At 72.7% G+C, this 56,886-nt stretch carries 49 protein-coding genes and 1 riboswitch (1 of these 50 cut by a window edge); of the genes, 13 read left to right on the top strand and 36 right to left on the bottom strand.

Annotated elements, in window-relative coordinates:
• From cobO to IEZ07_RS13845, 9 genes are all read right to left on the bottom strand, one after another.
• Positions 1–450: the 5' portion of a cob(I)yrinic acid a,c-diamide adenosyltransferase gene (cobO, locus tag IEZ07_RS13885; protein WP_191895118.1), read on the bottom strand. Its footprint begins 153 nt before the window's first position; the window shows 450 of its 603 coding nt (coding positions 1–450); it begins with the start codon at positions 448–450; the stop codon falls past the left edge of the window.
• 112 nt (positions 451–562) lie between these two features.
• Complete coding sequence (locus IEZ07_RS13880; protein WP_191895181.1) at positions 563–2,806, bottom strand: VWA domain-containing protein; 2,244 nt, start codon at positions 2,804–2,806, stop codon at positions 563–565.
• 41 nt (positions 2,807–2,847) lie between these two features.
• Complete coding sequence (locus tag IEZ07_RS35645; RefSeq protein ID WP_239319892.1) at positions 2,848–3,555, bottom strand: histidine phosphatase family protein; 708 nt, start codon at positions 3,553–3,555, stop codon at positions 2,848–2,850.
• A complete protein-coding gene (locus tag IEZ07_RS13870) occupies positions 3,552–4,319 on the bottom strand; it encodes a CbtA family protein (protein WP_191895117.1) in 768 nt (255 codons plus the stop codon). Before IEZ07_RS13870 ends, IEZ07_RS35645 begins: the two co-directional genes overlap by 4 nt.
• Before the next feature lie 7 nt (positions 4,320–4,326).
• Positions 4,327–4,533 carry a CbtB domain-containing protein gene (locus IEZ07_RS13865; RefSeq protein WP_204054356.1) on the bottom strand — a complete coding sequence of 69 codons (207 nt, stop codon included), beginning with the start codon at positions 4,531–4,533 and terminating at the stop codon, positions 4,327–4,329.
• Between the two features lie 30 nt (positions 4,534–4,563).
• A riboswitch (cobalamin riboswitch) is annotated at positions 4,564–4,714 on the bottom strand.
• Between the two features lie 131 nt (positions 4,715–4,845).
• Positions 4,846–6,363, bottom strand: a complete 1,518-nt coding sequence (gene dop, locus IEZ07_RS13860; protein ID WP_068899390.1) for a depupylase/deamidase Dop — start codon at positions 6,361–6,363, stop codon at positions 4,846–4,848.
• Between the two features lie 86 nt (positions 6,364–6,449).
• On the bottom strand, positions 6,450–7,610 hold the full coding sequence (locus IEZ07_RS13855) for an acyltransferase family protein (protein ID WP_191895116.1): 1,161 nt from the start codon (positions 7,608–7,610) through the stop codon (positions 6,450–6,452).
• Positions 7,611–7,785: 175 nt separating this feature from the next.
• Entirely contained in the window at positions 7,786–9,549 is a 1,764-nt protein-coding gene (gene arc / locus IEZ07_RS13850; protein ID WP_191895115.1) for a proteasome ATPase, read from the bottom strand.
• 286 nt (positions 9,550–9,835) lie between these two features.
• Positions 9,836–10,702, bottom strand: a complete 867-nt coding sequence (locus IEZ07_RS13845; RefSeq protein WP_191895114.1) for a tRNA (adenine-N1)-methyltransferase — start codon at positions 10,700–10,702, stop codon at positions 9,836–9,838.
• 111 nt (positions 10,703–10,813) lie between these two features.
• Between IEZ07_RS13845 and IEZ07_RS13840 the strand changes: the two genes are divergently transcribed.
• Entirely contained in the window at positions 10,814–11,914 is a 1,101-nt protein-coding gene (locus IEZ07_RS13840; protein WP_191895113.1) for a GNAT family N-acetyltransferase, read from the top strand.
• Positions 11,915–12,115: 201 nt separating this feature from the next.
• The gene (locus IEZ07_RS13835; protein ID WP_191895112.1) at positions 12,116–12,700 is read left to right on the top strand and encodes a hypothetical protein; all 585 of its coding nucleotides are present in this window, start codon (positions 12,116–12,118) and stop codon (positions 12,698–12,700) included.
• Positions 12,701–12,766: 66 nt separating this feature from the next.
• Here IEZ07_RS13835 and IEZ07_RS13830 read toward each other — a convergent pair whose 3' ends face one another.
• From IEZ07_RS13830 to IEZ07_RS13815, 4 genes are all read right to left on the bottom strand, one after another.
• Positions 12,767–14,002, bottom strand: coding sequence for an aminotransferase class III-fold pyridoxal phosphate-dependent enzyme (locus IEZ07_RS13830; RefSeq protein WP_191895111.1), 1,236 nt, complete (start codon positions 14,000–14,002; stop codon positions 12,767–12,769).
• A gap of 21 nt (positions 14,003–14,023) precedes the next feature.
• Positions 14,024–14,941 carry a carbohydrate kinase family protein gene (locus IEZ07_RS13825; protein ID WP_191895110.1) on the bottom strand — a complete coding sequence of 306 codons (918 nt, stop codon included), beginning with the start codon at positions 14,939–14,941 and terminating at the stop codon, positions 14,024–14,026.
• A gap of 171 nt (positions 14,942–15,112) precedes the next feature.
• On the bottom strand, positions 15,113–16,642 hold the full coding sequence (locus IEZ07_RS13820; RefSeq protein ID WP_191895109.1) for an FHA domain-containing protein: 1,530 nt from the start codon (positions 16,640–16,642) through the stop codon (positions 15,113–15,115).
• 257 nt (positions 16,643–16,899) lie between these two features.
• A complete protein-coding gene (locus IEZ07_RS13815; RefSeq protein ID WP_191895178.1) occupies positions 16,900–17,991 on the bottom strand; it encodes a site-2 protease family protein in 1,092 nt (363 codons plus the stop codon).
• 169 nt (positions 17,992–18,160) lie between these two features.
• On the opposite strand from IEZ07_RS13815, the gene IEZ07_RS13810 reads away from it, so the two are divergent.
• The 3 genes from IEZ07_RS13810 (at position 18,161) to IEZ07_RS13800 (ending at position 21,202) form a co-directional block, all read left to right on the top strand.
• Positions 18,161–19,030 (top strand): RecB family exonuclease, encoded by an 870-nt coding sequence (locus IEZ07_RS13810; protein ID WP_068899373.1) that lies wholly within the window; start codon positions 18,161–18,163, stop codon positions 19,028–19,030.
• A 205-nt stretch (positions 19,031–19,235) separates the two neighbouring features.
• Positions 19,236–20,522, top strand: coding sequence for a sensor histidine kinase (locus IEZ07_RS13805; RefSeq protein ID WP_191895108.1), 1,287 nt, complete (start codon positions 19,236–19,238; stop codon positions 20,520–20,522).
• Positions 20,519–21,202, top strand: coding sequence for a response regulator (locus IEZ07_RS13800; protein WP_068899371.1), 684 nt, complete (start codon positions 20,519–20,521; stop codon positions 21,200–21,202). The genes IEZ07_RS13805 and IEZ07_RS13800 overlap by 4 nt, the downstream gene beginning before the upstream one ends.
• 87 nt (positions 21,203–21,289) lie before the next feature.
• Here IEZ07_RS13800 and IEZ07_RS13795 read toward each other — a convergent pair whose 3' ends face one another.
• Complete coding sequence (locus IEZ07_RS13795) at positions 21,290–22,144, bottom strand: LysR family transcriptional regulator (protein WP_191895107.1); 855 nt, start codon at positions 22,142–22,144, stop codon at positions 21,290–21,292.
• Positions 22,145–22,223: 79 nt separating this feature from the next.
• On the opposite strand from IEZ07_RS13795, the gene IEZ07_RS13790 reads away from it, so the two are divergent.
• A complete protein-coding gene (locus IEZ07_RS13790) occupies positions 22,224–23,048 on the top strand; it encodes a GNAT family N-acetyltransferase (RefSeq protein WP_191895106.1) in 825 nt (274 codons plus the stop codon).
• A gap of 48 nt (positions 23,049–23,096) precedes the next feature.
• Here the strand turns inward: IEZ07_RS13790 and IEZ07_RS13785 are convergent, their stop codons facing one another.
• From IEZ07_RS13785 to metH, 9 genes are all read right to left on the bottom strand, one after another.
• Positions 23,097–24,773 carry an ABC transporter substrate-binding protein gene (locus IEZ07_RS13785; RefSeq protein ID WP_191895105.1) on the bottom strand — a complete coding sequence of 559 codons (1,677 nt, stop codon included), beginning with the start codon at positions 24,771–24,773 and terminating at the stop codon, positions 23,097–23,099.
• Positions 24,774–25,053: 280 nt separating this feature from the next.
• Positions 25,054–26,112 carry an ABC transporter ATP-binding protein gene (locus IEZ07_RS13780; protein ID WP_191895104.1) on the bottom strand — a complete coding sequence of 353 codons (1,059 nt, stop codon included), beginning with the start codon at positions 26,110–26,112 and terminating at the stop codon, positions 25,054–25,056.
• Entirely contained in the window at positions 26,109–27,146 is a 1,038-nt protein-coding gene (locus IEZ07_RS13775; protein ID WP_191895103.1) for an ABC transporter ATP-binding protein, read from the bottom strand. Before IEZ07_RS13775 ends, IEZ07_RS13780 begins: the two co-directional genes overlap by 4 nt.
• Positions 27,143–28,156, bottom strand: coding sequence for an ABC transporter permease (locus IEZ07_RS13770; RefSeq protein ID WP_191895102.1), 1,014 nt, complete (start codon positions 28,154–28,156; stop codon positions 27,143–27,145). The genes IEZ07_RS13775 and IEZ07_RS13770 overlap by 4 nt, the downstream gene beginning before the upstream one ends.
• An 82-nt stretch (positions 28,157–28,238) precedes the next feature.
• Positions 28,239–30,014: an ABC transporter substrate-binding protein gene (locus IEZ07_RS13765; protein ID WP_191895101.1), complete on the bottom strand. Its 1,776-nt coding sequence runs from the start codon at positions 30,012–30,014 to the stop codon at positions 28,239–28,241.
• A gap of 59 nt (positions 30,015–30,073) precedes the next feature.
• A complete protein-coding gene (locus IEZ07_RS13760) occupies positions 30,074–31,075 on the bottom strand; it encodes an ABC transporter permease (RefSeq protein ID WP_189236271.1) in 1,002 nt (333 codons plus the stop codon).
• A gap of 267 nt (positions 31,076–31,342) precedes the next feature.
• Complete coding sequence (locus IEZ07_RS13755; RefSeq protein ID WP_191895100.1) at positions 31,343–31,876, bottom strand: cellulose synthase; 534 nt, start codon at positions 31,874–31,876, stop codon at positions 31,343–31,345.
• Positions 31,877–31,968: 92 nt separating this feature from the next.
• Positions 31,969–32,652 carry an HAD family hydrolase gene (locus IEZ07_RS13750; RefSeq protein WP_191895099.1) on the bottom strand — a complete coding sequence of 228 codons (684 nt, stop codon included), beginning with the start codon at positions 32,650–32,652 and terminating at the stop codon, positions 31,969–31,971.
• Between the two features lie 40 nt (positions 32,653–32,692).
• Positions 32,693–36,157, bottom strand: coding sequence for a methionine synthase (metH, locus tag IEZ07_RS13745; protein WP_191895098.1), 3,465 nt, complete (start codon positions 36,155–36,157; stop codon positions 32,693–32,695).
• Between the two features lie 101 nt (positions 36,158–36,258).
• Between metH and IEZ07_RS13740 the strand changes: the two genes are divergently transcribed.
• From IEZ07_RS13740 to IEZ07_RS13730, 3 genes are all read left to right on the top strand, one after another.
• Complete coding sequence (locus IEZ07_RS13740; protein ID WP_191895097.1) at positions 36,259–36,714, top strand: universal stress protein; 456 nt, start codon at positions 36,259–36,261, stop codon at positions 36,712–36,714.
• 64 nt (positions 36,715–36,778) lie between these two features.
• Positions 36,779–37,630 (top strand): PAC2 family protein, encoded by an 852-nt coding sequence (locus IEZ07_RS13735; protein ID WP_068899351.1) that lies wholly within the window; start codon positions 36,779–36,781, stop codon positions 37,628–37,630.
• A 316-nt stretch (positions 37,631–37,946) separates the two neighbouring features.
• On the top strand, positions 37,947–38,546 hold the full coding sequence (locus IEZ07_RS13730) for a hypothetical protein (RefSeq protein ID WP_191895096.1): 600 nt from the start codon (positions 37,947–37,949) through the stop codon (positions 38,544–38,546).
• Here IEZ07_RS13730 and IEZ07_RS13725 read toward each other — a convergent pair.
• From IEZ07_RS13725 to IEZ07_RS13695, 7 genes are all read right to left on the bottom strand, one after another.
• Positions 38,450–39,202, bottom strand: a complete 753-nt coding sequence (locus tag IEZ07_RS13725; protein WP_191895095.1) for a sirohydrochlorin chelatase — start codon at positions 39,200–39,202, stop codon at positions 38,450–38,452. The two genes, IEZ07_RS13730 and IEZ07_RS13725, sit on opposite strands and share 97 nt — an antisense overlap.
• Entirely contained in the window at positions 39,199–40,383 is a 1,185-nt protein-coding gene (locus tag IEZ07_RS13720; protein ID WP_239319891.1) for a uroporphyrinogen-III synthase, read from the bottom strand. Before IEZ07_RS13720 ends, IEZ07_RS13725 begins: the two co-directional genes overlap by 4 nt.
• Complete coding sequence (gene nirD / locus IEZ07_RS13715; protein ID WP_068899346.1) at positions 40,380–40,745, bottom strand: nitrite reductase small subunit NirD; 366 nt, start codon at positions 40,743–40,745, stop codon at positions 40,380–40,382. The genes IEZ07_RS13720 and nirD overlap by 4 nt, the downstream gene beginning before the upstream one ends.
• A gap of 53 nt (positions 40,746–40,798) precedes the next feature.
• Positions 40,799–43,246: a nitrite reductase large subunit NirB gene (nirB, locus tag IEZ07_RS13710; RefSeq protein WP_191895094.1), complete on the bottom strand. Its 2,448-nt coding sequence runs from the start codon at positions 43,244–43,246 to the stop codon at positions 40,799–40,801.
• Positions 43,247–43,275: 29 nt separating this feature from the next.
• Positions 43,276–44,688, bottom strand: a complete 1,413-nt coding sequence (locus IEZ07_RS13705) for an FAD-dependent oxidoreductase (protein ID WP_191895093.1) — start codon at positions 44,686–44,688, stop codon at positions 43,276–43,278.
• Entirely contained in the window at positions 44,685–46,799 is a 2,115-nt protein-coding gene (locus IEZ07_RS13700) for a molybdopterin oxidoreductase family protein (RefSeq protein WP_191895092.1), read from the bottom strand. Before IEZ07_RS13700 ends, IEZ07_RS13705 begins: the two co-directional genes overlap by 4 nt.
• 148 nt (positions 46,800–46,947) lie before the next feature.
• Positions 46,948–48,270 carry an MFS transporter gene (locus IEZ07_RS13695; protein WP_191895091.1) on the bottom strand — a complete coding sequence of 441 codons (1,323 nt, stop codon included), beginning with the start codon at positions 48,268–48,270 and terminating at the stop codon, positions 46,948–46,950.
• A gap of 240 nt (positions 48,271–48,510) precedes the next feature.
• Here IEZ07_RS13695 and IEZ07_RS13690 point away from each other — a divergent pair, with 240 nt between their 5' ends.
• Entirely contained in the window at positions 48,511–48,990 is a 480-nt protein-coding gene (locus tag IEZ07_RS13690) for a peptide deformylase (protein ID WP_191895090.1), read from the top strand.
• 318 nt (positions 48,991–49,308) lie between these two features.
• Positions 49,309–49,512 (top strand): cold-shock protein, encoded by a 204-nt coding sequence (locus tag IEZ07_RS13685; protein WP_189236257.1) that lies wholly within the window; start codon positions 49,309–49,311, stop codon positions 49,510–49,512.
• A 157-nt stretch (positions 49,513–49,669) separates the two neighbouring features.
• On the opposite strand, the gene mshC is transcribed toward IEZ07_RS13685, so the two are convergent.
• From mshC to IEZ07_RS13660, 5 genes are all read right to left on the bottom strand, one after another.
• Positions 49,670–50,893 carry a cysteine--1-D-myo-inosityl 2-amino-2-deoxy-alpha-D-glucopyranoside ligase gene (gene mshC / locus IEZ07_RS13680; RefSeq protein ID WP_191895089.1) on the bottom strand — a complete coding sequence of 408 codons (1,224 nt, stop codon included), beginning with the start codon at positions 50,891–50,893 and terminating at the stop codon, positions 49,670–49,672.
• Positions 50,894–50,982: 89 nt separating this feature from the next.
• Positions 50,983–51,699 carry an NRDE family protein gene (locus tag IEZ07_RS13675; RefSeq protein ID WP_191895088.1) on the bottom strand — a complete coding sequence of 239 codons (717 nt, stop codon included), beginning with the start codon at positions 51,697–51,699 and terminating at the stop codon, positions 50,983–50,985.
• Positions 51,700–51,846: 147 nt separating this feature from the next.
• Positions 51,847–52,608: an SCO1664 family protein gene (locus IEZ07_RS13670; RefSeq protein WP_191895087.1), complete on the bottom strand. Its 762-nt coding sequence runs from the start codon at positions 52,606–52,608 to the stop codon at positions 51,847–51,849.
• The gene (locus IEZ07_RS13665) at positions 52,605–53,180 is read right to left on the bottom strand and encodes a DUF3090 domain-containing protein (RefSeq protein ID WP_068899333.1); all 576 of its coding nucleotides are present in this window, start codon (positions 53,178–53,180) and stop codon (positions 52,605–52,607) included. Before IEZ07_RS13665 ends, IEZ07_RS13670 begins: the two co-directional genes overlap by 4 nt.
• 9 nt (positions 53,181–53,189) lie before the next feature.
• Positions 53,190–53,888, bottom strand: a complete 699-nt coding sequence (locus IEZ07_RS13660) for a histidine phosphatase family protein (protein ID WP_191895086.1) — start codon at positions 53,886–53,888, stop codon at positions 53,190–53,192.
• A 65-nt stretch (positions 53,889–53,953) separates the two neighbouring features.
• On the opposite strand from IEZ07_RS13660, the gene IEZ07_RS13655 reads away from it, so the two are divergent.
• On the top strand, positions 53,954–54,898 hold the full coding sequence (locus tag IEZ07_RS13655; protein WP_191895085.1) for an aldo/keto reductase: 945 nt from the start codon (positions 53,954–53,956) through the stop codon (positions 54,896–54,898).
• A gap of 183 nt (positions 54,899–55,081) precedes the next feature.
• Positions 55,082–55,957, top strand: coding sequence for a hypothetical protein (locus tag IEZ07_RS13650; protein WP_191895084.1), 876 nt, complete (start codon positions 55,082–55,084; stop codon positions 55,955–55,957).
• An 88-nt stretch (positions 55,958–56,045) separates the two neighbouring features.
• Here IEZ07_RS13650 and fabI read toward each other — a convergent pair whose 3' ends face one another.
• Positions 56,046–56,810, bottom strand: coding sequence for an enoyl-ACP reductase FabI (gene fabI, locus IEZ07_RS13645; protein ID WP_068899326.1), 765 nt, complete (start codon positions 56,808–56,810; stop codon positions 56,046–56,048).
• Positions 56,811–56,886: the final 76 nt, after the last annotated feature.

The raw sequence follows: 56,886 nt of genomic DNA, 5'->3' as shown, positions 1-56,886 counted from the left end.
GGCGGCCAGCACGTCCTCGACGTCGATCCAGCCCCACTTGATCGGATAGGTGAACTCGTCCAGCACGTAGAGGCGGAAGGTCTCCGCGGCCAGGTCGCGTTTGATCTGCTCCCAGCCCTCGCGGGCGTCGGCGGCGTGGTCGGCCTCGCTGCCGGGACGCTGGATCCAGGACCAGCCCTCCCCCATCTTGTGCCAGGAGACCGGCCCGCCCTCGCCGGAGTCGCCGAGGACCCGCAGCGCCCGCTCCTCGCCGATGCGCCACTTGGCGGACTTGACGAACTGGAACACCCCGATCGGCCAGCCCTGGTTCCAGGCGCGCAGGGCCAGGCCGAAGGCCGCGGTGGACTTGCCCTTGCCGGGTCCGGTGTGCACGATCAGCAGCGGCCGGGTGCGGCGCTGCCGGGTGGTCAGGCCGTCGTCGGGCACGCTGGCAGGTCTGCCCTGTGGCATGTCACGCCTTTCTGCAGGTCGACTTCGATGCGGTCATGTCCGGAGGCCGTATCCGTGAACGCCTGTGGCCGTCCGCGGCCGCCTCTGGCCGTCTGCGGCTCGCGGCCGGGGCTCAGGCGGCGGTCCGCCGCCGGCGGACCAGGTCGGTGAGATCGGCCAGATCGTCCAGGCGCACGGTCTCGGCGCCCATCCTGGCGGCCAGCGACCGGGCCAGACCGAGCCGGACGTACCCGTCCTCGCAGTCCACCACCACCGCGGCCGTCCCCGCCAGCAGCGCCGCCGCGCGGTGGGCCTGCTCCAGGGTGCCGGAGGTGGCCCGGCCGTCGGTCACCAGGATCAGCAGCGGCCGCCTGGCCGGGTCGCGGAGCCGTTCGACGCGGAGCACCTCGGCCGCCCGGACGAGCCCGGCGGCCAGCGGGGTGCGCCCGCCTGTGGGGAGTTCGCGCAGCCGGGCCGCGCCCGCCTCGACGGAGGAGGTGGGCGGCAGGACGAGGTCCGCGCGGGCGCCCCGGAAGGTGATCAGGCCGACCTTGTCGCGGCGCTGGTAGGCGTCGAGCAGCAGGCCGAGCACGACCGCCTTGACCGCCTGCATCCGGCGGCGGGCGGCCATGGAGCCGCTGGCGTCGACGGCGAACAGCACCAGGTTGCCCTCGCGGCCCTCCCGTACGGCCTCGCGCAGGTCGCCCCGGCGCACCAGCAGGCCCGGACCGGTCCTGCCGCGCTCCCGCTGGTACGGCGCGGCGGCCAGGACGGTCGCCGGTAGGTGGAGGGAGGCGGGGCGCCCCTCGGGGGCGCGGGCGCCGATGGTCCGCCCGAGGGGCGTCCTGGCCCGCGACCGCCGTCCCGGTGCTCCGGCTCCGACGCCGGGCACGGTGAACAGCCGGGCCCTGCGGGCCGGGCCGGCCTCGGCCACCTGCTCCGGTGCCGCGTCGCCGCTCCCCGCTCCGGAGGAGGACCCGGCCGCCGGGCCGGGGTCCGCCGTACCGGACCGCGGCGCGCCGGGTCCACCGGGCGGCGGGGTGCCGCAGTCGGGCCCGCCGGGCGGGTCCGCGGACGCGCCGCCGGACGGTGCTCCGTCCGCGCCGGGACCGCAGGCCCGGCTCCCGTCCGGCCCGCCGGAGGGTCCGGAGCCGTCCGGACCGCCGGAGCCCCGGCCGCCCCCTCCTGCGCCGCCGTCCGGTCCGTCGGCAGGTCCATCGCCCGGCCCCCCGCCCGGTCCGCCATCGGGCCCGTCGCCGGGTCCGCCGTCCGGTTCGTCATCGGGGATCGCGTCGAGGAGGTCGTCGAGCCTGGACTCGTCCAGGCCGGGCGCGTCGAAGGGGTCGCGGCGGCGGCGGTGCGGGAGGGCGAGCCGGGCCGCCTCGCGGACGTCGGCCGCGGTGACCTCGGTACGGCCCTGCCAGGCGGCGTGCGCGATGGCGGCGCTCGCCGTGACGAGGTCGGCGCGCAGGCCGTCCACCTCGAAGCCCGCGCAGACCGCGGCGATCCGCCGCAGCGCGGAGTCCGGCAGCGCCACCCGGGCGACCCGGGCCCGCGCCTCGGCGATCCGCGCGGCCAGAGCCGCCTCCTGCCCGGCCCAGGCCGCGGCGAAGGCCTCCGGGTCCGCGTCGTAGGCCAGGCGGCGGCGCACCACCTCGGCCCGCTCGTCCACCTCCCGCGACGCCCTGACCTCGACGGTGAGGCCGAACCGGTCGAGGAGCTGCGGGCGCAGCTCGCCCTCCTCCGGGTTCATGGTCCCCACCAGCAGGAAGCGGGCGGCGTGCCGTACCGACACGCCCTCGCGCTCGACGTAGCAGGTGCCGAGCGCGGCCGCGTCGAGGAGCAGGTCGACCAGGTGGTCGTGGAGCAGGTTGACCTCGTCGACGTAGAGCACGCCGCGGTGGGCGGCGGCCAGCAGGCCGGGCTCGAAGGCCTTCACTCCCTCGGTGAGGGCGCGTTCGAGGTCGAGGGAGCCGGCGAGGCGGTCCTCGGCGGCGCCGACGGGCAGCTCCACCAGCCGGGCGGGGCGGACCGCCGCATCGCCGGGCTCCGGCCCGGACGACCGGTGAGGACCGGGGCGGACGGCCGCCGCATCGGGCTCCGGCCCGGACGGCCCATGGGAATCGTGGGGCCCGTCGGGGCAGCGGGGGTCGGGGGCGGCGGGGTCGCAGGAGAAGCGGCAGCCGCGCACGATCTCGACGGGCGGCAGCAGCGCGGCCAGCGCCCGCACGATCGTGGACTTGGCGGTGCCCTTCTCCCCCCGGACCAGCACGCCGCCGACGCGCGGGGAGACGGCGTTGAGGACCAGGGCGAGTTTGAGGTCCTCCAGGCCCACGATCGCGGTGAAGGGGTAGTGCGAGTCGCGCACCGTCGGCATCTCCTCGGGGTGAGTCACGCGGGTGGGTCGTGCGGGGTGGGTCATGCGGGGTGGACCAGTCGCCAGTGACCGCCGCGCCCGGTGAGAGCGACGCGGGCCAGCGGCGCGGCGTCGACGCGCCAGAACGACCGGGCGGGGGCGTCCAGCACCTGGACGACCGCGGCACGGACAACGGCGGGGTGGGTGACGGCGACGGTTCTGCCCGGTGCCGCCGCGGAGAGCCAGCCCGCCACCCGGCCGAGAAGGTCGAGCACGGATTCGCCCCCGTGGGGCGCGGCCTCAGGGTCGCTGAGCCAGGCGGCCAGCTCCATGGGTTCGGCGGCCTCGACCTCGGCGAGCGTCATGCCCCGCCAGCGGCCGTGGTCCCAGTCGGCGAGGAGCGGGTCGGGTCCGGCCCGCAGGCCGAGTGCCTGGGCCGTCTGCAGGCACCGCCGTTCGGGCGCCCGCAGGACCGCCGGACCCCGGCCACCGGCCGGGCGCCCCGGGCCGCCCAGAGCGCCAGGACCACCAGGACCACCAGGACCACCGCCCGGACCTGCCGCACCGCTCTCCCCGCCGCCCGCACCGTCCGGGGCCTGCGATGCGTCCGGGCCGTTCCAGCCGGGTCCGAGGCGCCCGGCCAGCGCGGTGGCGCGGCGCAGACCCTGCTCGTCGAGCGACTCGTCCCGGGGGAACGCGGCCCGCGCCGTCGCCGGTGTCGAGGCATGGCAGACCAGCAGCAGCCGGGCGGCCTTCGGGTCGCCCGTCACACCGGGGTGCGCGGAGGCACGGCGGCGTCGCCGGTGCGGCTGAAGCTGCAGGCCAGGGCGAACAGGGCGCCCATACCGAGCCAGAAGACCGCCTGGGTGCCGAGGGAGGCGATCCGGAAGTCCCACAGGAGGTCGGCGGGGAACCCTTGAGGCACCTCCTCGATCCCGGGCAGGAGGATCCAGGCGGCGATCACGGGGAGCATCGCCGCCGCACCCGCCGCGAGCCAGCGCCGCCAGGGTTCGCTGCGGGCGGCGTACCGGTGGGTGGCGGCGCCCGCGGCGACGGCGAGGATCCCGATGACCACGGCGACCAGGTAGAGCGTGGTGCGCTGGCCGATCGTCCCGGGATCGCCGACGGCGGGCGGGTTGGCCGGATACTTCAGGAACGGGACGAGGACGACCGCGGCGAACGCCCCGGCCGCCAGCACGACCGCGAGCGCCGGTTCCGAACGGGGTCCCGCCCGGCCGCGCACGGCCGCGTACGCGAGGGCGAACAGGCCGCCGACCGCCAGGCCGTACAGGGCCAGGGCGAGGAACAGCCCGAACCGCTGCCCGCCCCTGCTGACGAGGGCGTCCTCGCCGTGGGAGTGCCCGCCGGAGTCCTCGTGGGAGTGCGCCGCGGGGGAAGCGCTGGAGGCGGCGGCCTCCTCCAGCGCGATGGCCTGTTCGATGCGCGGCTCGCCCACGGTGTAGGCGAAGACGGCCGCGAGCAGTCCGGCGAGCAGCCCCGCGAGCATGCCCCGGACGACGAGTCGGGTGATCACTTCCGGCTCAGTGGCACGGGACGCCGAGCAGGTGGCGCCCGTCGTGCATGAGCTCGTGCAGGTAGTTCCCGGCCTGCGAGATCGCGCCCTGGTCGAAGGCGACCAGGTAGGCCAGGAGCAGCAGCACCGGTACGGCGAGCAGCCAGCGGGTGAGGGAGGCCCAGGAGATGGGCGCGGGGATGGAGCGGGTGTGCGGAGCCGAGATCTGGCTCACGGGCACCTCCTTCAGGGATTGCGCGTCCCTTTTCGTAGGTCGGTGGCGGCCGGGTGACCTGGCTTCCGTCCCCGCAGGGCCGGTTACAGTGGCGCGACCGCACCGGAATCTCACCGGATTTCCCCCGCGCCGCCACAAAACACCCGGAACGTATCCCGGGACCGCCGCTCCCGTCAATCTCGGACGATCACGCCCCTCGCCGGGCGGAGCGGGTCTGCGCGGCGGCCGAACCCGCGTCCGGGCACGCGGAACCGCCCCGGGACCTCGAGGTCCCGGGGCGGTCGCGTGCGGTCGTCCTCCTGCTCCGGGTCCTCACTTCTCGCCGGTGAGGGCGGTGACCAGCTCGGCGGCGGTGCGGCAGCGGTCGAACAGCTCGCCCACGTGGGCCTTGGTGCCGCGCAGCGGCTCCAGGGTCGGGACGCGCTGCAGGGATTCGCGGCCGGGGATGTCGAAGATGACCGAGTCCCAGGAGGCGGCGGCGACCGCCTCGCTGTACTGGCTCAGGCAGCGGCCGCGGAAGTAGGCGCGGGTGTCGCTGGGCGGCACCTCGACGGCGCGCTGCACCTCCTCCTCGGTCACCAGCCGCTGCATCCGGCCCCGGGCGACCAGGCGGTTGTACAGGCCCCGGTCGGGGCGGATGTCGGAGTACTGCAGGTCGACGAGCTGCAGGCGCGGGTGCGACCAGGGCAGCCCGTCGCGGGTCCGGTAGCCCTCCAGGAGCTCCAGCTTGGCGACCCAGTCGAGCTCCCCGGACAGCTGCATCGGGTCCTCGGCCAGGCGGGTCAGCACGGACTCCCAGCGGTCCAGGACGTCCTTGGTGGGCTCGTCCATGCCGTTGCCGCTGCGGGTCTCGGCGTACTTCCTGGCCAGCTCGAGGTATTCCATCTGGAGCTGGACGGCCGTCAGCCTCCGGCCGTCGCGCATCTTGATCTCGTACTTCAGCGTGGGGTCGTGGGAGACCGCGCGCAGCGCCTGGACGGGGTTCTCCACGGCGAGGTCGCGGGTGAAGTAGCCGTCCTCGATCATGGCGAGGACCAGCGCGGTGGAGCCCAGCTTCAGGTAGGTGGAGATCTCCGACATGTTGGCGTCGCCGATGATGACGTGCAGGCGCCGGTACTTCTCCGGGTCGGCGTGCGGCTCGTCGCGGGTGTTGATGATCGGCCGCTTGAGCGTGGTCTCCAGGCCGACCTCGACCTCGAAGAAGTCGGCCCGCTGGCTGATCTGGAAGCCCTCGCCGCGCGAGTCCTGGCCGATGCCGACGCGGCCGGCGCCGGTGACCACCTGCCGGGAGACGAAGAACGGGGTCAGGTGCCTGACGATGTCGGCGAACGGCGTGGCCCGCCGCATCAGGTAGTTCTCGTGGCAGCCGTAGGAGGCGCCCTTGTTGTCGGTGTTGTTCTTGTAGAGCTGGATCGGCGCGTTGGTCGGAATGGCCGAGGCGCGCAGGGCGGCGTCGTGCATGACCCGCTCACCCGCCTTGTCCCAGAGCACCGCGGCCCGGGGGTTGGTGCACTCCGGCGTGGAGTATTCGGGATGGGCGTGGTCGACGTACAGCCGCGCTCCGTTGGTGAGGATCACGTTGGCCAGCCCGAGGTCCTCGTCGGTGAGCTGGCTCGCGTCGGCCACCTCCCTGGCGAGGTCGAAGCCCCGCGCGTCGCGCAGGGGGTTCTCCTCCTCGAAGTCCCACCGCGCCCGCCGTGCCCGGGCCGCCGAGGCGGCCAGATAGGCGTTGACGACCTGGGAGGAGGTCACCATCGCGTTGGCCCCCGGCTGTCCGGGCACGGAGATGCCGTACTCGGTCTCGATGCCCATCACCCGCCGTACCGTCATGCGCACCCTCTGTTCATCCGGGGCTGTCTTGTCCGCCGTATATATCCCCGAGCCTAGACCCTTCACTATGCCCAGTGCTTGGACAGTTATGGCACCGAGGCCTTCCGGTCCAGCGGCGGCACCTCCGGCGAAGGTTCGGCGGGGACCGGGAGGGGGCCGGCGGTACGGCGCCGCCGGCGTGCCTTCACGAACTCCTGGACGGGCCGCTCGGCCACCCGGTAGACGGCGTAGGAGAAGGCCATCGTGGCCAGGACCGTGACCAGGGCGGTCAGCCAGGGCGGCAGCGTGTCGTGCAGCGCGGGGACGATCAGGACGGCCCCCGCGGTGTGGAACAGGTAGACCGGGTAGGTGATCGCACCCAGGACGACCAGGCCGCGCCAGCGCAGCCACCCCAGCCAGCCCAGCGCCACCATGGCCATGAGCGCGTAGAAGGCCACCACCGTGGCGACGATCGCCCAGTCGGGCACGGGCATCGCGGCGTAGCCGACCAGGTCGATCCGGCCGTGCACCCGGTTCAGTGCGGCGTCGACGGCCAGGCCGCCGCTGATGCCGGCCGTGCACCACAGGACGAGGCGGGGGCCGTACCGGGTCATGAGGTAGAAGGACATGCCGCCGACGAAGTAGGCCGCGTACTTGGGCATCACGATCAGGTCGACCCAGTGATTCTCGATGCCCGTGAAAGCGGAGAGGCCCGTGGCGGCCAGCCAGACGCCCATGAAGGCCAGGCAGCGGCCCAGCGTCGCCCCGAAGACCACCAGCACGGAGATGAGCAGGTAGAAGCGGAGCTCGACCCAGAGCGACCAGTAGACGCCGGTGGCGTCCTGGACCTCGAACAGGCGCTGGAGCATGGTCAGGTTCGCCAGATACTCCCCCGCCTCCAGTTTGGGGTCCAGCGCCTTGGCGGCGGTCAGGCCGTACAGTGCGGCGGTGACGCCGACGCTGATCCAGTAGGCCGGGTAGAGCCGCACGAACCGGGAGAGCGCGAACGCGCCGAGTCCGCGGCCCCAGATGCTCATCAGGATGACGAATCCGCTGATCATGAAGAACAGCTCGACGCCCAGGATGCCGAGCCCGGAGACCGTGGAGATCGCCGGGAAGAGCTCGGCCGGCGTCTCCCCCCACACCGAGCGGAACGCGATGAAGTAGTGGAAGGCCAGCACCGCCAGGGCGGCGACGAAACGCAGGAGGTCCAGCTCGGCGAGGCGGCCGCTTCCCCGTGCCGCTTCGCGGGACCCCGCTCCGGTCAACGGACGACCGGTCCGGAATGTTCACGCACGTCCCTTGGACGGTAGATCACTCCTTTGGGTTCCCTGGGGCGGGCTTTACTTCTGTGACGATTGCGAGAAGAGGGACCCCGGCAGGCGGCCGGACGCGGAACGGCGCGGCCCCCGGGTGGGGAGCCGCGCCGTCCGCGGGTGCCGGTTAGAGGTACTGGCCGGTGTTGGCCACCGTGTCGATGGACCGGCCGGCCTCGGTGCCCTGCTTTCCGGAGACCAGGGTGCGGATGTAGACGATCCGCTCGCCCTTCTTTCCGGAGATGCGGGCCCAGTCGTCGGGGTTGGTGGTGTTGGGCAGGTCCTCGTTCTCGGAGAACTCGTCCACACAGGCGGCCAGCAGGTGGCTGATCCGCAGGCCCTTCTGGCCGGAGTCGAGGAACTGCTTGATCGCCATCTTCTTGGCCCGGTCGACGATGTTCTGGATCATCGCACCGGAGTTGAAGTCCTTGAAGTACAGGACCTCCTTGTCACCGTTGGCGTAGGTGACCTCCAGGAAGCGGTTCTCCTCGCTCTCGGTGTACATCCGCTCGACCACCCGCTGGATCATGCCCGCGATGGTGCCCTCCCGGCTGTCGCCGTGCTCGGCGAGGTCCTCGGGATGGAGCGGGAGCTCCGCCGTGAGGTACTTCGAGAAGATGTCCTTGGCCGCCTCGGCGTCCGGCCGCTCGATCTTGATCTTGACGTCCAGGCGGCCGGGCCGCAGGATCGCCGGGTCGATCATGTCCTCGCGGTTGGAGGCGCCGATGACGATGACGTTCTCCAGGCCCTCGACTCCGTCGATCTCGGAGAGGAGCTGGGGGACGATCGTGTTCTCGACGTCGGAGGAGACGCCCGAGCCGCGGGTCCGGAAGATCGAGTCCATCTCGTCGAAGAACACGATCACCGGGGTGCCCTCGGAGGCCTTCTCGCGGGCCCGCTGGAAGACCAGGCGGATGTGCCGCTCGGTCTCGCCGACGTACTTGTTGAGAAGCTCGGGACCCTTGATGTTGAGGAAGAAGCTCTTGCCGGACTGGCCGGTCTTCTCCGCCACCTGCTTGGCGAGGGAGTTGGCGACGGCCTTGGCGATGAGCGTCTTGCCGCAGCCGGGCGGGCCGTACAGCAGCACGCCCTTGGGCGGGCGGAGTTTGTGCTCGCGGAAGAGGTCGGCGTGCAGGTAGGGCAGCTCGATCGCGTCCCTGATCTGCTCGATCTGCCGCATGAGCCCGCCGATCTCCTCGTAGGAGATGTCGGGCACCTCCTCCAGGACGAGCTCCTCGACCTCGGACTTGGGGATGCGCTCGTAGACGTAGCCCGAGCGCGGCTCCAGCAGCAGGGAGTCGCCGGCCCGGATCGGCTGGTCGAGCAGCGACTCGGCCAGCTTCACCACCCGCTCCTCGTCGGCGTGCGAGATGACCAGCGCGCGCTGGCCGTCCTCCAGGAGCTCCTTGAGCATCACGATCTCGCCGATGTCCTCGAAGCCCAGGGCCTCGACGACGTTGAGCGCCTCGTTGAGCATGACCTCCTGGCCGCGCTTCAGCTGCTCGGCGTCCACCGCCGGGCTGACGTTCACGCGGAGCTTGCGCCCGCCGGTGAAGACCTCCACCGTGCCGTCGTCCCTGGCCTCCAGGAAGACGCCGAACCCGGACGGCGGCTGCGCCAGCCGGTCGACCTCCTCCTTGAGCGCGACGATCTGGTCCCTGGCTTCCTTGATGGTCGCGACCAGACGCTCGTTGTGGCCGGTGACGGCCGCTAGTTTCGCCTGTGCCTCGTGGAGATGCTCTTCGAGGACCCTGGCCTGCCGGGGAGACTCCGTCAGCTTCCGACGCAGCGCGGTGATCTCCTCCTGCAGGAAGGCGACCTGTGTTGTGAGGTCGGCGACCTCCCGTTCGCGCTGCGCGGCTCGAGCCTCAGCGTCGTCGCGAGCTGCCACGCCGTCACCTCCTTCCCAGTCGAGACCGACTACTCAAGACCCTACCCATCTGGGGGCTGTCCGTTACCTGGCCGGGCGGTATTCGTATGACTACATTAAGTGCGCAGTGATTAATCCCTTATATCGCGTTTAGCGCTGTCAGCATAAGAACACGACACTCTGTTCCCGTGTCATGCCCGACGTCCGTCGTGGCCTAATCGTCATGTGGTGGAGATCACGCCGAGAGCCGCGGAGGGCGTCTCGGAGGGGCTCGCAACGAGGGTCACAGTGAGGGCCGCGGTGAGGGTCACGGTGTGGTCGTGGACTCCTCGCCATATGCCCCCTTCGCCGGACGCCTGCGCCGGGGTGGTGGTGTCACCCCGTCCGCCATGCGACGGGCCGTGACGAGGAAGCCGGTGTGGCCGACCATCCGGTGGTCGGGCCGTACGGCGAGCCCTTCGACGTGCCAGTCGCGAACCAGGGTCTCCCACGCATGGGGCTCGGTGAAACTTCCATGTTCCCGCAAAGTTTCGACCGTGCGGGAGAGCTGGGTGGTCGTCGCCACGTAGCAGCAGATCACACCGCCCGGCGTGAGGGCCTTGGCGGCCGCGTCCACGCACTCCCACGGGGCGAGCATGTCCAGGATGACCCGGTCGACGTCGCTCTCGTCGAGTGAGCCCACGAAGTCGCCCACGACCAGGCGCCACTGGTCCATCGGCCCGCCGTAGAACTTCTCCACGTTCTTCGTGGCGACCTCGGCGAAGTCCTCGCGGCGCTCGTAGGAGGTGATCTTCCCCTCCGGGCCGACGGCGCGCAGCAGGAAGCAGGTCAGGGCGCCGGAGCCGACGCCCGCCTCGACCACGCGGGCGCCCGGGAACACGTCGGCCATCGCGACGATCTGCGCGGAGTCCTTGGGGTAGATGACCGCCGCGCCGCGCGGCATGGAGAGCGTGTAGTCCGGCAGCAGGTGGCGGAAGGCGAGGTACTGCGTGCCGCCGGAGGAGCGGACCACCGAGCCCTCGGGCTGCCCGATCAGGTCGCTGTGCGGGATGAACCCCTTGTGCGTGTGGAAGACCCCGTCCTCCTTCAGCGTCACCGTGTGGCGCTTGTTCTTGGGGTCGGTGAGCTGAACCTGATCCCCGGCCTGAAACGGCCCATGCCTGCGAAAACCCATGCCCGCAAGGGTATCGGCGCGCGGGCCGTGGCCGGTTCCGGTCCTTGGCCCGCCGGGCCCGCCGGCGGAGCGGATTGGCCCCCCTCCGCCGCCACCTGATAGCACTGGAGGGTGTTCACCCGAGACGTGATCCCCGCCGGGCCCGTCGTCCTGCGCGGGCTCGCCGGCTCCGACGTCGAGCCGATGGTCCGCGCCTGCGTCGACCCCGAGATCATACGGTTCATCCCCACCGTGCCCGTCCCGTACGGCAGGGACGACGCCGTCCAGTACCTCAAGCTGGCCGAGCGGCTCTGGGAGGCGGGCGGCGCCTCCTTCGCCGTCGCCGACCCCGCCACGGGCGAGTGGCTGGGCAACATCGGCCTCAAGGCGCTCGACCCGCGCGGCAACGGCGAGATCGGCTACCTGATCGCACCCTGGGCCCGGGGCCGCGGCGTGGCCACGGCCGCCACCAGGGCGCTGACCGAGTGGGCCTTCGCCCGCGGGGTGGGCCGCATGGAGCTTCTGGCCGACGTGGAGAACCTGGCCAGCCAGCGGGTGGCGCTCGCCTCCGGGTTCCGGCGCGAGGGCGTCCAGCGCGCGGCCGAGCCCCGGCGCGACGGCACCCGCGGCGACCTGGTGTCGTTCGCCCGGCTGAGCACCGACTCCGGCGAGCGGACCTCCCCGTACCTGCCGCCCTTCCCCGGCGGGTCGCTGACCGACGGCACGGTACGGCTGACGCCGCTGACCGCCGAGGACGCCGACGACTACCACGCGCTGCGGAATCTGCCCGACACCGTGGCGCGCAGCGTCCCGCCGGTGCCCCTCGACCCGGAGGAGAGCGAGGCGTTCTGCCGCGACGCGGGCATGCACTGGCTCGCGGGCACCCGGGTGGAGGCCGCGATCCGCGACGCCGCCGACGGCGCGTTCGCCGGGCACGTCCAGCTCGGCAACATCGTCCCGCCGCTGGGCCAGGCCATGGTCGGCTACAGCATGCTGCCGGAGTTCCGCGGCCGGGGGTTCGCCACGCGCGCGGTGGAGCTGCTGGTCGGCTGGGCCTTCGCGCACACCCCGGTGGCCCGCGTCGTGGCGGGCACCGCGCTGGACAACACCGCCTCGCAGCGGGTGCTGGAGAAGGCGGGCTTCGCGCGGGAGGCCCTGCTGCGCGGGCTGCTGCCCGCCCCGGACGGCAGCCGCCACGACGACCTCCAGTGGTACCGGCTGCGTCCCCGGTAGTCCTCCGGCGGTCCCGGTGGCCCCTCGCGACCACCGGGTTTCACCCGCTCCCCTGGCGGCACCGGGGATTCGCCCGTCCCATTCACCCCATATGAGACATCGAGGACTGGTCAAGCAGGGTTCTGGAGGTAATACTCCGAATCGCTACCCCGCCCGCCACCTCGGCGCGGGCACCCGGCTCCACGAAGAGAGGGGAAAGGGATGAGCACCATCCAGCAGATCGGGCCGGCCTCCGGCTCCGTCCTCCCGGACGGCGGGTCCGGAGACCGCCTGCGCGGCCTGATCGAGACCTTCGCCGGACCCGGCGCCGACCACCTCGTCGAACAGGTGGTGGCGGCCGCCGCGGCGGTGTGCTCGGCCGGTTACGCCGGCCTGGTCGAGGTCGGCCCGGTGGCGGAGAACGCCCGGCCGGTCCACATGCACGCTCCGCCCGGCGATCCGCTGGCGGTCCTGCGGTGGTTGCGCGACGGCACGGTGCTCACGACCCTGGCGGCCCGCTCCGACCCGCTGCGGCTGCCCCGGGAGGAGCGGACGGGACAGCCCGGGTTCCTGGCCGTCCCGGTACCCCTGGCCTCCCGCGGCCAGGCGTACCTGTGGGTGGCCGGGCGGCGCTTCGACCACCGGGACGAGGACCTGCTGGTCCGCTTCGCGACCGCCGCCGGGCGTGCGCTGGAGGCGGCCCAGGGATTCGAGGCCGCCACCCGGATGCTCCGTTCGGTGCACGCGTTCGCCCGGTTCCCCTCCGGCCGGGAGGCGGCGGCGCAGGCTCGCGTGCTGGAGGGCTGACCTCCGGCCGGGAGGCGCCGCGGGGGGCGCCGCCCGGCCCGGCGGGGCTCCTTCCGGGACCGGCGGTCAGTCCGCGCCGAACCTGGCCCTGAGCCTGGCGAACGCCGCGTCGGTGCCCTGCAGGGCCCGGTCGATGTCGGCGTCGGTGTGGGCGGCCGAGACGAACCAGTTGTGCCAGGGGTGGAGGTAGACGCCCTCCTCCAGGCAGGCCGAGGACCAGAACATGCCCTTCTCCAGGGTCGCGTCGCCTTCGAAGGAGAGCCACGGGATCTGGACCGGACCGGTCTGGCTGACCGTGAAGCCGTGGGCGGCGGCCTGCGCGGCCAGCCCTTCCCGCAGCCGGGTGCCGGCCCGCTCCATGAGCGCGACGCCGTCCACGGCGTGCAGGGTCTCGATGGTCGCCTTCGCGGCGGCCATCGGGGCGGCGTTGAACCAGAACGAGCCGGTGGAGTAGATCGTCTGGGCGGCGTCGCGCAGGGCGTCCACCCCGGTGACGGCCGCGATCGGGTGGCCGTTGGCCATGGCCTTGCTGAAGGCGTACAGGTCCGGCCGGACGCCCAGGGGCTCCCAGGAGCCTCCGAGGTCCAGCCGCCAGCCGCCGCGCACGTCGTCGATGACCAGGGCGGCGCCGAGCCGGTCGGCCAGCGCCCGCAGCCCGCGGGCGAACTCCGGCGCGGCGAGTTCCTGGTCCTCGAAGGAGTCGTGCTTGAACGGCGTGACGATGATCGCGGCGACGTCGGAGCCGGCCGGCCCCTCGGCCCGGGCCGCGGCGGCCTCGGCGCTGGCCAGGTCGTTGTAGGTGTACTCGACCAGGTCGGCCCGGTCGGCGGGGGTGGTGCCCGCCGTACTCGGCGTGCACCAGGGGTCGGCCCCGTGGTAGGAGCCGTGGGCGACGAGGACCTTGGCCCGGCCGGTGGCCGCGCGGGCGACCATCAGGGCCTGGGTGGTGGCGTCGGTGCCGTTCTTGGAGAACATCACCCAGTCGGCCTGCGGGATGGTCTCCACCATCAGCTCGGCGAGCTCCACGTAGACCGGGCCGGGGCCGTTGAGGCAGTCGCCCTCGGCGAGCCTGGCCGCCACGGCGGCCTCCACGGCCGGGTGGCGGTGGCCGAGGATGATGGGCCCCCAGGAGCACATCAGGTCGACGTACTCGCGGCCGTCGGCGTCGAACTGGCGGCAGCCCTCGCCGCGCACGAAGAACTGCGGGTATCCGGACCCGTGCAGGGCGGCGTTGAGGTGGCCGTACATGCCGCCGGGCACGACCCGGGCGGCCCGTTCACGAAGTTTCGCGTCGATCGACATCTCAGGGAACATCCTTCCGCGTCAGAACCGGGGCAGGTCGAGGCCGGCGAGGTCGTCGAGGCCCGCGTCGGAGCCCAGGCCGCCGGCGACCCGGGCGGCGACCTCGGTGCCGAGCCGGGCGGCGTCGAGGACTCCGCGCCCGCCGGCCAGCCCCGCGATGAACCCGGCGCAGTAGGCGTCACCGCAGCCGGTGGTGTCGACCACCGCGACGTCGAGCGCGGGCAGCCGTACGGTCTCCGAGGCGGTGGCGACCAGGCTGCCCTCTCCGCCCAGCGTGACCACCACCCCGCGCGGCCCCTCGGCCAGCAGCGCGGCGGCGGCCTCGTCCGCACCGGCCCGGCCGCTCATCATCAGCGCCTGCTCCTCGTTGGGCAGGACGTAGTCGACGTGCGGCAGGAAGGCCTTCGCGCCGAGCACCAGGTCGGGCATGTTGGACAGCAGGTCCATGGTGACGACCGTCCCCGCCGCCCGCACCTCGTCCAACAGCGCGAAGAAGGCGGAGTCGTGCAGGCCCCAGGTGACGTCCATGCCGCCCAGGTGCAGGACCCGGACCGCCCGCAGCCGCTCCGGGTCCACATCGGCCGCCGACAGGCCCAGGTTGGCGCCGGGCACGTGGAAGGACGGGCGCCCGCCGTCCGGGCGGATCGGCAGGATCGAGGCGGCGGTCTGCTCACCGGGCCTGCGGACGATCCCGGTCACGTCCACCCCGTGTCGCCCCATCACCATCAGCAGGAAGTCGCCCAGCTCGTCGTCGCCGACCGCTCCGGCGGAGGCGACCGGGACGCCCAGCTTCGCCAGATCGACGGCGGTGCCGGCCGCCGCGCCGGCCGCGGTGATGCGGATCTGCTCCAGCAGGTGGGTGTCCTGCCCCGCGGGGATGGACTCCACCGGCCGGGCCAGCACGTCCACGATGTGCACTCCGAGAGTGACGACGGCCATGGCGAGCCCTCCTCATGTTTTGCGCGCCTGAGCGGATGATAGACGGCCCCCCGGACGCGCTGTCAACGCCCGCGCCGTCCCGGATCCGGGACGGCGCGGGCGCTGGAGGGCAGGGCGTGGAGGCGGCCGGTCACCTCTCCGGCGGCGCAGGGCTGAGAGCGGGCGCCGCGTCTACCGGTTGCGGTGCGACTCGTAGCGCATGGTGCGCGAGACGCCGATCCGCACGGTCGTGCCGGGCATGATCGTGACCGGCTCGTTCGGCGGGATGTCGTAGAAGTTCGGGTCGCCGGGCGGCTGGATCTGGGTGCCGTTGACCGAGCCCAGGTCGATCAGGTTGACGTCCCAGCCGTCCAGTGCCACCCGCAGGTGGCGGCGGGAGACCGAGCCGTCCGGGCTGGTGACCTTGGCCGGGCGGACCGAGCCGTCGGCGACCTCCGGGGCCCGCTCCGGATCACGGCCGAGCAGGTAGTCGGCGTCGAGGCGGAGCGTCACGCCGTCGTCCAGCAGGAGCACGCCCAGCGGCGGGCGCGGCCCCTTGTAGGGGACGAGCGTGCGCTGCACCAGGGCGATGCCGCAGACCGCGCAGTAGGGCACCCGCGGGTCGTTGAAGTGGTCGTTCTTGCAGTCCACGCCGTGGACCAGCGGCCGCGACTCCGGCTCGGCCGCCGCGGGCGGCATGAGGTCCGGCGAGCTCGGCGGGCCGCCGGGGACCGGCAGTTCGTACTCGAACGACTCGTTGCGCAGGTCGCCGGGGCCGAGGGGGTCGCCGCCCATCCCGTTCGCCCGGGCGGTCTCCGCGTCCTCCTGCGAGGTGAAGGCCGGGCCGGAGAGCGGGCCCTGCCCCTGCGCGGGGACCGCCGGCATCGGCCCGGAGTCCCACGGGTGCGGGACGGGGGCCTGCGGCTCCATCGGCGGCGCGGGAGGCTGCGCGTAGTGGTCCGGCGGGCCCGCCGGGCTCATGGGAGGGCCCATCGGGTACGGCGGCGCGGGCTGTACGGGCTCGGCCGGCGGGGCGGACCAGTCGGAGGGCGCGGGGGCCATGTGCGCCGCGGCGGGCCCGGAGGGCGCTGAGGGTTCGGAGGAGAACGGCGACCAGTCGGACTGCGCGGCGGGGAGTGCGACGGGCGCCTCCACCGGAGGCTGCGCCATCGGGGCCGGCGCGGGTGTGCGGATCTCCGGCTCCGGCTGGGCGGAGCGGGCCTGCGGCGCGGGCAGCGGCGGCGCCCCGCCCTCCGCCGACGGGTCGCACTCGACGCCGCCGCCGACGACCACACCGCCGTCCAGCCGGGTGAGGCGCTGCGCCGCGCCCGCCTCGGGCAGGCGCAGTTCCACCCGGGTGACCGGGCCCGGCACCAGCCGGTCGGACCAGGTGAGCGCGTCGCGCCCGGCGAGCCGCACCTCACCGGCCGAACCGGTGACCGACGCCGCCGCCGGGCCGCTGACCAGCACGGCCACGCCCTCGGGCACGGGCCCGGCCACGGCGCACGCCACGGGCTCGCCCATCATGGCGGCCAGCACCTGGGCGACCCGGCGGGCCAGCGCCCGCCCGTCACCGCCCGAGGCGGCGGTCTCCCGCAGCGCCCCCAGCAGGTCCTCCATGACGGCCTCGGCCGCGTCGCACACCAGCAGCAGCCCGCCCACATGGGCGACCAGCCCGTTGCCCGGCAGCGGACGCACCGCCCCGAAGCCCTGGTCGGTCACAGAACTCTCCCTCCCCGGAAACCCCACCGGATGAACGGCACGCGCATCGGCCCGTTCGCCACCAGCCACATGCATACCCAGACCACGGTGAAGTGCGTCCAGAAGGTGCCCGCTGGAATCGGCCCGATGACATCGATCGCACCAGACCGTAGTAAAAAGTACAGCACCCAGCCCTCGGGAACGAGGGTGAGCAGTCCGAACAGGGTAGGCCAGTCCTTCGCCCACCGGAACTGGCGGAGTCCGCCCGCGGCCCGCGCTCAGACCCCGGTGAACATCCGGTTCACGTCCGCGGTGGCGAGCACGCCGAAGATCTCCCCGCCGCGCTCGACCAGGAGGTACTCCCCGGCGGGGGCGCCGCGCATCGCCTCGATCAGCGGCTCCCCCTCCAGGTCGGCGGCCAGCACCAGGGACGGCTCCAGGCTGCGCGCCAGCGAGCCGGCCGTCACCCAGGGGCGGCGGGCCTCCGGGGTCGCCTCCACCGCCACCTCGCTGACGATCCCGGTCGGACCGCCCTCGTGGTCCACCACGACCAGGGCGCCGGCCTGCGCCTCCGCCGCCCGGCGCAGCGCCTCGGCCAGCGGCACGTCGGCGGTGACCGGGACGGCCCGCCTGGCCAGGGCCCGGGCGCTGACCTGCGGGATGCGGGCCCGCATCCGGGCTCCGCGCAGCGCCTGGGTGGCGCCGAACCAGATGAAGGAGGCCAGCAGGACCGACCAGATGAGCATGCTCCAGCTCGGCTCCTGCCCGCTCATCAGCGACAGGCCCGCGGGCCAGACCACCAGCAGCACGGCCAGCACGCGGCCGGCCCAGGCCGCCGCGACCGTCCCGGAACCCGGGTTGCGGGTGAGCTTCCACACCCCGGCGCGGAGCATCCGGCCGCCGTCCAGCGGCAGGCCGGGCAGCAGGTTGAAGACGCCGACGATCAGGTTCGCGAACCAGAGCTGGAAGGTCAGGACGCTCAGCACGGTGCCGGGGTCCAGGAACCGCTCGAGGGCGTAGCCCGCACCGCCGAGGCCCAGCGAGAGCAGCGGGCCGGCGAAGGAGACCATGAACTCCCGGCCGGGGGTCTCCGGCTCGCGCTCGATCTCCGAGACGCCGCCCAGCAGGTAGAGCGTGATGCGGCGGACCGGCAGGCCGTACGCCTTGGCGACCACGCAGTGCGCCAGCTCGTGCAGCAGGACCGAGACGTACAGCAGCACCGCGAAGGCGAGCGCCACCAGATAGGAGAGCCCGGTGCTCAGCTCCGGCAGGCGCGACACCACGACGGGCTGGAAGGTGAAGGTGATGAACGCCGCCACCAGGAACCAGGTCGGCGAGACGTAGACCGGGACGCCGAACGGGCGCCCCATCCGCAGACCCGGACTGTCCTGGCGCGGGCTGTCGCTGCTCACCGCTGGCTCACCACTCCTCGTCGCACACCGCTTCCCGGCCTCGATGCTACGCGCCGGCGGCGGGTCCGTCGGCTCCGAGCGGCCGTCTCGAGCGCGAACTGTCACCGGGGTGGCCTACAGTGCGGACATGTCACTGACCGAGCCCACGATCGTCGGAGCGCTGTCGCCGTCCCGTGCCGGTGACTTCATGACGTGCCCGCTGCTCTACCGGTTCCGGGTGATCGACCAGCTGCCCGAGCCGCCGTCGCCCGCCGCCGTGCGCGGCACGGTGGTCCACGCGGTGCTGGAGCGGCTCTACGACCTGCCGGCGCCCGCGCGCACCGTCGCCGCGGCCCTGGACCTGCTGGAGCCCCAGTGGCGGCGGCTGCTGGAGCGGGAGCCTGCCTACGCCGGCATGTTCGACGGCGAGGAGGAGCAGGCGCGCTGGCTGGCCCAGGCCCGCGCCCTGCTGGAGCGCTACTTCACCCTGGAGGACCCCAGCCGGCTGGAGCCCGCCGAGCGGGAGCTGTACGTCGAGGCGGTGCTCGACAGCGGCCTGATGCTGCGGGGCTACATCGACCGGCTGGACGTCGCGCCCACCGGCGAGGTCCGGGTCGTCGACTACAAGACCGGGAGCGCGCCGGGCCCCGCCTTCGAGGGCAGGGCGCTGTTCCAGATGAAGTTCTACGCGCTGGTGCTGTGGCGGCTGCACGGTTCGGTGCCCCGCCTGCTCCAGCTGATGTACCTCGGGGGCGGCGGTGAGATCCTGCGCTACTCCCCCGACGAGGCGGACCTGCGGGCCACCGAGCGCAAGGTCCAGGCCCTGTGGACGGCCATCGAGCGGGCGCTGGACAGCGGCGAGTGGGTCGCCCGGCCCAGCCGCCTGTGCGACTGGTGCAGTTACAAGGAGCTGTGCCCCGAGTTCGGCGGCACTCCCCCGCCCCTGCCGGCCCGCCAGCCCGGCGACACCGTGCGCAGCACCCGCCGCGCGGTCAAGGAGGCCACCGACGAGGTCTGAGCGCCGTACGGCCCGGCACGGGCGCACGCCGTACGGGCGCGCCCCGCGGACCCGTCCCCGTCCGTACGGCGCGGCCGCCCGCCGCGCGGGCGTGCGGCCGCCTGGTCCGCCCTCGGGCGGCGCGCCGCGGACTCGTCCGCAGGGATGAGGCCGATCTCCCCCTCCAGCAGGGTGGAGCTCCGGGCAGGACGCCTAGATTGATTGTGTGCGCAACACCCTGGGCGGCCTGCGGCCCTGGCTCCGCGACCGGCCGCTGCTCGCGGACGCGGTCGTCGCGGTGCTGCTGGCGGTCGCCGCGGTCTCCTCCCTCCGCCTCCCCCTCGCCCAGGACGGCTCCACCGGGCCGGGGAGTCCCGGCTGGCCGGCCCTGACCCTGCTCGTGCTGGGATGCCTGGCCACGGTGCTGCGCGGCTCCCGCCCGCTGGCGGCGCTCGGCCTGGTCCTCACCGCCGACCTGACGCTGGCCCTGCTCGGCGCGGACGGCTCGGTGCTCGGGTTCGCCGCCCTCTGGCTGGTCTACACCGTCGCCGCCCGGCGCGGCCTGGCGCTCAGCCTGGGCGCGCTGACGGCGGCCTTCGCGGGCCGGCTGGCCGCCGCGGCGGCGCGAGGCGACCTCGCCGACTGGACCTCCCAGCTGTTCGAGGTCGTCCTCACCGTGACGTGCTGGCTGGTGGGACGGAGCCTCCGGCTGCGCCACGCCTACCTGGCGGAGCTGCGCGACCGCGCGGACCGGCTGGAGCGCGCCAGGGAGGCCGACACCCGGGCCGCCAGGGCCGAGGAGCGCTCCCGGATCGCCCGGGAGCTGCACGACGTGGTCGCCCACCACGTGAGCGTGATGACCGTGCAGGCCGCCGCGGCCCGGCGGGTGCTGGCGAACAACCCCGACGGGGCCCGCGAGGCGCTGTCGGCCATCGAGCACACGGGCCGGGCCGCGATGGCCGAGATGCGCGGCATCGTGGGCGTGCTGAGGACCGAGTCGACCCCCGCCGAGCGGGAGCCGCGGCCGGGGGTCCGCTCGATCCCCTCCCTGGCCGCCCAGATGTCCGAGGCGGGCCTGCGCACGCGGCTGCGGTTCGAGGAGGTCGACGGGGCGGGGCGGATCCGCTCCTGCGCGGACGCGGACGGGGACGGGGACGGGGACGCAGACCGCGACGGGATCGAGGGCGGGCGGGAGCATGCGCCCCCGCTGCCGCCGGGGGTGGACCTGGCCGCCTACCGGCTGGTCCAGGAGGCGCTCACCAACTCCCTGCGGCACGCGGGACCGGGCGCCCGCGCCTGGGTGACCGTACGGCGCGGCCCCGGTGAGCTGACCGTCCGGGTCGAGGACGACGGCCGGGGCCCCGTGCCCGTCCCCGAAGGGGAGCGGAGCGGCCACGGGCTGGTCGGCATTCGCGAACGCGTCGCACTCTATGGTGGAATCCTGAGGATCGGCCCGCGTTCGGAGGGCGGATTCGAGGTCGACGCCCGTTTCCCCCTCAAGGATGCACGATGACGATCAGGGTGCTGCTCGTGGACGACCAGCCGCTGCTGCGCACCGGTTTCCGCCTCATCCTGGAGGCCGAGCCGGACATCACGGTGGTCGGCGAGGCCGGTGACGGCAAGGTCGCCCAGGACCAGGCGCGGGCGCTGCTGCCCGACGTGGTGCTGATGGACATCCGCATGCCGGGCGTGGACGGCATCGAGGCGACCCGCCGGATCGTGCGCGAGGCCACCGGCGGCGCGCACGTGCCGAGGGTTCTGGTGCTGACCACCTTCGACCTGGACGAGTACATCGTGGAGGCGCTCCGCGCCGGGGCCAGCGGCTTCCTTCTGAAGGACGTCCCGCCGGACGAGCTCGTGCAGGCCATCCGGGTGATCGCGGCGGGGGACGCCATCGTCGCGCCGAGCGTCACCCGGAGGCTGCTGGACAGGTTCGGCGCCCGCCTGCCCTCGGTCCACCAGCAGTCCACCCCCGCCCGCCTGGACCGGCTCACCGACCGCGAGCTGGAGGTGCTGAAGCTGATCGCGCGCGGCATGTCCAACGCGGAGATCGCCGCCGAGCTGGTGGTGAGCGAGACGACCGTCAAGACCCACGTCGGCAACGTGCTCACCAAGCTCGGCCTGCGCGACCGCGTCCAGGCCGTGGTCCTGGCCTACGAGACCGGCCTGATCACGCCGGGCGCCCTCTCCTAGGCGGGTCCCGGACACCGCCTGCGCCTCGGGCATCAGAACCCCCGCGACGACGCTCCTCGGCGGGTCGCGCCGCCTGCGCCGCGGACGTCAGAGCCCCGCGACGACGCCGGTCAGCACCGGGCGGGTGTCGCCGCGCCGCCAGGCGACGGCGGTGGCGCACCGGTGGTCGGTCGGGAGCGGGACGAAGACCACCCCGGTGCGGGCGTAGTGCTCGTCGGTGCTCTCCGAGAGCAGGGCGACGCCCCGGCCCGCCGCGACCAGCTCCAGCGTCTCCTCGATCGCGCCGGAGCCGACCTCCCCCGCCACGTCGGGCACCCCGATGGAGCCGGGGTGGCGGAAGGCCCGCCAGACGGGGTCGGGACTGCTCGGCACCACCCAGACGCGCCCGCCGAGCTCGGCGGGGTCCACCTCCGCCCGCCGGGCCAGCGGGTCGCCGGCCGGCACCGCGACCGCCCGCCGGTCGGTGCCCAGCGGCCGGACCTCCAGGGCGTCCCCGGTGGTCAGCGGCGGCCACACCACGGCCAGGTCGCTGACCCCGGTCAGCAGGCCGCAGGACGGGTCGTCGAAGTCGAAGCGGCGCAGCCGTACCTCGCGGCCGGAGACGCGGCGCACCTCGTCGAGCAGCCCGGCGGTGAGCGCGCCCGCCGCCTCCCCCATGAAGCCCACGGTCAGCCCCGGCGAGCGCCCGGCCAGCTCCGCCTCCAGCCCGTCGGCGGCGCTGACCACACTCGCCGCGTGCGCCAGTACCCTGACGCCGTGCTCGGTCAGCCGCACCCCGTCGCGGTCCCGCACCAGCAGCCGCTCCCCCGCCGCCGCCTCCAGGCGTCCGACGGCGGCGCTCACGGTGGGCTGGCTGACACCGAGGCAGGCCGCCGCCTCCCGGAAGGAACCGGCCCTGGCGACCTCGACGAACGCCCGTACGGCGGGCAGTGTCACGCTCATGCAGCCACAATAGCCATCGGCTATCGGCATGCCCGGAAACTATCGGACCGCCGCGGCCCGCGGCGTGCATGATCGGTTCATGCTGATCCGTGAACTGACCACCGACGACCTGGACGCCTGCCTGGACCTGGCCGAGAGCCGGCGGTGGGGGCGCGAGGAGCGCAAGTGGCGCTTCCTGCTGGAGGGCGGCGAGGGTTACGGGATCACCGATCCGGACGGCACGCTCGTCGCCACGACGGTCCTGACCCGCTACGGCTCCCGCACCGCGGCGGTCAGCATGGTGCTGGTGGCCGAGCGGCGCGAGCGCCGGGGGCTGGCCGGCCGCCTGGTCCGGCACGCGGTGGAGCGGGCGGGCGGCGCGACGGTGTTCCTCAACGCGACCGCGATGGGCCTCCCCCTGTACGAGCGCCTCGGTTTCCGGGTGACGGGTGCGGCGGCCATGCACGTCGGCGTCTTCGGCGGGGAGGCGGCGGGGTCCTCCCGCGCGGCCGCGCCGGAGGACCTGAAGGCGATCGCCGACCTGGACGCGGAGGTCGCCGGCGCCGACAGGTCGGCGATGCTGGAGAGATACGCGGACTTCGCCGAGGAGCTGCGGGTGGTCGAGGACGGGCGCGGGGGGATCGCCGGCTACGCCGGGCGGTGGCGCAACGTGGCCAACACCGTCGTCGGGCCGGTGATCGCGGCGGACCCCGGCACCGCCCGGGCGCTGATCGCCGACCTCGCCGCCCGGACGCGGGGGCCGGTCCGCGTCGAGGTCGCCGACGACCGCCCGGAGCTGGCCGCGTGGCTGGAGGCCCGGGGCGTGGCGGCGGGGATGCGGACCTCGGACATGGTCCTCGGCGCCGGGCCGCTCCCCGGGGACCGGAGCCGGTTCTTCGCTCCCGTCATGTCCGCCCTGGGCTGACGGTGAGGATCCCGGCTCCGGCGGAGAGGGCGCCGGGAGCACGGCCGGTCACCTCAGCGCGACCCTGGCGAAGGAGTCGCTGGGCAGCACCGGGCTCGGCGTCCAGCCGGTCACGTTCCTGGCCGCGGCCGAGAACGAGGGGCTCTGCGCGTACGGCACGCCCGGCACGAAGTCGGCCAGCAGCGCGTTCGCCCGCCTGTACAGCTTCTCCCGCACGGCCTGCTCGGGCTCCTTCTCGGCCCGGTCCAGCACCTCGAAGATCTTCTCGTTCCGGAACGACCACTGGTTGGAGAACGACTGGAAGAACGTGCCGAGGAAGTTGTCCGGGTCGCCGAAGTCGCTGTTCCAGCCCAGGAGGTACAGCGGGCAGTCACCGGCCCGGGCGGCGTCGAGGTAGCCGGGGCTCCACGGCAGGGTCCTCGGCCTCACCGTGAAGCCCGCGGCCTCCAGGTCGGCCTTCATCAGCCGGAAATTGCCCTCCGGGTCCACCATGTAGGCGCGGCTGACACCGCTGGGGTAGCAGAACTCCAGGGTCGGCTCCGAGACCCCGGACTCGGCGACGAGCCGCCGGGCCTCGGCCACGTCGTGGCCGTATCCGGCGAAGTCCTCGCTGTGGCCCCACATGCTGTCCGGCATGAACGCCTGGGCGACCTTCGCGCCCGGGCCGTACCGCGTGCCGACGATCCTGTCGCGGTCGATCGCGTGGGCGATGGCCTGGCGGATCCTCCGGTTGCGCATGATCTCGGTCTTCTGGCTGAAGCCGAGGTACCCCATGTTGAACGACGCCCGCTCCAGCACCTGCGCGCCGGCCCGCTTGAGCGCCTCCAGGTCGGCCGGGTCGGCGTAGTCGAAGGCGTGCACCGAGCCGGCCAGCAGCGCCCGGGCCCGGTCGGCGGCCTTCTCGATCGGTCGGAACACGATCTTGCCGAGTTTGGCCTTCTCGCCCCAGTAGTCGTCGTTGCGCACCAGTTCCAGCCGGTCGCCGCGGATCCAGCCGGCGAACCTGAACGGGCCGGTGCCGATCGGGTGCCGGGTGCCGAAGGTCCCGGTGAACCGCGGCGAGTCCGCGGTCCCGGCGACCTCGTCGGCCCGGTACGCCTTGAGCGCCCTGGGGCTGGCGATGCCGAACGACGACAGCGTCAGCGCCGACAGCACGGCGGCGGACGGCTCGGTGAGCCGCAGCTCGACGGTCCTGTCGTCCGGTGCCGCGCAGCCGCCGTACAGGCTCTTGCGGAGGGTGCCGGACTCGTTCTTCGCGAAGCCCCGGAAGACCGTCACCCAGTAGTAGGAGACCGAGTCCGACTGGGCCAGGCCGGTGAAGTTGTACCAGCGCTCGAAGTTGGCGCAGACCGCCGCGGCGGTCAGCGGCTCGCCGTCGTGGAACCGTACGCCCGGGCGGAGCGTGAACGTGTAGGTGTCGGCGTCCTCGCTGACCTTCCAGCTCTCCGCGAGGCCGGGCGCCACCCCGGTGCCGCCCGGCTCGGTGATCACGAGCGTCTCGAAGATCTGGCTGGTCACCCGGGAGGACTCGCCGTCGCTGTGGAAGGCCGGGTCGAGGATGGCGGGGTCGGCCGAGGAGGCGAAGACCAGGACCGGCTCCTCCGCGGTCGCCGCCCGGGGGGTCCCCGGGGCCGGATCGTCCCCGCACGCCGCGGCGGCCAGGACCAGGGCCGAACCCGCGATCACCGCCGCCGTCCTGCGCAGGGGCACACCGTCTCGTCGCATGCTGCACCTCATAGCCGTCTCACCGCCGGATCGCGACCGCCCGCGCGGACCGGCTCTCCGGTGATCGAAGGATCCACCGGGGGCGGCGCGGCTGACCACCCTCGGTGAGAGGATGTGGCAGAAATGTGACAGTGGGTCGCCGGATGGCGCCGCCGGGCCCTCCCGGTGTTCCCGGCGTTCCCGGCGGGGCTCGTCCGGCCCGCGGTACGGGAACGCCCGGCGGGGCACGGCTCGTGCGAGCCGTGCCCCGCCGGGCGTCCCTCGGGCGGACGGGCCGCGCTCAGGCGATCGTGCCCTTCGGGTGCTGCGCGTCCTGCACGTTCCGTGCCACCTTCGCGGCCGCCGGAGCCGAGATCTTGTCGGCGTTCTCCGGGAAGTGGCAGGCCACCTGGTGGCCGGGGGCCAGCTCCACCAGCGGTGGCTCCTCCGTCTTGCAGACCACCTGGGCCTTCCAGCACCGGGTGTGGAAGCGGCAGGCGGGCGGCGGGTTGAGCGGGCTGGGCACGTCGCCCTGCAGCCGGATCCGCTCGCGGTCGCCCCGGTGCTTGACGTCGGGGATGGGGACCGCCGACAGCAGCGCGTTGGTGTACGGGTGCATCGGCGCGTCGTACAGGCTCTTGCGGTCCGCGAGCTCGACGATCTTACCGAGGTACATCACCGCGACCCGGTCGCTGATGTGCCGGACCACCGACAGGTCGTGCGCGATGACCACGTAGGTCAGGTCCAGCTCGTTCTGCAGGTCCTCCAGCAGGTTGACGACCTGGGCCTGGATCGACACGTCCAGCGCGGAGACCGGCTCGTCGGCGATGATCAGCTTGGGCTTGAGCGCGAGGGTCCGCGCGATGCCGATGCGCTGGCGCTGGCCGCCGGAGAACTCGTGCGGGTAGCGGTTGTAGTGCTCGGGGTTCAGGCCGACCAGGGCGAGGATGTCCTGGACCTCCTTCTTGATCCCCTGCTCGGTCTTGACCCCCTGGATGCGGAAGGGCGCGCCGACGATGGCGCCGACCGTGTGCCGCGGGTTCAGCGAGGAGTACGGGTCCTGGAAGATCAGCTGCATGTCGCGGCGGAGCGGCCGGATCCTCGACTGCGACATGTGGGTGATGTCGTTGCCCTCGAAGACGACCTTCCCGCCCGTCGGCTCGATGAGCCTGGTGATCAGCCGGCCCGTCGTGGTCTTGCCGCAGCCGGACTCGCCCACCAGGCCGATCGTCTCGCCTTTGAAGACGTCGAAGCTGACGCCGTCCACCGCCCTGACCGCGCCGACCTGGCGCTTGAACAGGCCCTTGGTGACCGGGAAGTGCTTCTCCAGCCCCTGCACCGACAGCAGCGGCTCGCTCATGAGGACTCCAGACTCGGCTTGATCTCGTTCTCCCAGATGTCCCGCCTGAGCTCCGGCGGCATGTGGCACCGGACCAGGTGGCCGCCCGAGGACTCCAGCAGCGCCGGCACCTCGGTGTCCGCCTTGCCGCCGGTGCGGCCCTCGAAGGCGCAGCGCGGGTGGAAGGCGCAGCCCGAGGGCACGTTGATCAGCGACGGGGGGTTGCCCTTGATCGGCAGCAGCCGCTCGGTCGGCTCGCGGTCCAGGCGGGGCATCGATCCCAGTAGACCCCAGGTGTAGGGGTGCTCGGGACGCTCGAAGATGTCCTCGGCGGTGCCGTACTCGATGCACTTGCCGCCGTACATCACCAGGATGTCGTCGGAGAGCTCGGCCACGACGCCCAGGTCGTGGGTGATGATGATGAGCGCCGCGTTGAAGTCGCGCTGCAGGTCCCGCATGAGGTCGAGGATCTGCGCCTGCACGGTCACGTCGAGCGCGGTGGTCGGCTCGTCGGCGATCAGCAGCTCGGGGTCGCACGACAGGGCCATCGCGATCATGGCGCGCTGGCGCATGCCGCCGGAGAACTCGTGCGGGTAGCTGTCGACGCGCCGCTCCGGCTGCGGGATCCCCACCCGGCCGAGCATGTCGATCGCGTGCTTGCGCGCGACCTTCTTGCTGACCTTGTGGTGGATCCGGTACGCCTCGATGATCTGCTGGCCGACGGTGTAGAAGGGGTGCATCGCCGACAGCGGATCCTGGAAGATCATCGCCATCTTCTTGCCGCGCAGCCGCCGCACGTGCTCGGCGGAGGCGCTGACCAGCTCCTCGCCGTCCAGCCAGATCTCGCCGGAGATCTTCGCCCGGGTGCCCTTGTGCAGGCCCAGGATGCCCAGCGAGGTCACGCTCTTGCCGGAGCCGGACTCGCCCACGATGCCGAGGGTCTTGCCGCGCTCGAGCTTGTAGGAGAGCCCGTCCACGGACTTCACCAGACCGTCGTCGGTCGGGAAGTGGATGCGCAGGTCCCTCAGTTCGAGGAAGCTCGTCGGAGTGCTCATCCCAGCCTCACCCTCGGGTCGACCACCGCGTACAGCAGGTCGACGATCAGACTCGCCACCACGACGAAGAGCGCCGCGACCATGGTGACGCCCATGATCTTCGGAAGGTCGTTCGTCATGATCGCCTGGACGGCGTAGTCGCCGATGCCCTTCAGCGAGAAGGTGCTCTCGGTGAGCACCGCGCCGCCGAGCAGCAGCCCCAGGTCCAGACCGAAGATCGTCACGATCGGGGTGAGCGCGGCGCGCAGGCCGTGCCTGGAGATCACGGTGGACTCGGGCAGGCCCTTGGCCCGGGCGGTGCGGATGTAGTCCTCGCCCATGGTCTCCAGCATGCCCGCGCGGGTGAGCCGGGCGTAGGAGGCCGCGTAGAGGAAGGCCAGGGTGATCCAGGGCAGCAGGAGGTTGTAGGCCCACTCCGCCGGGTTCTCCTCGAACGGCGTGTAGGCGCCGCCGGGCGCGGTGATGCCCATCCCGTAGCTGAAGACCACCAGGGAGACGATGCCGGTGAAGAAGATCGGCAGGGAGACGCCCGCGAGTGCGACGCTCATCGCGGCGCGGTCGAAGAACGAGCCGCGCTTGAGGGCGGAGAGCACGCCGACCGCGACGCCGCCGATCAGCCAGATGACCGACGCGCCGACGGCGAGCGAGAGCGTCACCGGGATCCGGTCGACCAGTTCCGGCCAGACCGGCTGCCGCTTGACGAAGGAGTAGCCGAAGCAGGGAGCGGGGCACTGCTCGATCGAGGCGCCGGTGTCGTACTCGGCGCCGGCGAAGACACCCTTGATCCAGCGCCCGTACTGCACCGGGACCGGGTCGTTGAACCCGAGCTTCTCCGCCGCCACCGCGGCCATCTCCGCCGTCGCGGCCTTGCCCAGGTAGCGGTTGGCGAAGTCCTCCGACGTGGCGCCCGCCATCCGGGGGACCACGAAGAAGATCGAGAATGTGACCATGCTCACGATGGCGAGCATGAGCAGGGCGCCGATCAGGCGCCTGATGATGTATGTGACCACAGTCCCCCCGGCTCCGGGGGCCGGCCTTGTGGGCCGGCCCCCTTACGCCTTGGCTTTCGTCTGAACGGGTTTCCGGCAGGACTTACTGCTGGACGCCCATGCCCAGGTAGTCGTACATGTCGAACGCGCCGGTGACGAACACGTTGGTCGCGCCCTGCGGGCGGACCAGCACGCTCTTGGACCACACGGAGGGCAGCACGTAGGCGCGCTCCATGACCAGCTGGTCGATCTGACCCCAGATCGCGTCGCGGCTGGCGGTGTCGGTCTCCAGCATGGCCTTGTCGATCAGCCCGTCGATCTCCTTGTCCTTGACGCTCAGGTTGTAGTTGCCCGAGGCGCGGATCGTGCGGCTGTCGACGATCTGGGACATGAAGCCGAAGCCGTCGTTCCAGTCGGCGCCCCAGCCGTTGGTGGCCAGGCCGATGCCGTTCTTCTTCACGAACTCCGGCTTGCCGGCGTACAGGGTGAAGTAGTCACTGGTCGGGTAGCCCTTGAGGGTCAGCTTGATGCCGACCTTGGCCAGCGCCTGCTGGAGCGACTCGGCGGTCGCCTTCTCCTTCGGGCGGTCGGCGCGGTAGGCCATGGTGGTCTCGAAGCCCTCGGGCTTGCCGCACGCGGCCAGGGCCTCCTTGGCCTTCGCCGCGTCGCCGGTGCCGGTCGGGTAGAGGTCGAGCTTCTTCCAGCCGCCGATCGACGGGGGCATGACGCCGGTCGCGATCTCGCCGCCCGCGAACTCGCCGCCGTAGGCGTTCTGCAGGCCGACCCGGTCGGCCGCGTAGATGACGGCCTTGCGACAGTCGACGTTGTCCAGCGGGGGCACGTCGCCGATGATCGAGGTGTACCACGTGCGGGCGCCGGTGGGGTTGTCCACGCGGGCCTTCATCGCCGGGTCGCTCAGCACGCGGCCGAGCGCGGCCGGCTGCACGCCGGAGCCGGCCAGGTCGACGTGCAGGTCGCCGGAGATGATCCGGTTGTCGAGGTCGTCGGCGTTGACGCCGAGGGTGATCTCGTAGCGGTCCGGCAGGGCCTTGCGGACCGGGTCGGTCGCCTGGTCCCAGTGCTCGTTGCGGACCAGCGTGTACTGCTTGCCGGCCTCGACCTTCTCGAACTTGTAGGGGCCGGTGGCGATGACGTGCTCGCGGTACTTGACGCCGGTGTCCTTGGCCTGGGGCACCGGGATGGTGCCGGGCAGGGCGGCGAAGTTGTCGAAGCCGGCGTAGGCCTTCTTCAGGTGGAAGACGATCGTCTGGTCGTCCGGAGTCTCGATCGCGGAGTCGGTGTTGACGTCCGGGGTCTTGTAGACGCTCTTGAAGTCCTTCGGCAGGTCCAGCCAGTCGTTGAAGTACGTCGGGCCGTTGGGGAAGGTCTCCTTGTCCATGGAGCGCAGCACCGCGTACTTCACGTCCTTGGACGTGACCGGCGTGCCGTCCTCGAACTTCACACCGGTGCGGAGCTTGTAGGTCCAGGTCTTGCCGCCGTCGCTCGACTCGCCCAGGCTCTCGGCCAGGTCCGGGGAGAGCTTGCGGCCCTCGGCGCCGGGCGCCGGGGTGTAGGTCACCAGCGAGCGTCCGTAGATGCGGACGAGGTTCCACGACAGGGCGTAGTAGGTGTCGCCCGGGTCGACGGAGTCCCAGTCCTCGGAGATGGCGAACTTCAGCGTGCCGCCCTTGGCGTCGGACGGGTTGAACACCTTGTCCACGCCGGCGTTGAACGCCTCCTGCGCGGCCGGGGCGCTCGCCTTGTCGCCGCCGGTCTGGCCGGCCTTGTTGCCCTCGCTGCTGCCGCCGCCGCAGGCGGCGAGGCCCACGGTGAGGACGACGCCCGCGGCCGTGAGGCCCAGTGCGGATCCCTTTTTCATTGCTTGCACCCCTTGATGGATAGGGAGATGGAACAGGAGCGGTCGGTGTGTGAGCCGGGTCAGCGCGAGGACTTCGGGTCGAGCGCGTCGCGCAGCCCGTCGCCGAAGAGGTTGAACGCCAGCACCGTGATGAAGATCGCCATGCCCGGGAAGAACATGAAGTGCGGGACGGTGTAGAACTTCACCGCCTGCGCGAGCATGCCGCCCCAGGTCGCCGTGGGCGCCTGGATGCCGACGCCGAGGAACGACAGCGCCGCCTCGAACAGCACGTTCGTCGGGATCAGCAGCGTGGCGTAGACCAGGATCGGCGCGATCAGGTTCGGCAGGATCTCCCTGAACAGGATGTACGGCCCGCGCGCGCCGAGGCTGCGGGCGGCGTCGACGAACTCGCGCTCACGCAGCGAGAGCGTCTGCCCCCGGATGATCCGGCCGATGTAGGGCCAGTTGAAGAAGCCGATCACGAAGATCAGGAGCAGGATGCGGAGCGTGTCGCCCTGCACCCCGAGCTGCTGCTCGAACTGGCCGAGCACGCCGACCAGGGCGATCGCGAAGACGAGCAGCGGGAAGGCCAGGAAGATGTCCATCAGCCGGCTGATCACGGTGTCGACCCAGCCGCCGAAGTAGCCGGCCATGACTCCCATGACGGTGCCGATGACCACCGAGAGCACGGTGGCGAGGAAGGCGATGAGCAGGGAGATCCGCGCGCCGTAGACGACGCGGCTGAACAGGTCGCGGCCGTTGAGCGGCTCCACGCCGAACAGGAACTCCCCGCTGATGCCGGAGCCGCCCTTGGGCGTCATCGTGGAGGGGTCGATCATCTCCTGGTGGAACTCGTTCGGCGGATGGCCGAACCAGCCCACGATCAGCGGCGCGAAGGTCGCGACGAGGATCAGGAAGACGACGACACCGGCGCCGGCGAGCGCGACCTTGTCGCGTTTGAGCCGCAGCCACGCGATCTGGCCGAGCGAGCGGCCCTGGATGGCCTTCCCGCTCACGCCCGCGACTACGGCCTCCGGCTCGGCCTCGGCAGCCTTGCCGGGCGCGTCGAGCGGTGCGGTCATACAGTGGCCCCCTGGGTCCCAGACGACGTTGTCCGACGGGCGCGTGCCCCGGTCCGGGGTGTCGCGCCCTGAAGTCTACGGGCCCGTTTTCCGCGGCCCCGCCTCGCAGAATCTATGGGCTGATCTGCGGTGACTAGTCCGTTGGGGGGCTATGTGGCTTAACTGTGATTTACGTGAAATTCATTCGTTCTGATCTTGACGTGGATGTCTGAGTGGTGTTCCGGTTATGTCTTGGTTTTGTGACACAACCAGGACCGATCCACGGCCTCACCCGATCCCTCGGCGCTTGAGGATGTCCTCGATGTCGGAGAAGTCGTCGTCGGCCGCGGGCTGGGCGGCGGGCTTCGCGGCGGGCTTCTGAGCCGGCCTGGCCGTCGCGGGCGTGCGCTTCGGCAGCGGCTGGGTGACCGCGGCGGCGCCCTGTCCCCCGGCGCTCTGGACCGCGGGAGCCCCGGGGGCCGCCGTCGCGGCCGGGGCCGCCCCGCGCGCGGCCGCCAGGCGCCGTCCCCGCATGAAGCCCGAGACGAGGAAGAGCAGCACCGAGACCCCGGCCACCGCCACCCCGGCCCACACGGTGGGGTTGAGCACCAGGCCGGTCACGAACCCGGTGACCGCCGTGCCGATCTGCCACAGGGTCGGCAGCGCGCCGGTCAGGTAGGCGGCGAGCGGCAGCAGCGCCCAGGCCGCGGCGCGCAGCCCCGCCGCGGCCCCTCTGCGGCGCAGCAGCAGGAAGCTCAGCACCAGTCCCGCACCGGTCAGCCCGGCGCAGACCGGCAACCATGCGATCTGGTCGAATGTCATGGCGGATCGTCCCCCTCGTCGTCGTGTACCCGGATTTCCATCCTGGCACGCGAATCCGCGGGCGATCCTCCTTCTCAGGGAGGGATCATCCCTTAGGGGTCGAAGCTCCGCGCCTCGGGGAGGGCCTCCGCGTCGCCCTCGGACAGCGCCCGCAGGAGCTCGACGCCGACCTCGCGCAGGGACCCCACGACCAGGCGGCCGGGCGCGTGCGGGATCGGCAGCACGCTCGGCACCGCCACCACCCGGCAGCCCGCGGCGGTGGCCGCGGTCACCCCGTTGGGGGAGTCCTCCAGCGCGACGCAGCGGGCCGGGTCCGCGCCGAGCAGCCGGGCCGCGGTCAGGTAGGGCTCGGGGTCGGGCTTGGTCCGCTCCACGTCGTCACAGGTCACCACCTGGTCGAAGTGGTGCCTGCCGATGCTCTGCAGGCAGGCGTCGGCGATCTTCCGTGAGGAGGAGGTGACCAGGGCGGCGGGCAGCCCCGCCCGCCGTACGGCCGCCAGCAGTTCGGCGGCGCCCGGCATGAGCTCCACCCCGCCGGACAGGCGGCCGATCATGCCCTCGAGCATCCAGGCCGCCACGTCCGCGGGGTCGGCCGGCGACCCGGAGACCTTGAGCATGTAGGCGACGGTGGCCGGCATGGAACCGCCCACCAGGTGCTCCTGGTCCTGCGGCCCCCAGTCGCCGCCCAGCCGCGCCATCACCTCGGTCTCGACCTGGAACCAGACCTTCTCGCTGTCCACGAGAAGCCCGTCCATGTCGAACAGGACCGCGTCCATCCCCGGGTGCCCCCTCCGCCTCAACCGTTCTCAGCCGTTCTCAGACGTTGAAGTAGCCGGCCTCGGGGTGGTGGACGATCAGCGCGGACGTCGACTGCTCGGGGTGGAGCTGGAACTCCTCCGACAGCTTCACGCCGATCCGCGCGGGGTCGAGCAGCTCCACGAGCTGGACCTGGTCCTCCAGGTTGGGGCAGGCCGGGTAGCCGAACGAGTAGCGGCAGCCGGTGACGTTGACCTTGAGCATGTCCTCCAGCGACTCGTCGCCGCCGATCCCCAGCTCCGAGCGGACCCGGGCGTGCCAGTATTCGGCGAGCGCCTCGGTGAGCTGGACCGACAGGCCGTGCAGCTCCAGGTAGTCGCGGTAGGCGTCCTTGGCGAAGAGCTCGGCGGTGGCCTCGGAGATCCGGCCGCCCATGGTGGCGACCTGGAAGGCGACCACGTCGACCTCGCCGGAGTCCTTGGAGCGGAAGAAGTCGGACAGGCACAGGTGCCGGTCGCGGCGCTGGCGCGGGAAGGTGAACCGGGTCCGCTCGTTGCCGGCGTCGTCGAGGATGATCAGCGAGTCGCCGTCGCTGACGCACGGGAAGTAGCCGTAGGCCACGGCCGCCTCCAGCAGCCCCTCGGTCTGCATCCGCTCCAGCCACATCCGCAGCCGGGGGCGGCCCTGCGTCTCGACCAGCTCCTCGTAGGACGGCCCGTCGCCGCCGCGGGCGGCCTTGAGGCCCCACTGGCCCATGAACGTCGCCCGCTCGTCGAGGAAGGCGGCGTAGTCGGCGAGCGGGATGCCCTTGACCACGCGGTCGCCGAGGAACGGCGCGGCCGGGACGGGGTTGTCGGCGGCCACGTCGGAGCGGGCGGGCAGCTCCTCCACCGGGGTGCGGGTCAGCGTCGCCCCGGTCTTGACCCGGCGCTCGCGCAGCGGCGGCAGGCTGGCGCCCTCCACCCCGCGCTTGACCGCCATGAAGGCGTCCATCAGGCGCAGGCCCTCGAAGGCGTCGCGGGCGTAGCGGACCTCCCCCTCGAACAACTCGGCGAGGTCCTGCTCGACGTAGGCGCGGGTCAGCGCGGCGCCGCCGAGCAGCACGGGGTACTTTCCGGCGATGCCCCGGGAGTTCATCTCCTCGAGGTTCTCCTTCATGATGACCGTGGACTTCACCAGGAGGCCGGACATGCCGACGACGTCGGCCCCGGACTCCTCGGCGGCCTCCAGGATCGCCGAGACCGGCTGCTTGATGCCGAGGTTGACGACCTCGTAGCCGTTGTTGGACAGGATGATGTCCACCAGGTTCTTGCCGATGTCGTGCACGTCGCCCTTGACGGTCGCCAGCACGATGCGGCCCTTGGTCTCGCCCTCGACCCGCTCCATGTGCGGCTCCAGGTAGGCCACGGCGGCCTTCATGACCTCGGCCGACTGGAGCACGAAGGGCAGCTGCATCTGGCCGGAGCCGAACAGCTCGCCGACCGTCTTCATGCCGTCCAGCAGCACGTCGTTGACGATCTCCAGGGCCGGGCGCTGGGCGAGCGCCTCGTCCAGGTCGGCCTCCAGGCCCTTCTTCTCGCCGTCGATGATGCGCCGCTTGAGCCGCTCCCACAGCGGCAGCGCGGCCAGCTCCTCGGCCCGGGACAGGGCGGTGGCGGCGCTGTCGACGCCCTCGAACAGCTCCATGAAGCGCTGCAGCGGGTCGTAGCCCTCGCGGCGGCGGTCGTAGACCATGTCCAGCGCGACCTGGCGCTGCTCCTCGGGGATGCGGGCCATCGGCAGGATCTTGGAGGCGTGCACGATGGCCGAGTCCAGCCCGGCGTTGACGCACTCGTTGAGGAAGACCGAGTTGAGCACCACGCGGGCGGCCGGGTTGAGGCCGAAGGAGATGTTGGACAGGCCCAGGATCGTCTGCACGGCCGGGTAGCGCCGCTTGAGCTCGGCGATGGCCTCGATGGTCTCCAGGCCGTCGCGCCGCGTCTCCTCCTGGCCGGTGGCGATCGGGAAGGTGAGGGCGTCGACGACGATGTCCTCGACCCTCATCCCCCAGTTGCCCGTCAGGTCCTCGATGAGGCGGGTCGCGATGCGCACCTTGTCCGCGGCGGTGCGGGCCTGGCCCTCCTCGTCGATGGTCAGGGCGACCACGGCGGCGCCGTGCTCCCGGGCCAGCTTCATGATCCTGGTGAAGCGGGAGTTCGGGCCGTCGCCGTCCTCGTAGTTGACCGAGTTGAGGATCGCCCGGCCGCCGAGCATCTCCAGGCCGGCCTCCAGCACGGCGGGCTCGGTGGAGTCGAGCATGATCGGCAGCGTGGAGGCGGTGGCGAAGCGGAAGGCCAGCTCCCGCATGTCCTGGGTGCCGTCGCGGCCGACGTAGTCGACGCACAGGTCGAGCATGTGCGCGCCGTCGCGGGCCTGGGCCCGGGCGATCTCGACGCACTCCTCCCAGTTGCCGGCGAGCATCGCCTCGCGGAACGCCTTGGAGCCGTTGGCGTTGGTCCGCTCGCCGACCGCCAGGTAGGAGGTGTCCTGCCGGAAGGGGACGTGCTGGTAGAGCGAGGAGGCGCCGGCCTCGGGGTGCGGGCGGCGGGCGGCGGTCTCGCGGCCCCGGACGCGCTCGACGACCTTGCGCAGGTGCTCGGGGGTGGTGCCGCAGCAGCCGCCGACGATCGACAGGCCGTAGGTGCGGGTGAAGGTGTCGTGCGCGTCGGCCAGCTCGTCCGGGCTGAGCGGGTAGTAGGCGCCGTCGGAGGTCAGCACGGGCAGCCCGGCGTTGGGCATGCACGACAGGCGCACCCGGGCGTGGCGGGCCAGGTAGCGCAGGTGCTCGCTCATCTCGGCGGGACCGGTGGCGCAGTTGAGGCCGATGACGTCGACGCCGAGGGGCTCGATCGCGGTGAGCGCCGCGCCGATCTCCGAGCCGAGCAGCATCGCGCCGTTGGTCTCGATGGTGACCTGGGCGATGATCGGCACGTCGCGGCCCGCGTCGGCGATGGCCCTCCTCGCGCCGGTGACGGCGGCCTTGACCTGGAGCAGGTCCTGGGAGGTCTCGATGATCAGCGCGTCGGCGCCGCCGGAGACCAGGCCGGCGGCGTTGTCGTAGTAGGCGTCGCGGAGCTCGCCGTACGGCTTGTGCCCGAGGGTGGGCAGCTTGGTGCCGGGTCCGATGGAGCCGAGCACGAAGCGGGGGTGGTCCGGGGTGGACCAGTGGTCGGCCGCCTCGCGGGCGACGCGGGCGCCGGCCTCGGAGTAGGCGAAGACGCGGTCGGCGATGTCGTACTCGCCGAGCGCGGCGAGGTTGGCGCCGAAGGTGTTGGTCTCCACGCAGTCGACGCCGACCTCGAAGTAGGCGTCGTGCACGGCCCGGACGATGTCGGGGCGGGTGGCGTTGAGCACCTCGTTGCAGCCCTCGTGGCCCTCGAAGTCGTCGAGGGTGACGTCGTGGGCCTGCAGCATCGTTCCCATGGCCCCGTCGGCGACCATCACGCGCTCGGCCAGGACGTCACGGAAAGACGGTGCGTTTGTCATAGGCGGAAGCTTACTGGGAACCGCGCGGCGGCTATCGTTCACGGTGGCAATTGCACTTTCCGTCCAATTATCCCCGTTCCGTTACGAGAGGTGTCATCCCGATGGCCTACCGCACCGTCGTCGTCGGCACCGACGGCTCCCCCTCCTCCTTCCGCGCCGTCTCCGCCGCCGCCTCCCTGGCCGCAGCGACCGGCGCCACCCTCGTGCTGGCCTGCGCCTACCTCCCCATGCGCGAGCGCGACCGCAGCGCGGCCGCCGACCTGCTCGGCGAGCTGTCCTACAAGGTGAGCGGCTCCACCCCGGCCGAGGACGCGCTGCGGGCCGCCCGCGAGCACGCCGTCGCCGCGGGCGCCCCGGCGATCGAGCTGGCCGCCGAGGAGGGCGACCCGGTCGACGTGCTGGTCTCCCTGGCCGGCCGGCTCCGCGCCGACCTGCTGGTCGTCGGCAACCGAGGGCTCAACAGCCTCACCGGGCGGCTGCTCGGCTCGGTGCCGTCGAGCGTCTCGCAGCGGGCGGAGTGCGACGTGCTGATCGTCCGCACCACCTCCGGGAGGTGACGCGGGACCGCCTCGAGCGCATAGGCTTAGCCGGAGGCAACGAGGCGGGACAAGGAGGCGGCGCGTGATCGAACTCGAAGGGTTGCCCGAGCTCGTCGACCCGGTGCTGATCGCCGCGTTCGAGGGGTGGAACGACGCGGGCGAGGCCTCGAGCGGAGTGATCGCCCACCTCGAGACCGAGTGGAAGGCCACCGAGCTGGTCTCCTTCGACCCCGAGGACTACTACGACTTCCAGGTCACCCGGCCCATCGTCGAGATGGGCGAGGGCCTGACCAGGTCGCTCACCTGGCCCACCACGAAGCTGTCGGTGGCCCGGCCGCCCGGCTCCGCCCGCGACGTGGTCCTGCTGCGGGGCATCGAGCCCAACATGCGCTGGCGCTCGTTCTGCGACGAGATCGTCGGTGTCTGCCGCGCGGTGGGCGTGGAGCTGGCGGTGCTGCTCGGCGCGCTGCTCAACGACTCGCCGCACACCCGGCCGGTGCCGATCGTCGGCTCGGCCACCGACGAGGGGCTGGCCCGGGCGATCAACCTGGAGCTGAGCCGCTACGAGGGCCCGACCGGCATCGTCGGCGTCCTGCAGCACGCCCTCGGCGCCGCGGGGCTGCCCGCGGTCTCCCTGTGGGCCTCGGTCCCGCACTACGTCGCCCAGCCGCCCAACCCCAAGGCGACCCTGGCGCTGCTGAGCCGGATGGAGGACCTGCTCGACGTCCCCATCCCCCTGGGCGAGCTGGCCGAGGAGGCCAGGGCCTGGGAGCACGGCGTGGACGAGCTGGCCGCCCAGGACACCGAGGTCGCCGAGTACGTCCGCGAGCTGGAGGAGCGCAAGGACGCCACCGAGCTGCCGGAGGCGAGCGGCGACGCCATCGCCGCGGAGTTCGAGCGCTACCTGCGCCGCCGCGACCGCGACGGGGACTGAGACGCACGGCCGTGACGGAGACAGGCACACGGCCGTACCGGAGACAGGCGCACGGTCGTGACCGAGACGGCCGAGGCGCACGGCCGTGACGGAGACGGCTGAGACACACAGCGCAGAGTTACCGTTATTTACCCCATTTCTCACTGATTTCGGGTAATAATCAGTCCTCACCGGATTTCCGCCGGAACGCACCCGGCGGAGATCGCGGACTCGCAACGATTGCACAACCAGGAGAAACACGGCTCGGCAAACACCGGCCGATGGCGTCACCCCCACGCCGAACCTTGTCCCTGTGACTGCGCACGTAAGGGCAACCATGGCGACTCCCCGGCTCGACCCGTACCAGAAAGCACAGGACACGCGGCGCCGCGTTCTCGAGATGGGCACGTTCATGAAACGCCAGGACGGCGAGAACGCCCTCCTCCACCCGGAGATGCGGGGCTCCGCCGCTCCCGGGCAGTCGGTGGACCTGTTCCTCGCCCTGCTCCAGGACAGGCTCCCGGTCTGGCTGAAGATCCTCGACGACCTGATGCATCTGGTCGGCAAGGGCAGCGTCGCCGACAACCTGCTGCCCATCGCCCGGGCGGGCATCGACTACTACGCGGAGGTCCAGTCGGTGGCGCTGCCCGCCTTCACCTCCCCCTCGGTCACCGTACGGTTCCGCGAGGCCATGAAGGACACCCGGCTCAGCCCGATGTCGGAGGTCGTGCCGCTGACGGACTACCTCGCGGCGGAGCAGCGCGCGGGCCGCGTCTCACCCCGGGTGGACCCGGTGGCCACCGCCCGGCTGCTGCTGGCCGGGTGCTTCCGGCACGCCTACTACGAGCTCTTCGTCGGCACCGACTTCGTGCCCTCCCGGGACGAGAGCGCCGAGGAGATCATCCGGGAGCTGAGGCTGGAGTCCCACGCGGCCTGATCGAAGCGGCGCCACACCAGCTCCGCCAGATCGGGGTCCACCCCCAGGGGGGCGCCGACCAGGTCGGCGCCGAGGGCCTCCAGGCGGCTCTGGAAGAAGCCGGGGGCCAGGAGATACGAGGCGACCGCGATCCGGGGTGCGGGCGCCGACCTGAGCCCCTCCACCGCCTCGGCCGCCGTCGGGCTGCCCGCCGAGGCGAACGCGGCCCGCACCGGGCGCGACAGCCGGGCCGACAGCAGCCGCGCCGCCGCGCGCACGTCGTCCAGCGCCGCCGGGTCGGAGGACCCCGCCGCGCCCAGCACCACCGCGTCGGTGTGCCGCAGGCCCGCGGCGGCCAGCCTCCTGGCCAGCACCGCGGTCAGCAGCGGGTGCGGCCCGAGCGGGGCGGCCACCGTCGCGTCCGGTCGCGCGGCGGCGACCACCGCCGGCAGGTCGATGTGCACGTGGTAGCCGCCGGCCAGCAGCAGGGGGACCACCACCACGGGGCCGGGCAGACCGGGCAGCACGTCGGCCAGCGGGGGCGAGCTGATCTCCAGGAAGGCGAGCTCCACCCGCCGTCCGGGGCGGGCCCGCCGTACCAGGTCGCGCAGGCCCGCGAGCGTCTCCTCCCCCGCGGCGCTGCGCGTCCCGTGCGCGGCCAGGACGAGCGTCGTCACGCGCCCTCGCCGCGTTCGCACGCCAGGCGGTAGCCGCGCTTGACGACCGTCTCGACGATGCCCGCCGGCCCGAGGGCCCGCCGCAGGCGGGTGATCGCCATCTCCACGGCGTGCTCGGCCGAGTCGCGGGACGGGCCGCCGGGCAGCACGGTCCGCAGCTCCGAGCGGGCCACCACGTGGCCGGGCTTGTCGGCCAGGCGCTTGAGCACCGCCATCGGGGCGGGCGGCAGCGGCTTGAGCTCGCCGTCGACGACGACGGCGTGGCCGCGGATCTCCAGCCCGTGGCCGCCCGCGACCAGCCGGGTGACGCCGCGGGCGGGCAGGTGCGTGGCGAGCGTGCGGGCCAGCGCGCCCAGGCGCGCGCGCTCGGGCTGCACCACGGGCACCCCGCGCTCCTCCAGCGGCGCGGCGGTCACCGGCCCCACGCAGGCGGCGACGACCTGACCGGCGAACGCCGCCAGCAGAGCCTCCTCCAGCCCGTCCGCGCGGGCCGCGCCGAGCATGGCCAGGACCGCCGGGGCGCTGGTGAAGGCCACCGCGTCCACCCCGCCGGAGACCGCCTGGCTGATCAGGCGGCGCAGCGGCGACGGATCACGGTAGGGCAGCCACCGGTAGACCGGCACCTCGATGACCTCGGCCCCCGCCTCGCGCAGCGCCGCCGTGAAGCCGGTCAGCGGCTCCCCGTGCAGCTGCACCGCGATGCGCCGGCCCCGCAGGTCCTGGGCGAGCAGGTGCTGCTTGACCTCCTCGCACGACTCGGTGGCCGGCGTCCAGTGGTCGTTCAGCCCCGCCGCCCGGACCGCGCCGCGGGCCTTGGGGCCCCGGGTCAGCAGCCGGGCGGCGGCCAGGTGCGCCGACAGCTCCCCCGACAGCCCCCACCCCTCGGCGGCGGCCGTCCAGCCGCGGAAGCCGACCCCCGTGGTGATCACCACGTCGTCGATCGGGCCCGCCAGCACGTCCCGGGTCGCGGCCAGCAGGTCCGCGTCCTCGGCCAGCGGCACCAGCCGGATCGCCGGGGCCTGCACGACCCGGGCGCCCCGCCGCTCCAGCAGCGCGCAGAACTCCTCGCGCCGCCGGGTGGCGGTGACCCCGATGGTGAACCCGGCCAGCGCGTCGGGCTCCGTCTCCGGGGACCCCGACGCGGGGACCGAGGACGGGATCAGGGGGGCCAGGGAGCTCAAGGGACTCTCACTTCCACCGCGCCGCCGGACAGGCGGACCGGATAGGTCGGTACGGCCGTCGCCGGGTCGTCCAGGCAGCGGCCGGTCACCAGCGAGAAGACCTGCTTGTGCATGGGGGAGGCCACGGTCGGCTCCGCGCCCCGCGTCCCGACGATCCCCCGCGACAGGACCCAGGCCCCGCTGAACGGGTCGAGGTTGCCGGTCGCGTACAGGTCGCCGTCGAAGGTGCGGAACACCGCGATCTGGTGCCCGTCCACCAGGACGCACACGCCCTCCTCGGGCAGCAGGTCGGTGTAGGCGCAGACCGCGGTCCAGCCGGCGGTCTCCAGGGCGGTGTCCAGGTTCTCGCGCAGGATCGTCATCGGGGAAACCCCTCCTTCTTCTCCGGTCGGTGTGAGGTCGAGGGTCGCGGTGGTCAGGATCGGACCGCCTCGAGCGGGATCAGGACCGGCTTGACCTGGTCCCGCTCCGGGGCGAAGGCGATCGACGGGTCCGGGGTGCCGGGCGCGTTGACGAAGGAGACGAAGCGCCGCATCCGCTCGGGGTCGTCCAGGACCGCGCGCCACTCGTCGGCGTAGCCGGCGACGTGCCGCTCCATCTGCGCGTCCAGTTCGGCGCAGATGCCCAGCGAGTCCTCCAGCACGACCTCCTTGACGTAGTCGAGGCCCTGGTTCTCCAGCCAGACCGAGGTGCGCTGGAGCCGGTCGGCGGTGCGGATGTAGAACATCAGGAAGCGGTCGATGACCCGGATCAGCTCGTCGGTGGACAGGTCCGAGGCGAACAGGTCGGCGTGCCGCGGGGTGAAGCCGCCGTTGCCGCCGACGTAGAGGTTCCAGCCCAGCTCGGTGGCGATGATGCCGAAGTCCTTGCCGCGCGCCTCGGCGCACTCGCGGGCGCAGCCGGAGACGGCCGACTTCAGCTTGTGCGGCGAGCGCAGCCCCCGGTAGCGCAGCTCCAGCGCGATGGCCAGGCCGACGGAGTCCTGCACGCCGTACCGGCACCAGGTGGAGCCGACGCAGGACTTGACCGTGCGCAGCGCCTTGCCGTACGCGTGGCCGGACTCGAAGCCGGCGTCGACCAGGCGCTTCCAGATCAGCGGGAGCTGCTCGACGCGCGCGCCGAACAGGTCGATCCGCTGCCCGCCGGTGATCTTCGTGTAGAGGCCGAAGTCGCGGGCGACCTCACCGATCACGATGAGCTTGTCGGGGGTGATCTCCCCGCCGGGGATGCGCGGCACGACCGAGTAGGTGCCGTTGCGCTGGATGTTGGCCAGGTAGCGGTCGTTGGTGTCCTGCAGCGCGGCCTGCTCGCCGTCGAGGATGTGGCCGTTGCCGAGCGAGGCGAGGATGGAGGCGACGACGGGCTTGCAGATGTCGCAGCCGCGCCCGGTGCCGTGCTCGGCGATGAGCTGGGAGAACGTCGTGATGCCGCGCACCCGGACGATGTCGAACAGCTCGGCCCGGCTGTAGGTGAAGTGCTCGCACAGGGCCTTGGAGACCTCGACGCCGGACTTCACCAGGATCTGCTTGAGCATCGGGACGCAGCTGCCGCAGGTGGTGCCGGCGCGGGTGCAGGCCTTGATCTCCGCCACGTCGGTCAGGCCCTTGTCCGCGATGGCGGAGCAGATCTGGCCGTGGGTGACGTTGTTGCAGGAGCAGACCACCGCCTCGGCGGGCAGTTCCATGTTCGCCGGGCCGCCGGTGAACAGCAGCTCGCTCGGCGAACCCGGCAGCTCGCGGCCGACGAAGGGCTTGAGCGTGTTGTACGGCGTGGCGTCGCCGACGCAGATCCCGCCGAGCAGGGTGCGGGCGTCGTCGCTGACGAACAGCTTCTGGTAGACGCCGGTGACCGGGTCCATGAAGGTCACGTCGAGCGCGCCGTCCATCGCGCCGAACTGGGCGACCTCCACGCCGAGCAGCTTGAGCTTGGTCGACATGTCCGCGGGGGTGAAGGCCGCCTCGCCGCCGAGGATGCGGTCCGCGGCGACCTCGGCCATGGTGAAGCACGGCCCGACCAGGCCGTAGACCATGCCCTGGTGCAGCGCGCACTCGCCGATCGCGTAGATCGCCGGGTCGCTGGTGCGCATGCCGTCGTCGACGGCGATGCCGCCGCGCTCGCCGACCGCCAGGCCGCAGGTGCGGGCCAGCTCGTCGCGGGGGCGCACGCCGGCCGAGAAGACCACGACCTGCGCCCCGATCGTCTCGCCGTCCGGCTTGACCAGGCCCGACACGCGCCCGGCGTCGTCGGCGGCGATCTCCTTGACCCCGGCGCCGGTGTGCACGCCCAGGCCTAGCGACTCGATGTGGCCGCGCAGCACCGCGCCGCCGCCCTCGTCGACCTGGCGGGGCATGAGCCAGCCGCCCATCTCCACGACGTGCGTCTCGAGGCCCAGCCCGCGCAGCGCGTCGGCGGCCTCCAGGCCGAGCAGCCCGCCGCCGATCACCACGCCGGCCGTGGCGCCCGCCGACGCCTCCCGGATCGCGTCCAGGTCGTCGATGGTGCGGTAGACGAAGCAGCCGTCCAGGTCCTTGCCGGGCACCGGCGGCACGAACGGGCTGGAGCCGGTGGCCAGCACCAGCACGTCGTACGGCTCGGCGTGCCCGTCGGCCGTCGTCACGGTCCGGCCGTCCCGGTCGATCGCGGTGACCGCCGAGCCGAGCCGGAGCACGACGCCGTCGGGCACCGGGTAGGTGAGGTCCTCGGCGCTCTTGCCGGCCAGGTAGGAGGTCAGCGCCACCCGGTCGTAGGCGGGCCGGGGCTCCTCCCCCAGGATCGTGATCCGCCCGCCGAAGCCGCGGTCGGTCAGCGTCTCGACCAGCCGGTAGGCCGTCGGCCCGTGTCCCACCACTACCAGCCGCGTCATCTGCGCGCCCCTTCCTTCCGCCACGTCCGTCACGCCGAGACCCCTTCCTGCTCGCACAGCCAGCCGACGATGCCCTCGACCGCGTCGCGGCAGCCGCCGCAGCCGGTCGTGGCACGCGTGGCGGCCGCCACGGCCTCCACGTCGCGGGCCCCGGACTCCCAGCAGGCCCGGATCTGGCCCTTGGTCACGTTGTTGCACTGGCACACCTTGGCCGCGTCCGGCATCCGCACCGGGCTGTCGGCCACCGGGGTCCCGCTCAGGCCGGGGAAGAGCAGCCCCGCCCGGTCGCCGGGGACCGGGGCGCCCCGGTCGAAGAGCTGGGTGAGGGTGCCCACCGCCGCCGTCTCGCCGAGCAGGATCGCCCCGACCAGCCGGCCGTCGCGGATGACGAGCTTGCGGTAGGTGCCGCGGGCCCGGTGGCTGAACCGCACCACCTCCGTCGAGCGGTCGGCGTCCTCGTCCACGTGGGTCTCGCCCATCGCCGCCAGCTCGACGCTCTTGGCCTTCAGCCGGGTCACCAGCCGCGACCCGCGGTAGCGGGCCGTCTTGTCGGCGCCGGTCACCAGGTCGGCGACGACCGCCGCCTGCTCCCAGGCGGGGGCGACGAGGCCGTAGACCATGCCCTCGTGCTCGGCGCACTCGCCGATCGCGAAGATCGACGGGTCGTCGGTGCGCATCTCGGCGTCCACCACGATCCCGCGCGCCACCTCCAGGCCCGCGTCCCTGGCCAGGGCGGTCACCGGGCGGACCCCGCAGGCGAGCACCACCAGGTCGCCGTCGACCGTCTCGCCGCCGGCCAGCCGTACGCCGTGCTCCTCGATCTCCTCCACCACGACGCCGGTCCGGATGCGCACGCCCAGCTCCGTCAGCGTCTCCTGGAGCACCAGCCCCGCCTCGGCGTCGAGCTGGCGCTCCATCAGGTGTCCCGCCAGGTGGAGCAGCGTCACCGGCAGTCCGCGGCCGGCCAGCCCGCGGGCCGCCTCGATGCCCAGCAGCCCGCCGCCGACCACCACCGCGCCGCGCGCGGTGGCGGCGGCCTCCAGGATCGCCTGGCAGTCGTCCAGCGTCCGGAAGGTGACGGCCCGCTCCGCGCCGGGCACCGGCGGCACCACGGCCTCGCTCCCGGTCGCCAGCACCAGGACGTCGTACGGTTCCCGCCCGCCGTCGGCGGTGACGACCGCCTGCGCCTCCCGGTCGATCGCCGTCACCGCGACGCCCGGCATGGCCGTCACCCCGTGGTCGGCGTACCAGGACGGGTCCAGCAGCCGCACCTGGTCCGGGAGCATGGTCCCGGCCACCACGTTCGACAGCAGCACCCGGTTGTACGGCTGCCAGTCCTCGGCGCCGAAGACGGTCACCTTCATGTCCTTGTCCCGGGCGCGGACCTCGTTCACCAGGCGGGAGCCCGCCATCCCGTTGCCCACCACCACCAGCCGGGTCATCCGACACGCTCCACTCTCACTGCGCACACTTTGAACTCCGGCATCCTCGACACCGGGTCGAGTTCGGGATTGGTCAGCACGTTGGCTCCGATCCAGTGGAACGGCATGAACACGGTGTCGGCGCGGATCGCCGGGTTGACCCTGGCCGCGCCCTCGGTCTCGCCCCGGCGGCTGACCACCCGGAGTCGCTGGCCCGGTGACACCTCCAGGCGCTCGGCCAGGTCGGGGTGGATCTCCACGAACGTCTCGGAGACGACCGCGTTGAGGGCCGCGATCCTGCGGGTCTGGGCGCCGCTCTGGTAGTGGGCCAGCACCCGGCCGGTCGTCAGGTACAGCGGGTAGTCGGCGTCGACGTCCTCCCCCGGCGGGCGGTGCTCGACCGGGACGAACCGAGCACGGCCGTCGGGGGTGGCGAAGCCGTCCAGGAAGGGCCGCGGCGTGCCGGGGTGGTCCTCGGCGGGGCAGGGCCAGAAGACACCGGTCTCGGCGGCGATCCGCTCGTAGGTGATGCCCGCGTAGTCGGCGGTCCCGCCGGCGCTCGCCCGGCGCAGCTCCTCGAAGACCTCGCGGGGGTCGGTGGGGAACCCGGCGGCGCCCCGCGATCCGTCCGCGTCCGGCCCGGCCAGCCGTACGGCCAGGCCCCGCAGGACCTCCAGGTCGCTGCGGACCCCCTCGGGCGCGGCGACCGCCCTGCGGCGGAGCAGGACCCGTCCCTCCAGGTTGGTCATCGTGCCCTCCTCCTCGGCCCACTGGGTGGTGGGGAGCACCACGTCGGCCAGGGCGGCGGTCTCCGACATGACGAGGTCGGAGACCACCAGCAGGTCCAGGCCCTTCAACCGCTCGGTGACGTGCCCTGAGCGGGGCGCGGAGACCACCGGGTTGGAGCCGAACAGCAGCAGCGCGCGGGGGCCGCCGGCCGTGCCGAGGGCGTCGAGCAGCTCGTAGGCCGAGCGGCCGGGGCCGGGGATCTCGTCCGGGTCGATGCCCCAGACGCGGGCGACGTGCGCGCGGGCGGCGGGGTCGTCGATCTTCCGGTAGCCGGGGAGCTGGTCGGCCTTCTGGCCGTGCTCGCGGCCGCCCTGCCCGTTGCCCTGGCCGGTCACGCAGCCGTAGCCGGAGCCGGGCCGGCCGGGCAGCCCCAGGGCCAGGGCCAGGTTGATGAAGGCGGTCACGGTGTCGGTGCCCTTGGCGTGCTGCTCGGCGCCGCGCCCGGTGAGGATCGCGGCGCGGGACGCGTCCGCGAGGATCTCCACGGCCAGGCGCATCTGCGCGACGGGGACCCCGGTGATCCGCTCCACCCGCTCCGGCCACCAGGCCGCCACGGAGGTGGCCACCGCCGCGAAGCCGTTCGTCCGCGCGGCCACGTAGTCCTCGTCCACGCGGCCCTCGGCGACCACGAGGTGGAGCAGGCCGAGCGCGAGCGCCAGGTCCGTGCCGGGGGTGGGCTGCAGGTGCAGGTCGGCCAGGCGGGCGGTCGCGGTGAGGCGGGGGTCGATGACGATCAGGCGGCCGCCCCGGTCCCGCATCGCGGTCAGGTGACGGACGAACGGCGGCATGGTCTCGGCCATGTTGCCGCCCGCCAGCAGCACCGCGTCGGCCGCGGCCAGGTCGGTGATCGGGAAGGGCAGCCCGCGGTCCATGCCGAAGGCCCGGTTCGACGCGGCGGCGGCCGAGGACATGCAGAACCGGCCGTTGTAGTCGATCTGGCTGGTCCGCAGCGCCACCCGGGCGAACTTGCCCAGCAGGTAGGCCTTCTCGTTGGTGAGGCCGCCCCCGCCGAACACGGCCACGCCATCGGGGCCGTGCTCTGCCTGCAGCGCGCGGATCCGGTCGGCGACGAAGTCGAGCGCCTCGTCCCATCCGACCGGCTCGCCGTGCAGGAGCGGGGTGGTGAGCCGCGCACCGCCGGTGAGGAGCTCCCCGGCGGTCCAGCCCTTCTGGCAGAGTCCCCCGGCGTTGGCCGGGATGTCCTGCCGCGGGGTGATCGCCACCGTGCCGGTCCCGGCGTCGGCGCCTGCGGCGACGTTCATGCCGCACTGCAGGGCGCAGTAGGGGCAGTGCGTCGCCACCGGCGCCTTCACAGGCGCTGCGACAGGAAGTGAGAGCGGCATGCGTCCGATGGTGCTTTCGAGCGGTTTCACCGCTGGGTCCCTCCTGTTACCGCTGTGCTACAAGCCTCTAACCGTGTTCACGTTCGCCCTCACCCGGACGTGAGACCGGCCGGGCCGGGATGAACGAGCCGGGGGTGGACGGGCGCGGTCAGACGCGGGCGGCCGCCAGGCTCGGCACCCGGCCGACGGTCCGCAGGTAGCAGGCCCAGGTGATGAACGCGCACAGCACGTAGAAGCCGGCGAAGGAGGCCAGCGCGGCGCCCGCTCCCCCGGTGGCGGCGATGGAGCTGCCGAAACCGCGGTTGATGAAGAACCCGCCGAACGCGCCGATCGCGGAGATGAGCCCGACCGCGGCCGAGGCGTCGCGCTTGCCGACGGCCAGCGCCGCCTCGTGGGCGGGCGTGCCGGCGGGGATCCCGGCCGTGGCCTTGGCCCGGAAGATCGCCGGGATCATCCGGTAGGTGGACCCGTTGCCGACGCCGGTGGTGGCGATCAGCAGCATGTAGGAGCAGAAGAACAGGGCGAAGCTCTGCTGGACGAGCCCCTGCCAGACCAGTGCCACCGCGCCGGCCATCGCGCCGAAGTTGACGAGCGTCACCCGCGAGCCGCCGATCCGGTCGGCGAGCCAGCCGCCCGCGGGGCGGATCAGCGAGCCCACCAGCGGGCCGAGGAAGGCCAGCGTGACCAGGGAGGCCTGCTCGGGGAACTGGCTGTTGATGAGGAGGGGGAAGGCGGTGGAGTAGCCGATGAAGGAGCCGAAGGTGCCGATGTAGAGGAGCGCCATGATCCAGGTCTGGGCCCGTCCGGCGATCTTCAGCTGTGCCTTCGGGTCGGCCTTGGCCGCGGTCAGGTTGTCCATGAAGAAGTAGGCGCCGGCCGCGGCGGCCAGGATGAACGGGATCCAGAACAACCCGGCGGCGGCCAGCCCGAACGCGCCGATGACCAGCGGCATGAACAGCTGCACGGAGCTGACGCCGATGTTGCCGCCCGCGGCGTTGAGGCCGAGCGCCGAGCCCTGCTTGGCCTGCGGGTAGAAGTAGGTGATGTTGGCCATGCTGGAGGCGAAGTTCCCGCCGCCCAGACCCGCGGTGGCCGCGATGGCCAGGAACACCCAGTACGGCGTGGCGGGGTCGCTGACCGCGACGGCCAGCAGCGCCGCCGGGACGAGCAGGAGCAGCGCGCTCACCACCGTGAAGTTCCGGCCCCCGAACTTCGCCGGGCCGAAGGTGTAGGGGATGCGCAGCGCCGAGCCGACCAGGTTCGGCAGGGAGACGATCCAGAAGAGCTGGTCGGTGGAGAACTCGTAGGAGCCGAGCTTGACCGCCACGATGCTCCACACCGTCCAGACGGTGAAGCCGAGGTGCTCGGCGAAGACGGAGAAGAGCAGGTTCCGCCGGGCGACCCTCTTTCCGCTCTGCTCCCAGAAACCGGGGTCGTCGGGCCGCCATTCGGTGATCCAGCGCTTCGCCATCGTTCCTCCTCCTGCTCGGTTCTTCGGGGATCCGGTCCCGGAAAATCTAGGAGTGAGGCGTTACGCACATTCACGTTGTGTGATGGTGCACCGGTTACGTGTGGCTAACCGCTGAAATGTGCAATGCACACGTCGCACGTCCGCAACATTGCGGAAACATGACCGGATTCCCTGGTTGGATTGGAAATCGGCGATGCCGGGAATCGTAGGCACATCAGCCCGTCGCCTCGGGGAGTACGCGTGACCGTCCAGCCGATCCGCATGTTCAGCGACCCTGTGCTACGGACCGTGACCGATCCGGTGACCACGTTCGACCGCGAGCTGCGCAGGCTCGTCAAGACCCTCCAGCTGACCCTGCGGGCCGGCGCGGGCCGCGCGGGCCTGGCCGCCCCCCAGATCGGCGTCCCGCTCCGGGTCCTCGTCTACGAGCTCGACGGCCGCTCCGGTCACCTCGTCAACCCGCGGCTGGAGCTGTCCGAGCGGAAGGTCACGGCCGACGAGGCCTGCCTGTCCGCACCCGGCCTGTGGTGGCCGCTGGAGCGCTCCTACATGGTGACCGCGCGGGGCCGCGACATGTTCGGCAAGCCCGTCACCGTCCGCGCCCTCGGCATGCTCGCCCGGGTGCTCCAGCACGAGACCGACCACCTCGACGGCTTGCTCTTCGCGGACCGGCTACCTGCGGAGGATCGTGAACGCTTCCTGAAAAATGTCCCATTTTGAGTGTTTCATCCCAATCATCAGGCAAAGTCCGTATACCGTTCACCCCCTCTTCGCTGCGCACGGCCCTCGATACGGCGGACGGCGCGGAAAGGGGTGCGCCTGCGGATGTTTGCCAGGCGCCCCGGCATCCGGTAACTTGAAGAAGTTGCCGTCGCAGTTTTCAGGTAGCTTGTCACCGCAAGTGTTTGAGAAGTCCGTCGACAGCGGGCGTTCCAGCTTTCTCCGGATGGTCTCCGCGGATGCATGGTAGGGTCCGCAGTGCAGCCCCGGTGCGCCGACCTGGCGTTTCGGTGAGGCTCCCAATGAGGAGAAGTAGTTTTGTCTGAAGGCACCGTTAAGTGGTTCAACGCCGAAAAGGGTTTCGGATTCATCGCTCCGGACGACGGTAGCGCCGATGTTTTCGTGCACTACTCGGCTATCAACTCCAGCGGCTACCGCAGCCTGGAGGAGAACCAGCGGGTCAGCTTCGTCACGACCCAGGGCCAGAAGGGCCCCCAGGCTGAGCAGGTTCAGCCCATCTGACGTCGGTTAGCAGCTTCACCTGAGCCCCGTACCGCACCAGCGGTACGGGGCTCAGCGCTTTCCCAGGCTTCCGCCCGCGCTCCGGACCTCCGACACGCGCGGAGGCCCGGGGGCGGCCCGACTGCGACGGGCGCCCCCGGCCGGCCTCCGGCGCGGGCTAGAGCCGGACCCCGAGCAGCGCGTCCACCGCGTCCCTGACGAGCGCGGGCGCCTGCGGGTCGGTGCCGCCCTCCGAGAGCGCCCGCTCCGCCCAGCCGTCGATGACGGCCAGCGCCCCGGGGGCGTCCAGGTCGTCGGAGATCCGGGCGCGGACGTCCGCGAGCACCGCGTCCGCCCGGGGCCCGGCCTCCAGGCCCGCGGCCGAGCGCCAGCGTGCCAGCCGTACCTCGGCGGAGGCCGACTGGTCGGCGGTCCACTCCCAGTCGTCCCGGTAGTGGTGCGCCAGCAGGGCCAGCCTGACGGCCATGGGGTCGATCTCCTGGCGGAGCCGGGAGACGAAGACGAGGTTGCCCCGGGACTTGGACATCTTCTCGCCGTCGAGGGCGACCATGCCCGCATGGACGTAGGCCCTGGCGAAGGGCCACTCCCCCGCCGCGACGTGGCCCTCGTGGGCGCCGCACTCGTGGTGCGGGAAGATCAGGTCGGAGCCGCCGCCCGCGACGTCGAATCCGGTGCCGAGGTTGGCCAGCGCGATCGCGGTGCACTCGATGTGCCAGCCGGGCCGCCCCCGGCCGAACGGGGAGGGCCAGGACGGCTCCCCCGGACGCTCGGCGCGCCACAGCAGCCAGTCGAGCGGATGCTTCTTGCCGTCCCGCCCGGGGTCGCCGCCGCGCTCGCCGAACAGGGTGAGCATCAGCTCCTCGGGGTAGCCGGAGACCGCGCCGAACTTGGGCGCCGCGGCGACGTCGAAGTAGACGTCGCCGTCGAGCTCGTAGGTGGCGCCCTTGTCGCGCAGGTTCACGATGAGCTCGGCGACCTGGTCGATCGACTCGGTGACGCCGACGTACTCCCGGGGCGGGAGGATGCGCAGCGCCTCCATGTCGGTGCGGAACAGCTCGATCTCGCGCTCGGCGAGCTCCTGCCAGTCCTGGCCGGTCTGCTCGGCGCGCTCCAGGAGCGGGTCGTCGACGTCGGTGGCGTTCTGGGTGTAGTGGACTTCGTGGCCGGCGTCCCGCCAGGCCCGGTTGACCAGGTCGAAGGCGAGGTAGGTGTTGGCATGGCCCAGATGGGTGGCGTCGTAGGGCGTGATGCCGCAGACGTACATCCGCGCGACGGGCCCCGGCTGCGTGGGGACGACCTCTCCGGCGGCGGTGTCGAACAGCCGCAGCGGAGCACCAGCACCAGGGAGCCGAGGAACCTTCGGCGCAGACCACGATCTCATGTAGTGAGCCTATCCAGGGGACGGACCGCCCCGATCACCCCGGGGCGGTGGATTCGGGGCGTCCATCACAACCACCGGGACCGGCCGGCTCATTCCGGCAGGACCCGGTGGAACGCCCGGGGGTCACCGGGGTCACCGGTGAAGTCGTAGCGGATCCCGTCGGCGGAGAAGGCGAGCAGGGTGACCGAGAGCGAGGCGAAGACCCGGCCGTCGGGGAGTTCGTGCCGGATGATCAGCGCGCGGGGATCGTCTGCCGGCAGGCCCGCCCCGGTGGCCAGGAACGCCCACTCGTCCCAGGGGCCGTCCAGCGCGGCGGGCCGCCGGGCCCCGGCGAACAGGGGGCGGAAGAACGCGACGCGCTCGTTGTCCGCGCCACGCTCCCATCCGCTGTTGACGATCATGTGGGTCCCCGCCGGGAGCTCCGTACCGTCCAGGGCGGCGCCGTCCCAGCTCCACAGGCGGGCGCCCGCGGCATCGGCCAGCACGAGGTGGAAGGGGTCGTAGCCGGCCAGCTCCAGGTCCGCGGGGCCGTCTCCGGCCGCGACCAGCAGCGGCAGCTCGCCGCGGGAGCGGCGGATCGGCTCCGGTGCGGGCACACCGTGGCCGTTGAGCAGCGCGCAGGCCCGGCCGGCTCCGGGGTCTACGGCCAGCCACGTCCCGCCGGCGAGCAGGTCCCTGCCGCCGACCAGGCCCGGCCAGTGCTCCGCCGGGGCGGCCCAGGGGCGGCCGGTGAACTCGTCCCGGACACCGATCAGGATCAGGGGGATCTCGGCGCCGGGGGCGACGCTGACGACAGCCGTGCACATGTCCGGCAGACTACGGCAGATCCGGCGGAGCCGACGGGGCGGGCCGAGGGCCGGCGGCCGGGCACGCCGGACCGCAGGCCGGAGGACCGGCGGGGCGCGCCGGGGGTCTCAGGCCGGGATCCGGGTCAGAGCTTCAGATCGGGGGCCTCAGATCGGGGGCCAGGGAATGGCGGGCCAGTCCTGTGAGGGGCGGGGGTGCAGGCCGGTGTCCAGGAGCTTGCGGACCCGCGCCCAGGTGGCCTCCACCTCGGCGAGGGTGAGGAGCTCCCGGAGGCGGCGGCCCAGGCGGCCCCGTTCCAGCTCCCGCTCCAGACGGGCCAGGACGTTCATCGCCTCCCGGGGCAGAGGTTTGCCGCGCCACTGCCAGAGCACGGTGCGGAGCTTGTCCTCGGTGGAGAAGCAGACCCCGTGGTCCACTCCGTGGACGTGCCCGTCGGCGAGCGGGAGCAGGTGCCCGCCCTTGCGGTCGGCGTTGTTGACGACGGCGTCGAACACGGCCATCCGCCGCAGGGCGGGCTGACGGCTGCGGATCAGCGCCATCAGGTCGGCCTCGGGGTCGGTGTCGACCCACAGCTGGCACATGCCGGGGCCGAAGGGCCCGTCCCGGTAGACCGTCGGGGGGACGATGCGCCAGCCGGTCGCGGCCGAGAGCTCGAACGCGGCGACCTCGCGCGCGGCCAGGGTCCCGTCCGGGAAGTCCCAGAGCGGCCGTTCACCGCGCACCGGCTTGTAGACGCAGGCGGCGGCGAGACCGCCCAGCCGGACCGAGCAGTAGAGCGTCATGTTCGTCGCCTCGACCAGCCGGCCGGCGACCTCGAGGTGACCTTCGCGGAGCAGTCGCAGAGCGGCCCCGTCGTCCAGCCCGGTCGCGGGCGGCGCACTCAGCGTGGGCTCGCTTTCGGCACTCATTCGCCTCCTCCACCGGATGCAGTCGCACTGCCTCGGTAACCGTTGAGCCGTACGCACACGTGCCCTTCCGCGTCGAGCGGCTGGGCGCACAGCGGGCAGGGCGGGCGGCCCGCGGCGACGAGGGCCATCGCGCGCCGGGTGAAGGCCCTGGCCGCGGCGGGGCTGATCCGGACCCGGAGCACGGCGGGCTCGTCGAGGAGGGACGGTTCGAACTCCTCGTCCTCCGCGACGACCTCCTGTGCCTCGATCACCACCTGGGAGGCCTCGGGGTCCCAGGCGAGGGCCATCGTGCCGACCCGGAAGTCCTCGCTGATCGGCATGTCGAGGGGGTCGTTGTCGGTCAGGGCCTCGGGGGCGACGGCCGGCACGTGGGCGGTGCCGCCGCTGCGGCGCAGCACCTCGTCGAGCAGCTCCTCGAGGCGGTCCGCGAGCGCGGCCACCTGGAACTTCTCCAACCCGACGGTGGTCAGCCGCCCCTCGCCCCGGGCCTGCAGGAAGAAGGCCCGCGAACCCGGCTGTCCCACCGCACCAGCCACGAACCTCTCAGGTGGGTCGTAGTCGAACACCGGCATAGCCCGACCTTACGTGGTCCCGGATCCGCCGCCGACTGCGGCATCGCTCCCGGTGGGATTTTCTCCCCCGTCTTCTTCCTCCGAACCCTCCCGGGGTCGCAATCCGGTCACATCTCCGCCCACGTCGTTGAGCCTGAGGACGAAGGGACGCATGGGGGTGTAGCGGATCACTGTGAGGGAGGCGGGGTCGGCCGCTATCCGCTGGAACTGGTCCAGGTGCAGGCCCATGGCGTCGGCCACGATGGACTTGATCACGTCGCCGTGGCTGCAGACGAGGTAGACGGCCCGGGGTCCCAGGCGGGCGTTCCACTCCCTGACCGCGGCCACCGCGCGGTACTGGACCGAGGGGAGGGACTCCCCCCCGGGGAAGGTCACCGCGCTCGGATGGGTCTGCACCACGGGCCAGAGCGGGTCCTTGGCGAGCTCGGCGAGCGGCCGGCCGGTCCAGTCGCCGTAGCGGCACTCGCCGAACCGCTCGTCGGTCAGCACCTGCGCGCCGCGGCCGTCGGCGATCGCCTGCGCGGTCTCCCGGCAGCGCTCCAGCGGGCTGGAGACGATGGCGTCCAGTTCCAGGGGGGCCAGCCGCAGGGCCAGGGCCTCCGCCTGGGCCCGGCCGGCGTCGCTGAGATGCACCTCCGGGGTCCACCCGGCCAGCACCGGGCCGGTGAGAGGGGTAAGGCCGTGTCTTGCCAGCAACAGCGTCGTCACGGCTCCAAGTCTTGCAGCAGTCGTTCCCTCGTTTTCACCTGTCCGGGCGGTAACCTGGCCGGATCATGGAGCAGCGCTATGTCGGCCGGAGCGGCCTGTCGGTGTCCCGTCTCGGGCTCGGGACGATGACATGGGGGCGCGACACCGGCGCCGAGGACGCCGCGGCGCAGCTCCGCGCCTTCGCCGACGCCGGGGGCACCCTGATCGACACCGCCGACGTCTACACGGGCGGGGAGGCCGAGCGGCTGCTCGGGCGGCTGATCCGCGACACGGTGCCCCGCTCGGAACTGGTGCTCTCCACCAAGGCCGTGCTGACCCCTTCGGGGCGGCGGCCGCGCGACGCCTCCAGGAGGCACCTGATCGCCGCCGTCGACGCCTCCCTCACCCGTCTGGGCGTCAACGAGGTCGACCTGTGGCAGCTGCACGCCTTCGACCCCGACGTGCCCCTGGAGGAGACCCTGGCGGCGGTGGACGCCATCGTCTCCTCGGGCCGGGCGGCCTACGCCGGGGTGTGCGACTACACCGGCTGGCAACTCGCCGCGGCCGCCGTCACCCAGCAGGCGGTTCCCGGCCGGACGCCGGTCGTCGCCGCCCAGGTCGAATACTCCCTGCTGGCCAGGGAGCCCGAGCGCGACCTGCTGCCCGCCGCCGAGCACGTCGGCGCCGGGGTGCTGGCCTGGTCCCCGCTCGGGCGCGGGGTGCTCACCGGCAAGTACCGCACGGGCATCCCCGCCGACTCCCGGGCGGCCACCCCCCACCTGGCCGAATTCGTCACGCCCTACCTCGACGAGCGGTGCCGCCGGGTCGTGGAGTCGGTGGCGACCGCCGCCGAGGGGCTGGGCGTCTCCCCCCTGTCGGTGGCCCTGTCGTGGGTCCGCGACCAGCCGGGGGTGGCCGCGGCCATCGTCGGCGCCCGCACCTGCTCCCAGCTGACCGGGGTCCTGGAGGCCGAGGACCTGACACTCCCGGTGGAGATCAGGGAGGCTCTCGACGACGTGTCGGCGGACTGAGAACCCGGATCCGCACGGGGCACCCGTATAGAACGAGAGTCTTTCTCGCATGTCACTAGTCGATACCGAATCGCAACTTTCCGTGGAAAAGCACGGCCTTCGCACAAAACTGTCATTCGCGTGGCAGACGGGGTTCAGGCAGGCGTCGGCGAGGCTTCGCCGCCGGCACACGAGGGGGGAACGATGCGATCTGCGATCTCGGCCGGCGCGCTGGCGCTGGCGCTGGGCGGCGGGATCCCCGTGGTCCCCGTGGTCGCGGCCGCATCCGGAAGCGTCGCCCGGGCGGCGGACTGCCCTCAGGGCGGCGGGCTGCTCGGCGGGGTCACGAGCGGGCTCTGCCAGACGGTGGACGGCGTCACCGACGCCGTGGACGACTTGACCGGCTCCTCCCTGACGCCGGTGACCGGAGGGCTCGACGCCACCGCGGAGAAGGCGCTGAAGCCCGTCGGCGAGCTCGCGCCGACGGAGCGGCCGAGAACCGGTCGAGGCTCCTCCTCCGACGCCCCGCCGCACGGCTCGGGCGGCCCGGGTGAGAAGAAGGACGAAGGACTGCTGCCCGAGGTCCTCAGCGACGTCTGCCTCCCGCTGGTGCGCTCCCCCGGGTGTCCGGCCTCCGCCGCGACGACCTCCGTGCCCGACCGGGCCGTACGGCCGACCGCCACGCCCTCCCCCGCCGAGAGCCGCAGGCCGGCCAGGCCGCGGAAGGAGGACCGGGAGGAGGGGATCCCGTTCCGGCCGGTCTCTCCGCGCCCACCGGAGACGCGGACGCACACCACCGAGGTGCGGGACCCGGTGCTTCCCGAGCCGTTCGCCGTCGACGCCGAGGCTCCCCGAGTGGACCCTCTCTGGCCCGGGCCCCTCACCCAGGAACTGCAGCAGCGGATGCCCGGTGAGCGGGCCGTCACCCCCACCCGCTCGTCCGACCCGCTGGGCACCGCCCTCACCGCGGCCCTGCTGGCCGCCGCGGTCCTCGCCGTCCGGCTGGTGCACGCCAGGCGGGCCGAGGAGGAGTCCATCCCGTTCGAGCCGTTCCGGATGGGACGGCACCGCGTCGCCTAGAGACCGCCCGGAGTCCTCCGGAGACCGTGCGGGGCGCCGGGCCGGCCGTACTGGGCCCCGCGGTCGTCCGGGCCCGGGAGACCGGCGGCTAGGCGCCGATCGCGTGCACCCCTCCGTCGACGTGCACGATCTCGCCGGTCGTGGCGGGGAACCAGTCCGACAGCAGCGCCAGGCACGCCTTGGCCGCGGGGACGGTGTCGGACAGGTCCCAGCCGAGCGGGGCCTTCTCCGGCCAGCTGTCCTCGAACTCCTTGAACCCCGGGATGCTCTTGGCCGCCATCGTGCGCAGCGGCCCGGCCGCCACCAGGTTCACCCGGATGCCGTGCCTGCCGAGGTCACGGGCCAGGTAGCGGGAGCAGGACTCCAACCCCGCCTTGGCGACGCCCATCCAGTCGTAGACCGGCCAGGCCTTGGTGGCGTCGAAGTCGAGGCCGACGACCGAGCTGCCCTGCTTCATCAGGGGCAGGCAGGCGACCGCCAGCGACTTGAACGAGTAGGTCGAGATGTGCACCGCGGTCGCGACGTCCTCCCACGGGGTGTTCAGGAAGTTGCCGCCGAGGCAGCTCTGCGGGGCGAAGCCGATGGAGTGCACCACGCCGTCGAGCCCGCCCACGTGCTCGCCCACCCGCTCGGCCAGCGAGTCGAGGTGCTCGGTGTTCTGCACGTCCAGCTCGATCACCGGCGGCGGCTCGGGGAGCCGCCGGGCGATGCGCTCGACCAGGCTGAGCCGGCCGAAGCCGGTCAGCACGACGGTGGCGCCCTCCTCCTGGGCCAGCCTGGCCACGGAGAAGGCGATCGAGGCGTCGGTCAGGACGCCGGTGACCAGGATCCGCTTGCCGTCGAGGATTCCCATGAATACCGTCCTTTGTGAAGTGCTCCCGCGGACGAGTCCGAGGGCTCGCGCCCGGGTGCCCGGCGCGTCCGGCCGT

It is taken from the genome of Planomonospora parontospora (genome assembly GCA_014647935.1).
Lineage (GTDB): Bacteria > Actinomycetota > Actinomycetes > Streptosporangiales > Streptosporangiaceae > Planomonospora > Planomonospora parontospora.
Note: the sequence above shows the minus strand (reverse complement) of the source record. Positions and strands in the feature narration are given on the sequence as shown.

Coding starts and splice junctions, on each gene's coding strand:
- nirD (WP_068899346.1), bottom strand. CDS start 40,745: ATGACGATCCTGCGCGAGAACCTGGACACCGCCCTGGAGACCGCCGGC.
- IEZ07_RS13830 (WP_191895111.1), bottom strand. CDS start 14,002: ATGTCGATCGACGCGAAACTTCGTGAACGGGCCGCCCGGGTCGTGCCC.
- IEZ07_RS13700 (WP_191895092.1), bottom strand. CDS start 46,799: ATGCCGCTCTCACTTCCTGTCGCAGCGCCTGTGAAGGCGCCGGTGGCG.
- IEZ07_RS13775 (WP_191895103.1), bottom strand. CDS start 27,146: ATGAGCACTCCGACGAGCTTCCTCGAACTGAGGGACCTGCGCATCCAC.
- IEZ07_RS13670 (WP_191895087.1), bottom strand. CDS start 52,608: ATGAGTGCCGAAAGCGAGCCCACGCTGAGTGCGCCGCCCGCGACCGGG.
- IEZ07_RS13880 (WP_191895181.1), bottom strand. CDS start 2,806: ATGCCGACGGTGCGCGACTCGCACTACCCCTTCACCGCGATCGTGGGC.
- mshC (WP_191895089.1), bottom strand. CDS start 50,893: ATGAGATCGTGGTCTGCGCCGAAGGTTCCTCGGCTCCCTGGTGCTGGT.
- IEZ07_RS13705 (WP_191895093.1), bottom strand. CDS start 44,688: ATGACCCGGCTGGTGGTGGTGGGCAACGGGATGGCGGGCTCCCGCCTG.
- IEZ07_RS13845 (WP_191895114.1), bottom strand. CDS start 10,702: ATGGGTTTTCGCAGGCATGGGCCGTTTCAGGCCGGGGATCAGGTTCAG.
- IEZ07_RS13815 (WP_191895178.1), bottom strand. CDS start 17,991: ATGGGGCGCCCGTTCGGCGTCCCGGTCTACGTCTCGCCGACCTGGTTC.
- IEZ07_RS13695 (WP_191895091.1), bottom strand. CDS start 48,270: ATGGCGAAGCGCTGGATCACCGAATGGCGGCCCGACGACCCCGGTTTC.
- IEZ07_RS13825 (WP_191895110.1), bottom strand. CDS start 14,941: ATGGCCGTCGTCACTCTCGGAGTGCACATCGTGGACGTGCTGGCCCGG.
- IEZ07_RS13765 (WP_191895101.1), bottom strand. CDS start 30,014: ATGAAAAAGGGATCCGCACTGGGCCTCACGGCCGCGGGCGTCGTCCTC.
- IEZ07_RS13790 (WP_191895106.1), top strand. CDS start 22,224: ATGCTGATCCGTGAACTGACCACCGACGACCTGGACGCCTGCCTGGAC.
- IEZ07_RS13730 (WP_191895096.1), top strand. CDS start 37,947: ATGGCGACTCCCCGGCTCGACCCGTACCAGAAAGCACAGGACACGCGG.
- IEZ07_RS13755 (WP_191895100.1), bottom strand. CDS start 31,876: ATGACATTCGACCAGATCGCATGGTTGCCGGTCTGCGCCGGGCTGACC.
- IEZ07_RS13780 (WP_191895104.1), bottom strand. CDS start 26,112: ATGAGCGAGCCGCTGCTGTCGGTGCAGGGGCTGGAGAAGCACTTCCCG.
- IEZ07_RS13655 (WP_191895085.1), top strand. CDS start 53,954: ATGGAGCAGCGCTATGTCGGCCGGAGCGGCCTGTCGGTGTCCCGTCTC.
- IEZ07_RS13740 (WP_191895097.1), top strand. CDS start 36,259: ATGGCCTACCGCACCGTCGTCGTCGGCACCGACGGCTCCCCCTCCTCC.
- IEZ07_RS13785 (WP_191895105.1), bottom strand. CDS start 24,773: ATGCGACGAGACGGTGTGCCCCTGCGCAGGACGGCGGCGGTGATCGCG.
- fabI (WP_068899326.1), bottom strand. CDS start 56,810: ATGGGAATCCTCGACGGCAAGCGGATCCTGGTCACCGGCGTCCTGACC.
- IEZ07_RS13810 (WP_068899373.1), top strand. CDS start 18,161: ATGTCACTGACCGAGCCCACGATCGTCGGAGCGCTGTCGCCGTCCCGT.
- metH (WP_191895098.1), bottom strand. CDS start 36,157: ATGACAAACGCACCGTCTTTCCGTGACGTCCTGGCCGAGCGCGTGATG.
- IEZ07_RS13835 (WP_191895112.1), top strand. CDS start 12,116: ATGAGCACCATCCAGCAGATCGGGCCGGCCTCCGGCTCCGTCCTCCCG.
- IEZ07_RS13665 (WP_068899333.1), bottom strand. CDS start 53,180: ATGCCGGTGTTCGACTACGACCCACCTGAGAGGTTCGTGGCTGGTGCG.
- IEZ07_RS13760 (WP_189236271.1), bottom strand. CDS start 31,075: ATGACCGCACCGCTCGACGCGCCCGGCAAGGCTGCCGAGGCCGAGCCG.
- IEZ07_RS13675 (WP_191895088.1), bottom strand. CDS start 51,699: ATGTGCACGGCTGTCGTCAGCGTCGCCCCCGGCGCCGAGATCCCCCTG.
- IEZ07_RS13795 (WP_191895107.1), bottom strand. CDS start 22,144: ATGAGCGTGACACTGCCCGCCGTACGGGCGTTCGTCGAGGTCGCCAGG.
- nirB (WP_191895094.1), bottom strand. CDS start 43,246: ATGACGCGGCTGGTAGTGGTGGGACACGGGCCGACGGCCTACCGGCTG.
- IEZ07_RS13800 (WP_068899371.1), top strand. CDS start 20,519: ATGACGATCAGGGTGCTGCTCGTGGACGACCAGCCGCTGCTGCGCACC.
- IEZ07_RS13650 (WP_191895084.1), top strand. CDS start 55,082: ATGCGATCTGCGATCTCGGCCGGCGCGCTGGCGCTGGCGCTGGGCGGC.
- dop (WP_068899390.1), bottom strand. CDS start 6,363: ATGACGGTACGGCGGGTGATGGGCATCGAGACCGAGTACGGCATCTCC.
- IEZ07_RS13750 (WP_191895099.1), bottom strand. CDS start 32,652: ATGGACGCGGTCCTGTTCGACATGGACGGGCTTCTCGTGGACAGCGAG.